Origin of the sequence: Paenibacillus amylolyticus (genome assembly GCF_036894225.1) — a bacterium.
GTDB classification, from domain to species: domain Bacteria; phylum Bacillota; class Bacilli; order Paenibacillales; family Paenibacillaceae; genus Paenibacillus; species Paenibacillus amylolyticus.
Genome location: NZ_CP145892.1, coordinates 6689884 through 6747554 on the forward strand (window position 1 = coordinate 6689884; position 57671 = coordinate 6747554).

Consider the following 57671-nt stretch of genomic DNA (forward strand, 5'->3'; position numbering starts at 1 on the left):
GTGGCAATCGCCCAGAGCGTGAAGCTGCACATGAATTCTATCGTCAGATGGGCTTTACAGCCGGGAGTACCGGGTTTAGCAAAAAGCCGCAGATTCTACAGCACACTTAACCTGCGGGATACGGGATACGCCCCCCTGAATATCAAACCAAAAAAAGAACGCCCCAATCTGCACATTGGCGAAAAAGGGCGTTCTTCAGTATATATCTATGCCGTATTGATATGCTTTTTGATGATTATGGGATCAATATTTGGCTGACTGTGCACCATCGATTGGAATAATAGCTCCATTGATAAATGGTGCTTCGCCGGACAGCAGGAAGGCAACGAGACGCCTTTCAGGACTTCATAGCCTCATAGGCTGCAAGTAATTCCCTTACTTCTACTCCGTTGATCTTCATCCCGTTCACTTGACACTGTTCCAACTGTACTCCAGATAGATCGCAATCGATAAAACGACTTCCCCCAAGATCACAATGCGCCCACTGCATGGGTACACGGTCAGATCCAAGGTGTGTATCTTGGAATTGAACGCCATCCAAAGCACAAAATTCAATCTTGCTATCAGTTAGGCGTAAATCAGCTAGCAATATATTGGTCATATTTAAATTGGTAAATTTGCTTCCACTCAGGTTGCAGTCGGTAATCCGACTATTGGTCAGATTACTGGTGCTGTAACGGACTGAGTCCAGATTAGCTTGAACATATTCAACCACCGACTCACCCGAGTCCTTGGCTAATGTCTCATCACATATTGGATTAAAAGAATCAACGGACATGTTCTTCTCATATACAAACTCATCCTCAGATGCATAGATACAAACATATCCCATTTTTTCATAAAAATGATGATTATCCAGTTGCCGACCTGAGGTCTCCAGCTTCCAGGTTTCAATCTGCGGAAATTCAGCCTCAATAAGCCTCATAACTTGAGTTCCAACGCCACGGCCCTGGCATACCGGGTCAATATAGATCTTATCGATCCTGGCATGTTTTCGTCCAAGCACGTTAACACTCACTCCGCCAATAGCGCATCCATCTGATTCTACAACATAATAATCCCATTCACGGATCACGTAACGATGCATGCGAACTGACGAATAATCAGGCGGGCATAGATTGTTATCGATATCCTTCTCATTATCCGCCCAGACTTTTATGACATGATCAAAAGCACAAGTGCAAATCTCTGTAAGTACAACAGCATCTTCCTGCTGTGCTCGTCGTAAGCGAATTTCAGAATTTATCTGCTTCGGTTGCACTGGTTCGGTCTTTACTTTGAGCAGTTCAAAATAATCGTAGCACTCCTTGTCCATAAGCATTCTGCGAGAGATATAACGAAAACCCGCATGCTCCAGAACTTTGCGTGACGGCTGATTGAAGGGCTTCACAATGCCCACAATTCGATCCAGCAAGGTATGCTCAAATAAATATGCTGTTAGGGCATGCACCGCCTCTGAGATATATCCTTTATTCCGGTAATCCCGGGAGATGGCGTAGGCCACTTCACGGTCATCACGATCCAGCAGTTCATTTGGAAATACGCCACACCAACCAATGATACGCTGATCTTTATTGTGTACAACAGCAAGCAGGATGCGCACATCTTCCGGGTTGAACTGTTCGTAACTGCCAACGACAAATTGTAAGAATTCGCGCAACTGCTCCTCGGTCATCTTCCAATCTGGCAGGACATCTGTGATTTCAGGTTGTTGGGTTAATGCATACACGGCAGCCTGATCTTCAAGCGTAAATGGACGCAACGTAACGGAGTTTGAATGGATGAATAATTGACTTTTCATATACAACACCTCTGGGGATTTATTTAGGATGAAACGACAAAGAGGAGCACCTCCAATAGAGGCACTCCCCGATCCGTTTCATCATTTCAGAAACGCCGAAGCTCCTCGTAATGGGTCAAAAGGACACACGTATCCCGTTCATGGTCTAACGGAATTTTTACGGTGTTCTTTTCACGATCATTACGAGAAATCTGGCATACTCTGAAATCCCCTCTCATACTAAGGATTACTTATAACGTCTCCCTTAAGGACGGTCAATGTAAATCCAGCCTGTTTCTTGTTCCTTATCTACAGTAGCTCCAAGGGATTCAGCCATAAAGCGCAGCGGCACATACGTTTTGCCGTCCTTGCCTACATAGGCAGATTCCACCATAGTCACTTCTTTACCAGCAACGGTTGCCTTCTTGGAACCTACGGTCAGGACAATCTCATCACCAGTGATGTCGTCAATGACAACGATTTGATTCGAGCCTTTGGTCCATTTCACTTCAGCATCCAATTCTTCAGACACGTAGCGAAGTGGAACAAATGTTGTATTCTTAACAGTGATCGCCCCAGCGTATTCATCATCCGGGAAGAGCACTACACTTTTACTCGTGATCCCAGCTTCATCTTTCAACAATTGGTATGCGAGTGAATTGGAATCAAAATTGCGCAGCATCTGTCCAGGCGTAATATCATCCTTCATCAGATCCATAACGCCACCCGATACATCCACTTCATCAACTGCAACTGTGCCACCGATATTCCACTGTTCACTGTCTCCACTTACGGTTACAGAGTTCACCGGCAGATCCTCAGAAGCAGGCAGCGCTACTTTCAGTTCAAAGTTTTGCTTGCGAATATCCAGCTTGCTGTCGAGATAAAAGTCCAATTTCAGTTTGGTTTCTGTGCCAAAGACCGTTTTGAATTCAGGGGTCTCATTCAACAGGTTGTTCAGCTCCTGATCATAATTGACCAGCATACTGTCCAGTCCTACTTTGATGATGGCATACAGAGACGCAACGGCTTCATCTTTCGATTCAGGAACGATCGAATTCAGCGTTTCATCTCCCCCGCCTTCAACCTCATTCACAGCTTCAAGTACAGGGTAGAACACATCATACAGATCGCCAATCAGGTCTTTCAGTCCTTGCTCATCTTTCGAAATACTCGTCAGGAACGGTTTAACCATAGCAAGCATCTCTTCACCACTAACTTCCAGATGCAGCTTGGAAAGGCTAAGTGCTTCGCCATTCACGGATTCCTGTACTGGTGTTACGGAGATGTTCTTCGGATTGGACAGATGTTTCAGGACAAAAGAGAACAGTTTCGGGGAAATTTCCTCGAGTTGTTTCTCCAGAGCCTTCGTATCTACCATCGGAAGCGCCTGTGCATCCTGGAACGTATCCAGAGACATGTACAGCGGTTTCTGGGCTCCGTCCAGATCAATGACCAATTGGGACTCATTCATGGACAGGTGGAAAGGTAACTTCGTTCCCTCCATGCTCAGTGTACCTTTGATCGATGCTGTCTTCGCATCTTTCATTTTGGCTTGATCAATATCCAGGGATATGGAGTTAATAAGTTCGATCATTTCAAGGTCTTTATCTGTAGCAAATTCCTTAGCCGGTTCTATGTTTATTTTCATGGATTGTCTGGATTCACCGGACTTGATACTCGCGCCATTGGCCATTGCTTTGCCAACGTCTACTCCACCCACAGCCTGACATCCTGTAAGAACAACCATTAAAAGTACTAGTGGCACTGCCATCCATTGGACTAACTTCCGATTCGTAATATGAACTCCTCCTTAGAAAAATATGGTTCATTTCCATTATGAAGGTATAGGTAATTCTTGTAAACGGATACGCAAAAAAATAAACCAAAAGGCCGGAGCATGTCCGACCTCTGGTCTATCTATATTTCAGCATATCGTATGTTTCGATAAAACATCCTGCTTCATTGTGCAATGCTGGGAGTTATTCTTGCTCCTGATCTTCTGCGAGTTTCTCATCCGTTTCTTCATCTTCCGCAGTTGCGGGAGTCTCGAATTGATCCGGCTCGTCCTCTTGAATCGCTTTGTTCTCTTCGTTCTGACCCTGTGTCATATCGCATTCCCTCTCTTCTACCGGATTGTCATGTATCAAGGCCTGAGCCTTGTGTCTATCAATAACCTCAATAGGCGTAGTTCAAACCTAGTGCTCATTTAGAAAACATAAAAGATGATCCCGTTCCCACTTGCAGCCGTGGCCTGAAACAAGGCCTGGACATCATCCACAGTCTGAACGATCTCCTGAAATGTCTCTTCCGCGTCCCAATCTTCCATGACAGGATAGACGCCCTCAGCGATCATCTGGTCCAGACTATACCGCTCCTTTAATTCTTCCGGTGTGAGCTGCTCCAATGCCATGTAGGCTTCCAGCACCTGCTCGTTACTAAGCAAAAACAGATCCATATCCGAATAGTTTCCCAAGTACTGCTCACCTGCGAGAGGTACCACAAAACCGAGAGGTGGTTCCCCCTTTACCAGGTTACCGTTCAGCGTGAACTGCAGCATCTGCCATGTTTTATCGATATCCATATCCACTGCACAATCATGCACACTGACCTCACCTGACTTGATGGATTCAACTAGCTCCTTTGTTACCACAAGATATCTGCCGGACATTCCCATACCGTTATCCCTCCTGTGTAATTCGTTCTGTTGTTCCCCATTAACCGTGCTTGTTGGTTCAGAATCGGGGTAATTCCTATCAAGGAGGGTGTATACATGAAAAAATTTGATTACAGTCTCAATTATGATGAGTTGGATCTGCGCAAACATCCTGAGCTGTACACCGTAGGCCGGGGTGAGCAGGGTGTGCTGATGGTAGAGCCGTACAAAGGCGAGATTCTGCCACACTGGCGATTCAAAACACCCGAGATTGCGACGGAGTCATCGGAGAAGATCTATGAGCTATTTTTGGAGTATAAGAAAAAGGGAGATTTCGTGGGTATGGATATGGCTCGCAAATTTCTCCAGATGGGTTATACACGGGCCAGACGGTATACAAATCACAAAGGAGGACGCAAATACTCGAAGGAGGATGGTTCAATCTTGCCCTATCAGAATGATAAGGTGAAGGCAGAAGCCGCGGCTATATTCAAAGCACAATGGGAGATTGCGAAGACGGATCCAGACTATGTAAAGATGAAGAAGGAGCATCGGGAAAAGTACGAGTCTGATGAGGCGTAGGAAAACGGTGAAAAGATTGACTTATGGAAACATTTGTCTCAGAATCGATCTTGTTACTGTACATTTTCAACCATTATATTGGAGAAGAGAGGCGCATCCGATTATGACAGATTCGTTCATCCACTTAAACACAGGCCAGAATATCAGTATCAACGAATCCACCCAACTTCAGGTAACCATTCAATGTACATCATCTCCTTCTCCCTTGGATGTTAGCTGCTTTATGGTGAACGAAGAGGGAATGGTCCCATCTGACGACTATTTTGTATTTTATAATCAGAAGGCCGATCCCCATCAAAGTGTGCTTTTGCAACAGGCAGAGGAACTGAAATCCTCTTTTGTACTGGATACCAATCAATTACGGCAGGCCCCTGTGGAAAAATGTGTGTTTACGGCTACTCTGGATGCGGGAGGGACTTTCGCCGATGTTCAGGCATGTCAGGCGATTGTACAAGCTGGTTCCCAGCAGATCACCTATGAGATCAAGCAGGTCACTGCGGAAACAGCACTTATTCTCATTGAAATCTATAAGTATCGTGACGGGTTCAAAGTTCGTGCGATTGGACGAGGTTTCTTTGGTGGATTGCAGCCGCTGGCAGAGTCATTCGGTGTTGAGATTGAGAGTAACGACACCTCGGAAGCCGAACAAGTTCTTCTCACGGCACAAGCTGAAGTAGCAGCGGCCTCTCCAGAAGTCTTGGCACCTGTTGCTGTACCAAACACGGTTCATCCGCCGCTTAACCTGACTAAGATCGATCTCCTCAAGCGTAAAGTAACCCTCTCTCTGCAAAAGAAAAAGATCGAACCTATACAGGCACGTGTTGCCGTCGTATTTGATGCGTCAGGCTCCATGTACCATCTGTATCGCAAAGGCATCGTGCAAGAAGCCTTCGAGCGTATCCTGGCAATTGCATCAGCGTTTGATGATAACGGTGAGTTGGACGTCTGGTTCTTCGCCAAAGACTTCTTGCGTGCACCTAGCGTCACCGCCAGGGATTTCGAGAATTATATTGAACGCACATATACGCTGGGAAGCAAAGGCGGTACCAATAACGAACCTCCTGTGATGCAGGATGTCATTCGCAAATATACGATCGAGGAACCCGATGTGAAAATTCCAACGTATATTATCTTTTTTAGCGATGGTGGAGTCAGTCAAAAAGGGAAAATCATGCGGCTTATTACCGAAAGTTCAACCAAAAACCTGTTCTGGCAATTTGTTGGCCTAGGCCAAGCCAATTACGGTATTCTCGAGAAACTTGATGACATGACTGGACGTTTCATCGATAATGCTGATTTTTTTGCTCTCGACGACATCTCCAAGATCAGCGATGAAGAATTGTACGATCGTCTCCTTACTGAATTTCCAGGTTGGATAAAGGAGGCTCGGGCCAAAGGCATTTTGGCCTAAAGCTTTTACCCTATACCCCTAATCAGGCTTGTACTTTTTCTGGTTTAACACCCTCGGAACGAGGACGGAGCATACTTCCTACGATTCGCAACATGGACTTGCGTGGTATGAGGCGGGTGAACTGTGCTGTCCAATAATTCCTGGCCCCCGGCACAGCATAAGGTTTGCCTGACTCGAGTGCACTCATGGCCACCGCCACAACATGCTCAGGGGTATCACGTTTACCCACCGAGGCTTCATCAGCACCCACTACATCAAAGAACGAAGTCTCGGTTGAACCTGGGCATAGTGCCAAAAACTGAACGCCACGCTTCCTGTTTTCTTCGTATAATGCCTCTGTAAAAGAAAGTACAAATGCCTTCGTTGCTCCATACACAGCCATATACGGATCAGGTTGAAAGGCAGCCGTCGAAGAGACATTAATGACAGCACCATTTTTCTTCTGTAACATGCCTGGCAAGAAAAGATGCGTCATGTTTGTCAAGGCGAGCACGTTCAACATAATTTCCTCCTGCTGCCGGGAACCATCCACCTGTTCAAATAATCCATGGGTAGCAAATCCCGCATTGTTAATCAGCATATCGATTTGTATTCCCCGATTCTGACATTCCTCATATACGTTCTGAGGTGCCTCTACTTCGGAAAGATCCGATACGATTACCTCAGCCCTTACTTGATATGTACGTTCTATACGTTCTGCCAATTGATTCAGTTTGGATTCTGTTCTGGCCACCAGCACAATATTTTTACCCTTGGAAGCCATTTCGAGGGCAAAAATTTCCCCAATACCTGAAGAAGCACCTGTAATAAGTACCCATTGATGCTGTTCCTTTATCATCTCTCATCCATCCTCTGTGCATAATTTAAACAGTGTTTTCTTTAGGAAACACTGTTTCTGTATAGAATCATCGTAACCAAAACCCATGACACTGTCAAATGCATTTGTTAAATTTGAATCTAGAACGGGGTGCTTACTTACTAAACTCGGATTAAATTGACGTTATCTGGCGTAAAACAGTAGAATGACCTTAAGAAAAGGAAACCTAGTTTCTGTTCAACAACAATACGGTTACGAGGATGAAATCAATGAAGGATCTTAATTCGGGTTCCACGGAATCTGCACATACGGTAACAACCTTTCAGGAAGCCAGACTGCAGCACTCGGATAATCTGCGGCAAAATATTGTGCATGCTGCTGCTGCTTTACTGCAAGAGCATGGACCAGAAGCCGTCACAGTACGCCGTGTAGCTGAACGCATGGAGTGCTCCACCAAAATCATATATAATCTCTTCGGCAAAAAAGAAGGGTTAGCCAAACATCTGTATTTAGAGGGATGCTCCCTCATGGCCCAGCGTTTTGAAGTTCTGCCCCGGCAGGCATCGTTCGAACAATATTTCCGTGATCTGGCCCACGTCTATTGGGACTTCGGCATTTCTCAATCCAGCTTCTATCAGCTGATGTTTGGAGGATCTTTTTCCGAATTCAAACCAGATGGAGAGACCTTACAGGGAACAGCAACTGCACTGAAACAAGTGTCTGCCTTGGTTGAGGTAGCGATTGAACAGGGAATGCTTCAGGTGCAAGATCCCCTGCTTGCGGTTCGGATGATCTGGGCTCCCTTACACGGTGTTATTCATCTGTATTTGGGAGGCCATATTGAGAGCGAAGAAGCTGCCAAAACCCTCTATGATCATACGTTGTCCATGGTTATACACTCCCTTGTGAGTACATCTGCGAATGGGTAAGCATTAAACCTGTGCTGTTTTAGATACTTTCAAAAGATAATCGAAAAAGGAGCATGCCCTAGGCGTAATACGCCTAGGGCATGCTCCTTTATTTGGTTGACTCTATCTAGTTCCGTAACGGTTTCAGTCGATTAACGTGCCTCTTCGTTCTCAGCTTCCCAACGTGCAATTTCTTTACGCACGATTGGAGCGACTTCTTTACCAAGCAGTTCGATCGCTCTCATGACCTCGTTGTGCGGCATTGTGCCGAGTGGGGTGTGCAACATGAAGCGTGTAATCCCGACTTCTTTGCGCAGGTAAATAATTTTCTGAGCTACGGTATCCACATCACCTACATACAATGCACCTTCCAGGCTGCGCGCCGCATCAAATGTCGCATGGCTGTAGTGTCCCCAGCCACGTTCACGGCCCAGTATGTTCATGACCGCTTGCGCTGGCGGGAAGAATTTCTCCACGGCTTCGTCTGTTGTATCGGCAATGAAGCCGTGAGAGTGAGAAGCAACGGTCAGCTTGGAAGCATCATGTCCTGCATGTGCAGCTGCTTTCTTGTACAGTTCCACCAGCGGTGCGAATTGCACCGGACGGCCACCGATAATGGCAAGCACCAGTGGCAAACCGAGCAATCCTGCACGAACCACGGATTCCTGATTACCACCACTGCCAATCCATACCGGAAGCTTTTCCTGTACCGGGCGCGGGTAAATGCCCAGATTGTTAAAGGAAGGGCGGTGTTTGCCTTCCCAGGTTACTTTTTCAGAATCACGCAGCTTGAGCAGCAAATCCAGTTTCTCGTCGAATAACTCATCGTAGTCGTTCAGATCATAGCCGAACAGTGGGAACGATTCGATAAATGATCCCCGCCCTGCCATAATCTCTGCACGCCCGTTCGAAATGCCGTCCAGTGTCGCAAAATCCTGATAGACCCGTACCGGATCATGCGATGACAGCACGGTTACCGCACTCGTCAAGCGAATATTCTTGGTCTGTGAAGCTGCAGCCGCCAGAATGACAGCTGGTGATGAAGCGGCGTAGTCGGCACGATGATGTTCTCCCACGCCATATACATCCAGACCCACCTGATCTGCCAAAACAATCTCTTCAACAACATCCCGAATACGCTGCGCATGACTGATAAGTTCTCCTGTTTTTACATCCGGATTCGTCTCCACAAATGTACTAATTCCGATTTCCATTGTCTGTTCCTCCCTGGTATGAAGCGATCCGTTGTTCATCTTACCTATTGTAAGTAGATCACCTTTTGTTATGTATCTTAATATTGAACTATTTTGATGAAAAACACAAGTACCCCCTGTTTCCAGAGGGCACATTTATGTTTATTTTCTATAGATTACAGCTTATCTATACTTAGTTCCATCAGGTTGGCATTAATTACAACACCGGTCTGTTTCATAAAATTAAATCCCAGAATTCCGTCAATCTCCAAACCATAATCCATATTTCCTATTTCAACTTGAAAATCATTAATCGTTGTTCCATCTGAAATTTTCATCGAGGACCTCTCATGCCAACATATCGTTCTCTTGCCACAACTTCTGGACGTGAAGTGTGAAAAAAGCAGTATTCCCGTCTGGGATCTTCCTGATGCAATTCACCATAACGTTTTAGTGCCTTTGTAGAATCATCAAATGAATCAATCACTGCCATCTCTTCAATATAACGCTGGCCTTCTCTAGAATGCGCCTTGGTTGCCTCAAAAACGACCCACTCATTAGGGAATCGCTCCTGAACTTCCTTCCATTGCATAGTGACACCTCCAGACCATTAGATAGAGATATTATATCATGTGGAAACAGTATTCCACGGGCTGAAATTCTAAAATACATAGATTTTTAGAGCATTGCCTGTAAGTCTATTATTTCTTCCTCCCGATGTACAGCAGATGCGACGAGACTCCCAATATGGAAGGGTCTTTGGCGGCTTCAATCATATATTGCATGAGTTCATCATACTCGCCACGCTCTTTCCAGTATTGCTGCTGCTCGTCCGTAAGCATCGCTCTAAGGCTAGATGAACCAATCAAATCAACGGTTTCAAATCCATGTTGCTCCATGAAGGGTGTAACGTCCTGAATATTAAAATAGTATGCTCCCGTAAATCGTCCTTGATCCTGATGATCGAATATACCCTTTTCCACAAAAGAACGGATGGCTGCCATGTTATCATTCGGCTTCCAATGCTGCGGGGATTGCAGCGAATTGATACTCATGCGCATTCGGCTTTGCATGGCTACAAACACCACGCCCCCTCGCTTGGTCACACGGTACAGCTCCCGTACAGCAGCCGTGCGCTCTTCGTCTGTCTGCAGATGGTATAACGGCCCCAGCATGAGGGACGCATCGTACGTCTCGTCAGCCATACCGGAGAGCGAAGTCGCATCGAGAACATGGAATCCATCGAATTGTTGTGTCAAACCAAACTCCTGAGCCTTTTGCCGCGCAGTATCCACGGAGGAAGGTGTCAGATCCGATAAAGTGACCTTGTACCCCAGCTTCGCAAGCTCCATGGCATACTTTCCTGGCCCTGCGCCATTATCCAGAATACAACCAGTAGCGTGGAGATGTTCCCTGATGTAATGCATGTTAATGATGAATTCAATTGGTTCCCGCTCCAGTCTGCCCCACTCATCAAACCCGGAATAATATTCAATAATATGATCTCTCTTCAACGCTCTGACACCTGCCTTTTCTTATATGTAGACTACTCATCCATGTTCAAAAAAATTAAATTCCAACCAGTATATATCTACTAAATATTTCCTGTCAAACAAAAAACGTTCAATTCCCATTGAATGCGGAACTGAACGTTTCTCGATCTTATATCTTTTTCACAAACTCAGACTTCAACTTCATTGCACCCAAGCTGTCGATCTTGCAATCAATATCATGATCCCCATCAATCAGGCGGATATTCTTCACCTTCGTACCCTGTTTGACCACAAGTGAGCTACCTTTTACCTTCAGATCTTTAATGACGGTAACGGTATCGCCATCACTTAGCACATTTCCGTTGGCATCGCGGATTACTTTTGCATCCTCTGCGTTATCATTGTCTGCTTCCAAAGACCATTCATGCGCGCACTCTGGGCAAACCAACAGGTTACCATCCTCGTACGTGTACTCTGAATTACATTTGGGGCAGTTAGGCAAATTAGACATATGTATTAAACTCTCCATTCTACGATTGGCATTCCCGCAAGTATACGGGATTTCGACGGTATATTCCATACGCTTGATCACTGCATGGATGGATTTAAACCAAATTTAAGGTTCATGCATCCCTCACTTTAAGGGTAACTACTTATGATGTAACTAATAGATACGCACTACACATACATGAATTTTAATGTCTCTATGAATCTTATTATATTTAATACCAAAGGAGTTCCTACTCATGTCCTCATATGTTTTCCCTGTGCAAACGGCTTTTTTGATCTTTGTTGTTGCGGCCATGTTTTTGCTGGTGCCGTGGTTGATCTATGGGTATCGTAAAGACGGTTTCTTCAGCTGGTCACGGTTTGGCATCAGCTTTTCGTTTATCTTTTATATTCTGGCCGCCTATTGCCTCGTCATTCTCCCGTTTCCGACTACGCGAGATACCTGTGCGCAGCAAGCCGCTGACACGATCTACTACAATCTGGTTCCATTCACTTTTGTCAAAGACATCATGAAGGAAACACCCATTGTATGGACCCAGCCTTCCAGCTATCTCAGCATGATTCAAGGCAGAGCCTTTCTGCAAGTATTGTTTAACGTCCTGCTTCTCATGCCGCTGGGTGTATATATCCGTTATTTTTTTCAAAAGAGATCATTCTGGAAGTACGCCCTGCTTGGTGGATTCGGGCTTTCCTTATTCTTCGAGATCACTCAAATCACCGGATTCTACGGGTATTATAATTGTCCTTACCGCCTCTTCGATGTAGATGATCTGTTATTGAATACTTCGGGAGCAGTCATTGGATTCTTCACAGCGCCCATCCTGCTTGCTTTATTCCCATCACGTGCAAGCATTCAGGCGAAGAGTGAACAGCTCGTGGAGCAAAACCGAGTGTATGCTATGCCTCAATTGCTCGCGTTAATTATTGATGGAATCATTGTTGTCTTCCTTTCGAATCTGATATCGATCTTCACAGCGTCTGATGTGATCAGTGATGCGCTAAGTACATCCATTGCTATGGTCATTGTGCTGTTCTTCATACCTTGGGTGCGAAATGGAGTAACTCCAGGCTCGGCCATCTTGCGATTCCGCTATGTGAATCGTCAGACCGGCACACCCACCAGTGAATCGTTATTCAAAAGATTTGCCGCACTCTATGTTCCATGGCTGCTCGTTACGATCATTCGCTTGGTCAACGATTATGCTTTTTCAGGTCATCAGGATGTTATGCTTCAGCCTTATCAAATGTGGATCTCCTTGGGGACATTCGGTATCTATATGTTAGTCTACGCCGTACTCTTTGTTCATGTCTTGATCGTACTCTTCTCCCGTGGAAAACGTTCCTTCTACTTCGATGAGGTGTCCCGCACTCGTGCCTCTCGTAAATAATGTTTGGAGTATAACGGCACAATGTACCTCTTCAGTGCTTACGTTCTGCTTATTATTCAGCCGGATTACAAAAAGAGGACGTTCATTATGAGATGAACGTCCTCTTTTGATCGGGCGCATAGCAGTTATTCAGAGTATCCATTCAAATAATCAGCCTGGATTATAACCCTAACAGCTCTCGCTTGGCTGCATCCGGATCATGTACGACCTCAATCTCATGGTTAAAGATTAATGTTGCACGATCCTGCTCATATTCAGGCCAGTTCACACCTGCAACTTCAGGTTGACCATTCTTGGCAAAGGAAATCCAGGCATCCTGTACCTTGAGGGCAAGCGCCGCCGCAGCTTCATCCGGCTCTGCATTCATGAATTTGAGGACATGCAGTGTATTAAACACAAAGAACATTTCGATGCTGTGAATCGCTCTTTTTAACAGGGGATGTTCCGGCATCACCCAATCAAATCGATACATCCACACCGGGGCATATTTCTGCTGTGCCGCAGCATATTGCAGCGCTGACCGCCAGAAGAACATATCGGTCATGACTTGGGCTTGTCCATCTGCCGTTTTTGGATAACTATCCGCGATGGCTACCCGGTTCTCCAGATCTGGTGTCATAAAGTCTACGCCCTGAACCATATCGATTTCTTTTGAAAAAGGTACATGTGGCTGGATGAACAGCGCACCCTCGTGCAATGTCGTACCAATCAGTACCGGGATATCCTGCGCTGAGCCTTCGCTCACTGCCTGAAGTGGCACCTGTGGTAGTGTCTGCCCATCCAATACAGGTTGGAAGAATAATGCCATACCTGCCCCGCTCTGCTGTTTGACCGTTTCACCGGCTGCAATAATCTGCTCTACAGGAATTGTATTTAACTTCTGCAGGTTGTCCCGGTCCACCCCAAGAATCTTTAACATCCCTTCCCGCAACGCTGTAGCTTGCTCTGCCGGCATGAACTGGGATGCACCGCTCTCCATAATGGCACGTTGGAACAGTCCTTTGGCCGCTGGCATCGCCATCAGTGCCGCAATACTCATACTACCTGCTGATTCGCCGAACACCGTAACTTGATCCGGGTTACCACCAAAAGCAGAGATATTATCCTTCACCCACTGTAATGCCGCAACCTGATCCAGCAGACCTGCATTGGATACATATGAATCACCTAATGGATCCATATGCAGGAAACCCAAAGGTCCTAATCGGTAGTTGATCGTCACAACGATGACGTCCCCCCGAACCGCCAACTGTGTACCATCATACATCGGCTGGCTACCCGAACCTGACACGAAGGAACCGCCGTGAATCCATAACATGACCGGCAGTGGTGTTGCTCCTTTTTCCTTAGGTGCCCAGATGTTCAGATATAGACTATCTTCTGACTCATTCGGAATTTCTGTCTGGCCTTCTGGTTGATGATTTCGTGGTTGTATATTCTCAGGTCCAAATTGAGTGGCCTGTCTGATTCCATCCCATGACTCGGGCTGTACCGGAGCCTTGAAACGCAGCTCACCTACCGGAGGTTTCGCATAGGGAATGCCTTTCCATACACTTGCGTCGTGCAAAAGTTCGCCTTGAACGGTACCATATGTCGTTTGAACTTGAAGTTCTCTCATGCCACTTCTACTTCCTCTCCGTAAATAGGTTAGACTAACGATGAATGAGTTCATGTGTACTTATTTGAGTATAGTTTGTTGTCATACCCATTTACAACTTTACCCAACTCTAGCCTCCCCTGCTACGTTTCACGTGGAACTTTATGGGGTGGATGATCTGATACATATCCTTAAGATGGATACCAAAAAGGCCACCCTTTGAGCAATGTCAACAAGTTTAACTTGTCTTAATGGCATTGACCCTTAGAGTAACCTTTTCTTTTCACCACCCAAATAACTATCCTTTTACAGGATAACTTACCGTAAACTCAGCACCCTCAATCCATTCGCTCGTAACAAAGTTCCGCCCCTTTACAACCACTCGATCCTTATAAACCTCCACATGAAGCCCTTCGCTGCCCTCCAGATGTTCATCCTGATCCGTCCATAGATAACCTACAGACGACGCATTGAACATCGTTGGCATGTGGCCTGCACCATCGTACATCGTATGCTGTGCCTCCAGTTGCCAATGGGTGTGACCCGAGAAAAGGATCGCTTGCGGATATTTGGCCAGAACGGCCTTGAGTTCAGCATCCTGATTCACACCATACCAGCCTTGTTCCTTCATTGATCCTGCCACCGTATCCATAAGCGGCTGGTGTAAGAACAGGAAAATGGGATGATCTGGCGTTGCATGATCAGACAATTTGGCATCCAGCCACTCCAATTGTTCGGCCGACATATCACAATCCTTCGGATGAGGTTGCTCGGTGCCCAGGAATATATAATGATACCCATCAATCCAATGGTCGTGATAAGAGCCCTTCATGCCTGTTGTCCCTTCAAAATCACTTAATCGACGCTGCCATAACCCTACGACTGTAATGGGGTCCACTCTTGAAGAGATCGGTCCCCCGTCTTGGCCCTCCTGCTCAGAAGTTACAGCAGACAACGTATAGGTCCCGCCGGATAGTTGCTCAATTAGTGCAGCTGATTCAGCAGCGGTTTGTTTTGTGACCAGTTCCATATCTGCTTCCTGCTCCAACAACTCGGCTACTTCACCTTCTTTCATCTCAAGCAAAACGATCGGCGGATCTTGCCATACCACGGCTCCAATATCATGGTTACCTACCGTGTACCGGATGTCCGGCAAACTCTCCGCATGTTGCTTCCATATGCGTTGCAACTCACGATATTCGCTCGGCAGCCCCCGATCCGTCACATCGCCCACATGCATAATCCCGCTGCTCCCCTGACTAAATGTAGCTATGTCGGCTAATGCTTGGTCCAGATGCCGGTTATGAATATGGTCTGCCTCATCTCGCACATGTGTGTCCGTAATGACCTGGAAGCTAACAATAGGTTGCTCCGGTGTATGTTCATTTCCCATCAAGAATCACTCCATTTCAGTCCAATAATGCCAATCAGAATAAAACCGATCCAGACCATCGACGTGAGCCGCAGACGTTCACCAAAATAGTAATGCCCTACGACGCCAATAAGCGTAATGCCCACGCCAGACCAGATCGCATAGGCCACAGCCAGCGGCATATACTTCACTGCAAAGTTGAGAAAGGTAAAGCTTGCTCCATAACAGACAAACATCAACACCGAAGGCCATAACCGCGAGAATCCATCCGATACTTTCAGCAAAATGGTAGCGCTCAGCTCCAGCCCGATGGCCAGTGCCAACAGGACCCAGCCCAAGTAGGCGTGACTGTTTGTCATCGATTCAGCCCACCATTCAGCAATTCATGGAAGGATTGAATCGTTCTATCCGCCAAGCGAATTTTTCCCGGTTCTCCAATGCCCATCCTGTACCCCGCACCAGCGGTTCGTGCCATCTCCATGTCTCCGTCCGTATCTCCAATGACCACGGTATACTGCACGGATACACCCAACCGTTCACAGGCAAGCAGTAGCATATCGGGAAAAGGTTTGCCCCGCTCCACCAGATCTGTACCAATCACCACGTCAAAAAAGGAATCCAGTCCCATCCACTGTAAATGTTTAATTGCACTGGGTGTATCATCTGCCGTCACGACACCCATAGCGACACCTTCGCTACGGCACTGTTCAAGGAATTCTTGAACTCCCGGTAACGGACGTGCCGGACGATGCTGCTCCATCTCTTCCTCCGCTCGCGCCAAACACTCCCGGACCATAATCTTGGATTCCGCCCAGCTGAGACCCGCACGATATCCATGCCACGTCAGCACGGCATACACTTCATCCATCGTGCCCATCGCAAGCGGGCCCCGCACATCATACCCATTCATTCGGCCTTGATCATCGTGGAATGTACCCCAGATCTGTGGGAATTCATCTGTGTCGATATGGAGTCCTCTAGTCGCTAACTGTTTTCTGAAGTCATTCAACACACAATCGGTCCAGAATCCCCACATTCCCGTAAAATCAAGCAATGTCCCGTCCTTGTCAAACAAAACGGCTTCAACCGGATTTGGTAATCCGTCCACATACATCTCATCTTGCATTGGTTAAACTCCTTGTCTGCGATCTTGTATGAACGGAAAGGACGGTACAGCATGTACCGCCCTTATCGCGTGAGTCAATTGCCCGTATACGTTTCTTATTTCGTTACCCTATCCAGTTCCTTCTGTGCTTTCTCTTTCGCTTCCTTCAGCGCTTGTTCCGCTGGCATATTATTGATCTGTACCTGATCAGCTGCATCTTTCAATGCATCATTGATCTTGCCACCCGTTGGATCCTGGAATGGAGCCGAAGCGTGAGCTGCCTGTTGCAGTGGTACGGTGATCTGTGGATTTTCCTCACTGAATTTCATGAACTCTGGATCTTGTTGGGCCGATTGACGTACTGCGATATATCCGGTGTTCATGGACCATGAAGCTGTGTTCGAAGTTTCAGAGAAATACGTAAGCCATTTGTATGCTGCCTGTTGTTGTTCAGGCGTTGCAGCTGACGGAATACCTGCCGAAATGGCACTTGCTACCGGTTTTCCTTCACCAATACCTTCCCAGCCTGGTTGTTGCATCGCAGCGACTACGCTAAAGTCCAAGTCGCCTTGGTCACCACTAGATCCGGTATAACCTGCTGCTTTATTTTTCATCACATCATCAATCGTTTTGTACCAGTACTCCCAGCCCTGACCTCCATAATGAATGCCCATAATCTTGTCTTCGTTAATCCATTTACGGAACAAGTCCCATGTCTCGATCCATTCCGGAGAGTCGATCATAACGGTTTTGCCATCGTCGCTAAGAATCTGTCCGCCCTTACCCAGCACGGCATCAATCATATTGTCTCTACCCCACATCGGTTCCCAACCGTAGAAGGTGGTCTTGCCATTTTCTTGTTTGCTCATCTTCGCAGCCGCCTCAGCCAGCTTCTCCCATGTCGTCAGAGTTGCTGGGTCGATTCCGTTCTCCTTGAACGTATCCATACGGTAATACATGATCTGAGTTGTACCGTACATTGGCAAAAAGTATTGCTTTCCATCCACCTGTCCCTGGTTCAGGAATGTCTGAATGAAATCGTCTTTCTTAAAATTCGGATCAGCTGCAATCATCTCATCCATGGGTGCATAATATCCTTTGCGTGCCCAGTCTATATTGGAGCTGAGTACAGCGGCTGGAACCTTCTTGGAAGCAATTGCTGCTTGCAGCTTCTGTTCCGTTTCCGTGTAATCTGCTTGTACAATCCCTTTTACAACGACTTCGTTCTGGGAGGCGTTGAACGCATCAATCGTCTTTTTCATGTTATCGCCCAGATTACCACCCAGACCATACCAGAACTCAATCTCCACCGGATCTTTCGCCTGAGCTTCGGTTCCACTGGCAGCAGCCGTCGTGCCTGATTCTGCGGGTGCTTGTGTTCCACAAGCGGTCAGCAGTGCAAAGCTGGTCGCAAGTACCAGCGACATGCCACCCTTCCAGTTCAACCTCAATCTCTTTTTCCATGTCATGTTTGCCTGACTCCAATTCATTGTTGTTCCTCCCGTTTTAGGTGAATGGTAGTGCATATCAGTTCTTGTTCACACCAGCCGTAATATTCACGCTCTGCATGATCGTCTTCTGGGTGAACAGGAAGAGAATAAGTAGAGGTGCGATGGTGAAGGCACTCGCAGCCATAATCTGTGGCCAAGCAAGTCCATATGCCCCGCCTTCTACAAAGAAGCTACGCAGACCCGCCGATACCAGCTGTAAATCAGGGTCTTTGGTGATGAGCATAGGCCAGAAATAGTTGTTGTACTGTTCAATAAACGTAATCAGCACCATCACGGCGAAGCTTGAGCGAACAAGCGGCGTAATAATCGTCCAGAGAATCCGGAAGTGGGATGCACCGTCCAGTTGTCCGGCTTCCACCAATTCATGAGATACCTGCATGAACGCCTGCCGGATCAGGAAGATCGAGAACACGCTGACACAGTTGGATACAATCAAGCCGGTGTAGGAATCCAGCAGATTAAGCTCACTAAGCACCAAGTAACTAGGCAGATACACAGCCGTACTCGGTATCATATAACCCACCAGAATCAGGGATGTCAGTACACCTTTGAGACGGAATTTCATATGTGTCAGGGCGTACGCCATCATACTGGAGTTGACGATCTGAAATAAACAGATGGCTAAGGCTACACCGGTACTGTTCAGGATGTAACGGGCAAATGGTGCCGCATTCCAGGCATCCACATAGTTGCTCCACAGGAACGTCTCCGGCCAGAAGGTCGGCGGAAACTGCCAGATCTCATCATTGGTTTTGAACCCGCTAATGACCATCCAATAGAAGGGAAAGGCTGTACCCAGCGCGATAATGGCTAACAGAAGGTAGCGGATTAATTTACTTATTTTAAAATTCGGTTGTGACACGTTCTGCAACTCCTTGCGCTTCATCCGTTTAGACTTTTTGTTGGGCAATGTCATTGTCATTAGTAGTGCACCAGACGTCTGCCAAGCAGGAAGGATACTCCCGACAGCAACACGCAGATCAGAATGATCACAACGGCGATGGACGAAGCTTCACCTACATTAAAGGATTCGAATGCAGACTGGTAATACATGTACAGCAACGTTCTCGTTGATCCCGCCGGTCCACCCTGCGTCATGACATTGATCTGGTCATAGGCTTGCAAGGACTGGATAGTAAGAATAATTGAGAGAAAAAACGTCGTTGGTGAGATCAGCGGCAATGTGATACTTCTGAATTTGTCCCAACCGTTTGCCCCATCGATTGAAGCTGCTTCGAGCAGATCGGAAGGTAGATTTCGTAGCGCAACGAGATAAAATACCATCGCCCACCCAATCGACTTCCAAAGCGTGACGATCAGAACAGCAACCAATGCCCAGTCCGCGTCACGCAACCATCCGATCGGAGATACGCCTACCCAGCCCAGCATCAGATTAGCGAGTCCCACTTCGGGCTCAAAGATCCAGGACCACGCAATGGACACCGCAACTGTCGGGGTGACCCAAGGTGAGAACAGTAACGTCCGGAAGATGCCGGATGATTTGATCTTGCTATTCATGAGCATCGCAAGTGCCAATCCGCCCACAATAGTTGGGATTACACTTCCAAGTCCGAATAACAAGGTGACTTTCAATGATCGATAGAATTCAGAGTTTGTCAGCAGATAACTGTAATTGTCCAGACCAACAAACAACTTGTCCGGGCTCATGAAGTCCCAATCGGTGAAACTGAGATAAACGATATATCCCAGAGGTCCCAGCCAGAAGATCAGCAATGGGATTAGAGCTGGCAGCGTGAATAGTACCGCCTCAGACTCCCTCCATAGTTTTAAACGCAAATCCCCCACTCCTTACTGTACAATTTTTCTTTAATGATTGGGAATTTTTGAGTATAATCAGCTTTATATTTAATCTGTACAAAATTGATTGTACACTCGTATTGAAAATTCTAATTCCGGCTTATGTTAAAATTGGAGCAAGTCATGTAAAATATGAGGCAGCTAGTGGGAACGCTATCATAAACCAGAGGTGACATTGTGGGAAAAGAAACCGCCGGGAACCCGAATCATTCTTCGTTACCTGATCGGCATGCGCTGAGGGAGAGAGTCATTGAGGCCATCGCCAATACGATGGATCTATATGGGGTTAATCATACGTTTGGCAAATTATACGGCATCATGTATTTTGAGGATCGACCGATGACACTTGAAGAGATGAAAAACTCGATGAATATGAGCAAGAGCAACATGAGCTATGCGGTTCGTTCGCTTACAGAATCACAGATGATCTATAAACTGGAGGAAAAGAAGGAGCGCCAGGATCAGTATCTGGCTGAGACTGACTTTTATCGTACGTTCCAGAATTTCTTCGGAGCCAAGCTCCAACGGGAAGTAGATGTCATGTTAGAAGGCATTCGTGAGGTCATTCCTGACCTGTCGGCCATGATCCTTTCGGAACATACCTCTTCCAAAGATCGAGATGATGCGTTGCGTGATCTGCACAAACTCCAACATGCGGAGCAATACTACGTCTGGCTCCAAGGATTTGTGGATCAGTTGCGGGATGGTAAGTTTTACGAGAATGCTGCACACACGCCCGATAAAGAGTAGTACAACTGCGTAAACAGAATAACTAATGGGTGACCAAGCGCTAACAAACCTATACGATCTGACATACCATTGTTGAGTCACACTAAACCGCAAAAAGAAGCTGTTCCTAACCAATGTATGGCTTTTGGAACAGCTCTTTTTTTATTTTATCTATCGTATTGTCATATCCTATCCGTCATTAGGGGTTCTCTTTTCCATATGCTACTGCGTTAATGACCCCTTTTTTTCTTTTAAAAATATTACTTTTGCGCTGCGGCTTCGATATCTGCATATGCCCAGTGTGTTGCTGGTACATCACTGAACGTTAGCGTAACTGCGCCAGTTAGGGGTGTGCGGTTGAACAATACATTCAGCACTTTCACCGCTTCAGCACGGGTCAGCTTACTGTCCGGTTTGAATGTACCATCGTTGTATCCAACCATCAGGCCAGCGGATTGTACGTATGCAATCGCCTCTGCTGCCCACAGGTCTGCGGATACATCTGTGAAGGACACTGCTGGACCATTTACGGTCGTTGCACTCGCTTGTTGCTGCATCCACCGATACGCAATCGTTGCCATCTGTGCACGGGTGATCGAACCTTTCGGTGCAAATTGGGTGTTACTCATGCCGTTCATGATGCCAGCGGATTGCGCTTTTTGAATCTCACTTGTTGCCCAGTGTGTTGCAGATACATCCTTGTAGCTCACGCTATTCACGGAACCTGCTGCCGCTTCAGTTGGAAGATTGCGAGCTAGCATGGCTGCCATCTGTGCACGTGTTACGAATGCATCCGGGCGGAAATCCGCACCAAATCCTTGGATGTACGGTTGATGTGTACTTTGTGAAGCTTTCAGTCCATCCACAACAACGAGGGTGAACGTACTGAATTTTGTTACGGTAAATTCGATGCCTTCGCTATTATCCGCGAGTTGCACCAGTTTGCCTTGAATCAATTCTTTTGTGCCGTCACTGTGTTCGATATAAATCGCCAGGTTGTCCAATGCTTGCTGACGAGCAGCCGGATCGGTTGGCAGACTGTCACGCAGTGGCAACGTGAGTGTCACTTCGCGGCTCTGCATATTCGTGTCGATCTCTACAGGACGAGCCAGTACACGAACATTCGTATTCGGAGCAACTTGTTGAATCAATTGCTCCTTCTTCGCACGTTCTTCGACTTCTTTGCGCTCCGATTCCTTTTTCAGGGGAACCACACGGAAGTACAAGTCTTGATCGAATCCGGCGATGGAATTCGTCGGAACGGAGATCACTACATTTTCAGTGGAGATTTCAAGTTTCAGTGAACCATCATTCAGTTCTTTCACCGCTGCCTTAGGCAGTTCAATACGTGTCTCGGACACGGAATCTTTGGTATCTGGAATAACAATGCGTGCGGTGTTCATGTTCAATTGCTTCGCTTTTTCCACCGATTCCTTGGCAATCGCTTCGGTCATTTTCACCAGATCTTTGATCGTGCCGTTGGTTTCGGTTGTACGGGTGATTGGTGTTTTGGTCAGGTTGGTGCCGTTTGTTCCATTAACGTCAACCACGATCTGCTCTTGTTTCGTTGAAGGTGCAGGTGTGGACGTTACTGGTGTAGTCGTGGACGATCCGCCACCACCACCTGTGTTTCCACCCTGGTTAGGTGTTGGCGTATTGGATGTAAACGTAAGTGTTGTCCATTTCAATGCCGGTGTGTTGCCTTTGGCTCTTACACGAACCACAATTATTTGGTTGCCCTCAAATCGATCTGTATTGGTGAATTTACTCCAAGTCTCCCCATTGTCTTTGGAGTATTCCATCGTTTCATCTGCACCGATAACCACATTGGCTGTATCATCAGCAGTCACTTTAGGCGCTGGGGGAGCAAAGAACAAGTCAAATGCTCTTTGAATATCTTTAATTTTTTCATATCCTCCATCAGGTCGTTCACTAAGCATCCACTCTGCGAGTTGTTGCTGTTCCGCATTCGTTGATAATGTTACTATCTGGTCAAACTTCAGAGGGGGTTCCTGAAGACTTAATTCTGGATTGTTGGCTAAAAGTATTTGGTACTGCATTTGAAGCATTTGGTACAAATTCAAGTTATTTAATATCTCACTCGCTGTCTCTGCTTGGTTAATTGAAGGGAATTCTTCAGATAGCGTAAACATTAGACCTACAGACGAGTCAGTGTCCATTGCAACAGAAGTGAACTTCGCAATATAAGCAATTAACTGCTGATCCGCCTGGTTAGCTTTCAGATAAAAATCGGCTGCTCTCTTGAACTGTTCAAACTCTTCTTCAGAAAACAGATTAGCACCCTTTACAATGACCTGATCGTAAATGTTATTTAATGCAGAAGCCATATCTCGGTAATCTAACCGATACCCCAAAAGGATATTGATACTTATATCTACAATAAATTGAACCTGATCTCCATTGTAAGATCCCGATCTCGGAGTCAACTGCACTAACGTAGCAGCAACTGTCTTTTGTTCTTGATCTGTTAGCTCACTAAACGCTCCAGGATGATTGAGCAGATCTGTATTTTTTAATATGGATAACACTGTAACTTTATCCTTGAGAACTATCGCTGCGTTCAGCTGCTTCAGCGATTGCTTCTCAGGAGTGCCAAAGAACTCATCAAATGCTTCTTGCGCGGATTTATATGTTAAATAGCCATTACCCGGCTTTTTCAACAGCATCCAGTCAGTAAGCTTTTCCATTTCAGTCATGTTGGAGGAAATGCTTTTCATTTTACTAAAATCAAGCGGGAATGTACCAACGAGGGTCTCTTTATCTGTGCCTTTAAACGCCTCTGCTTGTTCTTGTAGCTGATATAAATCCATTAGCGCATTAATCATTTCACTTTGTGTTGAGGCATTCGTGAAATTGATAATTTGGCTCGATGCCATAGAAAGATTCATAACTGATTCTTCAAGGGATGAATTATTAGCAATTCGTTGTAGTTTAATTTTGAATGCCAATACATTCTGTTCCAGATCAGAAGCTAGAAGATATCGATCTAGCATCGGTTTCATCATATTCAGATATTCAGGACTAACCGCCGCTGCAAAAATAAGAGATTTGTCGTAATAAGCAGTCAGTCTTTCTTGGACATCGGACAATTCATTTACTTTCGATACTGAAATGCCTTGTTGAATATAATCTACCAAAAATTGAACCTCACTGTTACTCTGATACGCATTAACAGGCTCATTCATATGTCCCGCTAATGTTACCAGTGCATTCTGTTCTTCCAGGGGAAGAGATTCAAAATCCGGCGTCGTAGTGATAAAATTTTCATTTTCGAACAGTTCAGTTATTTTAGCTGCATCAAAGTTTTGACCAATAGAGTTATTGAATCCATTCAGCGGTGTAGTAAATTTAATGGATTGCATCTGATAAGCAGTTTCCATACTGTATCTATCCTGAACAATTACATTGAAATAATAGGTCTCACCATCGCTTAAACCCGTAATTTGTTGGTGAAAAGTACCATCTGTAGATTCCGAACCCTGAATCCAACGGTTATAGGAATAATCGGTTGTGTGACCGTTAATTGTAGCAGCGTCTATTAGATTCGGTTCGTCAGATAAGAAAACCCGATAATATAAATCAGGCGGGGAAGTAGAATCGGAATAGGCGTATGTCCAACTAATTTCAACCGAGTTGTCATCTACACCTTTCACTGTAATTAGGCCATTGTTCCCTGGATTGGTATATCCTCCTGCACTTACCTTTCCTGCTGGTGCCAGCCATGGAGCTACCAACACCAAAATGAGCAACATGCTCATTATTTTTCTGTATTGCATCTTTTCTTTCCTCCCTAATCTCGCTTCTCTAAGATAGGCCTATTGTAGTACACAACTCTGAACGGATTCTGAACAACAGAGCAAATAAAAGGGTTTAAAACCATTTATTTAGATATAATTAGTAAAAATACTCATTTTTCTCGTCATTATTCAACATTTTTATTTTGAGATATATTATCTAAGACCTATAAAAATATATACCGCGAGTTTAATCAAATCTTAGAATATACTCCCCTGAATTTCAGTAGAACAAAGAAGACCACCCTATTTGGGCAATGTCATTAAGTTAAGGCGCAGGACCAAAAATCAATAAAATGAGCAGGTTATCGAAAAGATAGCCTGCTTTTTTTATGTGTGAAAATAAGAAAAAAGACTTGACAAGCAGGTGAAAAGGTGTGGCGAAGCCCTTGGAAAACGAGGGGGTTACGCCAATGAATGAATATGCGAATTCGCTAAAAGAAAAACTCACTTCTCTCATACGAGAAATGTCAGTTGCACCAGCACCTTATGTCAAAAATCCTGAAAAAGATTTTACCCGTAAGAAGAAGTTACCGTTTGAAACGGTTATGCAACTACTGATCTCTATGGGCGGAAACAGTTTATACAAGGAACTCTTGGAATCACAGGGCTATGATGTAAATACGGCCACTTCTTCTGCTTTTGTCCAACAGAGAAATAAAATCTTGCCGTCTGCCATGGCATATTTGTTTCAAGAATTTACGCAATCGGTTACGGATCTCAAGAACTACCGAGGGTATCGGTTACTCGCCATTGACGGTTCGGATTTGCATTTCGCCACTGACCCTGCGGATACCGACACCTATTTTCAAAGTCAACCGGAAGCAAGAGGCTATAATCTGCTGCATTTAAACGCCACCTACGACCTTTGCAACAGACTTTACGTGGATGCGATTATTCAACCGCGAAGATTAAGTAATGAGAGAAAAGCGTTAGGGGATATGGTTGACCGTTCCTGCATCGAGGGAAAAACCATTGTCATTGCCGATCGAGGTTATGAAAGTTACAACAATTTCGCACATATTGAACGCAAAGGGTGGAGCTATGTCATTCGAGTAAAAGATCTGGCCTCCAGTGGTATTCTCTCGGGCTTGCGTTTACCCGATAGCGGTTCGTTTGATCAGGAGGTTCATCTAGTGCTTACTAAAAAACAAACCAAAGAGGTCAAAGCTCATCCCGAAATTTACAAGTTCATCCCTTCTAAGTCTACCTTTGATTTCTTAGATTTGAAGGAGCATCTGTACTACCCCATATCTTTTCGAGTCGTTCGGTTTGTCCTGTCGGATGGCGCTTATGAGACCGTTATTACGAATTTATCTGACGCAGATTTTCCACCCGATGAACTCAGGTCCATCTATAACATGCGGTGGGGAATTGAAACCTCGTTCAGGGCATTAAAATACACCGTCGGTCTGACCCATTTTCACGCAAAGAGACGAGAGTCCGTCATCCAAGAGATTTTTGCAAGAATGATCATGTACAATTTTGCAGAAATGATGACCTCGCACGTCGTCATTTCCCAAAAAGCTAAACAGTACCACTACCAAGTCAACTTCACGGTTGCCGTTCATGTTTGTAGACATTTCCTGCGCTCAAGAGACGATGACCCCCCGCCCGATGTTGAAGCACTGATTCGAAAAAACGTTTTGCCAATTCGACCCATTCGACCAGGGCAGCAGAATACGCGCAAAATACGTTATAAATCATCGGTTAGCTTCGTCTACAGAGTAGCATAAATTCGGTTCGTCTGAACACTTTTTTAAGCGGATCATCCATCCGTTTGTTTGCTGTACGCTTTTTTCCTTGCATACACAAAAAAACAAACGACACGGGACTTTTTCCCATGCCGTTTCAGATTTCATTTTATTCTCAGTTTTGTCTTTGAGCTAAACTTAATGACATTGCCCTATTTGGGGTGGCCTTCTTTGTTCTACTTTATTAGCTTGCTCATAACTAAACTGCCTGCTGTAAGCCTCTTAATCTTGCAAAGATATTATTACTGCGCTGCAGCTTCGATATCTGCATATGCCCAGTGTGTTGCTGGTACATCACTGAACGTTGGCGTAACTGCGCCAGTTAGGGGTGTGCGGTTGAACAGCACGTTCAGCACTTTCACAGCTTCAGCACGCGTCAGCTTGCTGTCTGGTTTGAATGTACCATCGTTGTAACCAACCATCAGGCCAGCAGATTGCACGTATGCAATCGCATCTACTGCCCACAGGTCTGCGGATACATCTGTGAAGGAAATTGCTGGACCATTCACTGTTGTATTACTCGCTTGTTGCTGCATCCAGCGATAAGCAATCGTCGCCATCTGTGCACGGGTGATCGAACCTTCCGGTACAAATTGAGTGTTGCTCATGCCGTTCATGATGCCAGCGGATTGCGCTTTTTGAATCTCACTTGTTGCCCAGTGTGTCGCAGATACATCCTTGTAGCTCAAGCTACTCAAGGAACCTGCTGCCGCTTCAGTTGGAAGATTGCGAGCTATCATGGCTGCCATTTGTGCACGTGTTACGATTGCATCTGGGCGGAAATCTGCACCAAAACCTTGGATGTACGGTTGATGTGTACCTTGTGAAGCTTTCAGTCCATCCACAACAACGAGGGTGAACGTACTGAATTTTGTTACGGTAAATTCGATGCCTTCGCTATTATCCGTGAGTTTCACCAATTTGCCTTGGATCAATTCTTTTGTGCCGTCACTGTGTTCGATATAGATCGCCAGGTTGTCCAATGCTTGCTGACGAGCAGCCGGATCGGTTGGCAGACTGTCACGCAGTGGCAATGTGAGTGTCACTTCGCGGCTCTGCATATTCGTGTCGATCTCAACGGGACGAGCCAGTACGCGAACATTCGTATTTGGAGCAACTTGTTGAATCAATTGCTCTTTCTTCGCACGCTCTTCAACTTCTTTGCGCTCGGATTCCTTTTTCAAAGGTACAACGCGGAAGTACAAGTCTTGATCAAATCCGGCGATGGAATTCGTCGGAACGGAAATCACTACATTTTCAGTGGAAATCTCCAGCTTGAGCGAGCCATCATTCAGTTCTTTTACCGCTGCTTTAGGCAGTTCAATACGTGTCTCGGACACGGAATCTTTGGTATCTGGAATAACAATGCGTGCGGTGTTCATGTTCAATTGTTTCGCTTTTTCTACCGATTCCTTGGCAATGGCTTCAGTCATTTTCACCAGATCTTTGATCGTGCCGTTGGTTTCGGTTGTACGTGTGATTGGTGTTTTGGTCAGGTTGGTGCCGTTTGTTCCATTAACGTCAACCACGATCTGCTCTTGTTTCGTTGTTGGTGAAGGTGCAGACGTTACTGGTGTGGTCGTGGACGATCCACCACCTGTGCTTCCACCCGGGTTAGGCGTTGGAGTATTTCCATTATCCGTGCTGCTATCACCATTCTGTGTAAAGACAAACTTCACAGCGCGGCCTGGCAGTTCATCGCTGATTGCTTTGTAACGAACCCATACCGTTTTGTTGCCACTAAGGTCCATTTTTTGAATGAAGGCAACATCAATCCAATGCAGCTTATTGTCAAAGGAAATCTCCATCGTGCTGTCCAAGCCCGTTAGGGTGTTATTGATGTCATTGCCCTTCACATCAGGAGCCGTAAAGAATCGATTAAATACATTTTGTAGATTCCCAACATCCTCGTAACTGTCTTGTTCATTTAGGACCCATTCAGCCAATTCCTTCTGGCCTTCAGGACTAAGTTCTGCTCTTTTGGATAAATCAAGAGCGCCTCTAAGATTAAATTTGTACTTGCTGAAGAACGCTTCACCTTTAATCTGATCTTTCATTGCTTTATCAAGCCATTCATCCATTCGCGGTATAGAGGTAGCTTGCTCAAATGAATCGATAGGCATAGAGAGGAGATTCAGGACAATATCAGGATCAACAATATCCCCTTTAGACCCTCCTTCCAACCTTTCGAATGCAACTAGATGCAAGTAATTGAATGCCAGTACACCTTTATCTACTTTGCTACGTTCCAAATGTTGTTGTCCAATGCTACGTAGCACATATGTCTGTTGGTCATTAAAGTGATTAGGTCCATTTACTAATTGCTGAGCGAGCAGATCCAGTTTATTCCTAAGAACACTGAGTTCCCTCTGCTCCCAAACAGATTGTGCCAATACACCAAGTTCAATCATATATTGGACCTGTTCTTTGTTTTTGTAATCTTTATTTACATATTCAATCAAGAATCCCGCAATGAAATCTCTAACCTGCAAAGACAAGGCACCGTATCCATTGGGTAAAGTAATACCCAGATCCGGATCTTCCATAGCTACACGCATAGCCGCTATATTACTGTTGCTCTTTGCAGTATTTAAGACAGTCAGTGGATCGCTTTCGTTATCATCAGGGAAAAATTTGTTAAATGCAATCTGAATTGCATTATAGCTTACATACCCTCCGATTGGTCGGAGTTCAAGTATAAGGTCCGCTAATTGTTGCTTATACTCATCTGTTAAGGTATCGATTTCGGCAAAGTTCAGAGGGAAAGCATCCAACGGACTTTCTGGGTAATCGGAGTTATATTTCTCAACATCTTTCTGAATAGATCGGAGTTGCTCCAAAGACTCCAACACTTCTGCTTCCGTTAAGGCCTGGTTAAGATAAGGTGTTCTTTCAACAGCAGTGTCCGTGAATTTGACTACTCGGGAGATGGACTCTTTCCCTTTTAGCCTAATTGCATATCGATACTTAGTCATCCATTTGTCCATTTCGGAGGATGTGAGGTAAGTATCAATAAGTCGGTAGTATTCCCCTTCTGCATCGGGCTCCTTGAAATAATCTACTCGTTTTGCTTGCTTTTTATAAAACTCATCAAGTGCAGTTATTGCGTTTGGTCCATCAATTTCGCGAATGACTTCAAGTGCCTTCAAGGCTACTTGCACCATGAATTGGACCTGTTTAATATTCTCATATCCAGCATTCGTTGGTGGATCTATATCCAGTAAGTATATTGCGATATCCTCCTGATCTTTGACAGAAAGCATCTTGAAATCAGGCTCAGTGATGAATTGTTCATCGCGCAGTAATGCAATCATATCTTGGATAAAATCATTGCTGTTACCCCGATCTGCTTCTTTCTTCAGTTCGTTATACTTGGTCAGCGGTGTATCCTTATTAAAGAACGCATCAAACGTAGTTTGAACTTCAGATACCGTTTCATAACCGTTCTGCGGCTTATGATCAATCATCCATTGTGCAAGTTCGGATTTAGTGGCTGCATCATTCTGGATGGTCGACATTTTCCCCATATCAAAAACAAAAGGCTGGATGTTAGGATTTGGATTAAAAATGACATGCATTTGAATGAAGTCATACTTACCATAAAGATTATCCAATGATGCTTCCATGCTGGAAAGGTCAAGTGCTCCATTCAGTTCTTTATATTCTGATATCTTAGAAACCATAAATTCCAACTGACTATTAAATTGCGTAGGATCGCTAGAATTCATGAATATAATATTATAGAACATAAGATAGCTCACAAACATTGGCAAGTCTGCACCCGTCAAATTCATATAATGATTACCAGCTTGTGTCCAATCAGGTTTACCAACATTCGGGAAATAAGTGGACCATTCTGCCAGCAGGCTATAAACCAGAGTGATGTTGTACTGCAATGCGCTCGACTCAGTCTGCTTAGGAAGTGTGATAAGATGGTGCACCAAATCAAATACGTAATTGGCCTGATTGTTGTTCTCATATGAGAACTCCAGTGGAAGCAGCAAGACCATGCCTCTGGCAATTTCATATTTTTGATTATCGTTCAATGCTTCATAATCTTCAGGTAGTGTGATTAAATCTTGTTGTTCAAGTAAATTTTGAACATTGGTCATCGTCGTACCCTCATCCGACTCAACATACATGTCTCTCTCCATATTAAGTTGATCCAACGGAGTAAACGGGTCAGCACTTGCAACCCCACCCACACTAACCACCTGTAACAACAAAACCGCAATTAAAAGGCAGCTTATCAGCTTTTTGTAATTCATGTACTTGATCCTCCCTATCTCATGTTTTTTACATATAAATTCAATCCATCTGATACGTAAGGCCTATTGTAGTGCACTGCGATAAACAGAATCTAAACAAAAAGAGCAAATAAAAGGAAAAAGATCCATCCTGTAGTACAAAAACAGGATGGATCTCAACTTTTTTCGCCATAATTCATCATTTTATTTTAAAAAAATATTCTTTTGGACCTATATAACTCCAGCTCTTAAATCAAGGTGTACCCGCCATCCACATACAATGTGCTGCCAGTCGTGAACGTATTAGTCATCAGATACATAACTGTATGTGCAATTTCTTCATTGTGCCATCAAGGGTAAAGATAACGCGAACGAAGCGATTTGAACGACAACTATACAATGGAACTTCACAGCAAAAAACGAGAGACAGATCACCTGATATCAGGCATATCCGTATCTCGTCTTTGTCACATCACATTCCAATCCGACCCTATACGATCTGGATGGTCACTGACCTAAGAAAGTAACCCCAGCTTCAGCACCCTGGCAATATTCTCGGTGGTACGTTCCACATTCTCCGGGCCTTCTCGCAATAGTCGATCCAGATCTGCTGCCCCAGGCACAATACCAAATATGGCATCGATGCCTTCCGCGTAGAGGGTGTCGATCCCTTCGCCCACACAGCCTGCAAGGGCAATCACAGGTTTACCCGCTTCCTTGGCTGCCCGAGCAACACCATAGGGGGTCTTGCCAAATTTCGTTTGGAAGTCGATACCGCCTTCACCCGTAAATACCACATCCGCAGTAATCAACTTTTTACGCAACTCAGTATATTCAATGACAATCTCAATCCCTTTACGTAATACAGCCTGTGTAAAAATCAAGAGTCCCGCGCCCAACCCTCCAGCCGCTCCGGCTCCTGGTACATCTCGGATATCTTTATGAAGCTGTCGTTTCACTACATCTGCATAATGGGACAGATTTGCATCCAGCTGCTCAACCATCTCTGGAGTAGCCCCTTTTTGTGGTCCAAACACCCTTGATGCGCCATGCTCCCCACATAGGGGATTGGTCACATCACAGGCCACAATGAACTCCACTTCTTGCAAACGCTCATCCAGACCAGATACATCAATCTGAGCCAGTTGATCCAGAACCCCGCCACCACGCGCAAGCGGACGACCCTCTGCATCCAGAAACTTCGCACCAAGCGCTTCAGCCATGCCAGCCCCACCATCGTTGGTCGCGCTACCACCAATACCAATGATGATCTTGCGTATGCCAAGGTCCAGACATGCGCGAATCATCTCGCCTGTTCCATAGGTTGTCGTCCGGAGCGGGTCCTGGGTGTCCTTGGTAACCAAGTGGATGCCGCTGGCCGATGCCATCTCGATGGCCGCCGTTGTTCCGCCACCCAGAATGCCATACTGCGCAGTGACTGTCTGGCCCAATGGTCCGCTCACCTCGTGCTGGTGAAGGACGCCGCCGGAAGCGTCCACAAGGGACTGCACCGTACCTTCCCCACCATCTGCCATAGGTACATGAATATAGCGTGCCGTCGGATATATTTTACGCAACCCTTTTTCCATCGCGATACATACTTCTTTTGCTGTCATGCTTTCTTTGAACGAATCCGGTGCCAGAACAAATGTCTTCTCTCTAGTCTCTCTCATATCTTAAAGGAGAACACGGTTTTCCATAATATTTTTCATGCTGATATGGGATTTGGAGGGTCCCAGCTTCACCAGTGAATCCTGAAATTCGGCAAGTTCTTCAATGGACGCCGTCTGTACCTTGATCAGGTAGTTATACTCACCGCTAATACGATAGACATCCGTGACTTCGATAGCCTGTTCACAGAACTGAACCAACTCGTCGCAATGCTCTGTTTTGAGCAAAATAAACGTCGTGGTTCCACGGTTTAACTGGGCCAGATTATAGATGGTTGAATATCCCGTTATTACACCTCTCTCCTCCAGTTTCAGAATTCTTTCCTTAACCGAAGGTTGGGACATGTTAATTTCTTTGCTTATCTGTGCAACGGGGATACGTGCATGATGTTGCAGCAAGCGCATAATCTGCTGATCGATTTCATCTATTATGTGTTCCATTTGTAAGACCTCCGAGTCGTCGGCTTATTTAATAAGGTTTTTCTAATAAATTAGCTAAAAATAGTTAGATTTTATCTCATTATATCCTTTGATATTGTATGGTTCCAATGCGATATCAACCCTATAATTTAGAATACAATCTAAAGAAGGAGCGATGTAATGTGAGTGTTATTGGACTTGCACATGTAGCCATTCAGGCTCGTAATTACGAAGATACTCTGGCGTTTTATACAAAAGTATTGGGATTCAAGGTCGGTCACTCCTGGAGTTTGCCTTCCTTCCACATTACCGAGGCATGTATGCTGATCTCTCCGGATCAACGCACCTGCATTGAGGTGTTTGACCCAAAAGCGGTCATTCCTGCCGAGGGTAAACCTGCCACCTCTCCTGAAGCGGTCCGGCACGGCGCACTGTTACATTTCGCCTTTTACGTGCATGATGTAGAAGACATCTATCAGCAAGCGCTCGCCCATGGAGCCAAGGCCTACGTTGAACCGGATTGGATATCGCTTGGTGAACCTGCACTTCGGGTTAGAAATGCGCTCGTCCACAGTCCGAATGGTGAAGTGATCGAATTCCTTGAAGAGGTTGATTTTGACCGATCCTCATCCTCACCATCATCCATATGAAGTACACAAAAAGCCTGTTGCCTCATCATTCGTGGCAGCAGGCTGTTTCATGGTTCGATTTCCTTGGCAAGCATCAGCACACACACCTACCCTACTCTTGCTCTGTATTCCCCAGCGTATACTCGCTTAGCTTTCCTTCATAGACCAATTGCAATCGTTCACTCTGGCGAAAATCATCCGGTGTCACCAGCGCAGGCAGCTTGTTCCACAGTTTGATTCCCGAACGCTGTAGAATCTCGGCTACAAATTGGGAGCAGAAGTAGGAGTTGCTGAACTCCACCGGTTCCTTGAGTGTAATGCCGATCACGCCGAGCAGATTGTACATATATTTCTGGCGGCTTCGGATGAAGATGTGCAGCACACGTTTCATCTTTTCCACTTCACGATCCGTCACCTGAAGCTTGTATATGACACATGTGGTATTGGGATACTTGCTGTATGTACCTGTCTGAATATTTTCCTTCACAAACCCGCCATTCAGCGGATTGCTCGGATGCTTGCGGCCGAAGCTGTACAGCTCGGTTAACTCCCGGTCAAATGAGATCGATGCGTGATTATATGGCGCTCGGGTATAGCTCTGAATAACCTTGGTAAACAGCGTTCCCGTATTCGTAAGCAGGATATAGATGGAGCGTTCATCTGTCATAGCAAAATTTCCCCTTATCAAGTTGGCACTATTCCTTCATAATAACATAGGTACCCTACAATGGAATCTTACTTTGAATAAGCAGGTGATTGGTACGTGAGCAGTTCACTCTTTACACTAACGTTAATCTTCACAGCTTTACTTGTGATACATATCGTGTACAAAATTATTGCAAAGCTTCAGCCAAGCAAAGACTATTCAGGCATCGGCCAAAAAATTAAAACCTGGTGGGGTATGTTTGTGATTTTCTGCCTCGCCACCCTTTTTAACCCCATCGTGTCGCTCATCTCCCTCATGGTGCTTGCATTCTTCTCACTCAAAGAATACTTCTCCATGATTCGCAGTACACGCAAAGCCGACCGTAGGCTGTTCCTGTGGGCGTATCTGGCGATTCCGGTTCAGTTTTACTGGATCTACATTGGATGGTATGGCATGTTTATCGTGTTTATTCCCCTATATGTGTTCCTTGTGCTGCCCTTGCCACGCCTGATTAACAAAGGTACGGTCGGTTTCCTGCGCAGTGTCAGCTCCACACAATGGGGACTAATGCTGATGGTGTTTGGACTGAGCCACCTGGCCTATTTCCCATTTGCCTCACCGGAGTACGGCTCCAAGCTGGTGCTGTTCTTGGTCGTGTTAACACAGCTTAATGATGTGGTACACTATCTGGTCTCTCTCTATCTGGGCAAACGAAAAGTGGTGCCTACCGCTAATCCTTTTGTCACCTGGGAAGGGTTCGCGTGTGCGTTCATTGTAACGACAGCTACGTCTTATTTCATCCATCCCTACCTGACGCCATTTGATTGGAAATTCTCGCTGTTCATCGGGGTGTTGATCAGTCTGGCTGGATTCTTCGGTAGTCTGACGGTGTCTGTACTGAAGCGCGATCTGTTAATTGGAGATGACAACAAGTTCGATTCGCTCAAAAAAAGCTACCTGAGCCGGGTCGACAGCCTGACCTATACCTCGCCGGTTATGTTCCACGTGGTCCGTTATTTCTTTGACTTTATGTAGCAACAGATGGATCGGCGAGCTTGTAATTATGTATGTCAAAAAAAGCAGCCCAAGTGGCTGCTTTTCCTGTTCAATAGGCTCTGGGCAGAGCCTTCATGATATGCCTGCTTACTTCAACGTAATTTCTTTTTCGGACATGATTTCGTTCCCCTCATCATTTGTGAAGACAAATGTGGCTTTGCCCCGCTCGCCCTTCATCTCATCCGAATAGATAAAGCCGGAGAATTGTCCATTACCGCTAAAGTAAAAGCCATCTTCTCCATTTCCACCATGTTCAATGGCTTCCTGTAGTGAATTCACAATCGTCACCGTGTTAGACGTCCACCGCATCTCCGTTAGTGTATAGCCCTTCGGAACCTGTTTAATTCCAAAATCAAAACTGTTACCCTCGCTCGGTTTCTCCGACTGGTCAATGACGATATCAATCTTCTCAGACGGTTCAGTGGATTCCGATTGAGCTGTAGGCTTGCCCTCATCACCACTGGCACTGCCTTGGCTATTGTTATTCTTCGCATCCGCATTCGGTACAGAGTTTTCTCCAGCTTCCTCTACGGGTTGCTTCGATTGCGGATAGGCATGTTCCTGAACCGATTCACCACTAGTGCCACAGGCACTGACGAATAGCGAAATACAGAGCACAGACATGCAAAGTGCAGATTTCTTTATATTTATTTTCATCATCTACTTCTCCCTTCATCCATCTTCAGCACGTATATCCAACACACCACTTACTAATCACTACACCATATCGTCCCACATGAAGCTCCATTATATGTAAATGATTAATAAATTCAGTATGTAACTGCACCTCGATGAGTAAAAAAAGAACTCTGTTCATGACGTCATGCACTGTTTAATTTATCGATCGAACCCAGGTAAGACCAACACTTGTCCAATCTGAATGGCGTTATGCTCAATTTTGTTCACTTTCTTGATAGCTTCTACATACACACGAGTGTCCATCTGCTGAGGTTTATGTACCAATGAAATGCCCCACAGTGTATCTCCCTGAGATACAACGATCTGGTCCCCCGACAACAATTGCTCATCTCCGGCAAATGCAGTGAATACAGCACTACACCCTATGATTATAATTAGAGTTATAGTGACGATCTTCATTAGCCAGGTTGGCGTCTTCACAAGCTGCATGAATTGACCTTTAACATACATGGTGCGAGACTCGGACGTTTTGGTATAAACGGATTCATAAATACTTTTGTACGTAGAATATCTCATTCTATTCGACCTCCAGACTTTCATTCCGCTAATCTTTAATTTCATGTTTACCTATGTATTTTTCCTATAACAATGAATGATCAATAACTCACTTTTTCACTATATAGGTATCTTTGCCTAAGTCACCCTACCCTGATAGGTCTATACTACCAGTTCACTCTAAACAAATTCTGAACAACCGAATTTAAATGTTATATCCGATTCAATTTATCCAATATTCATGCCTGATTTTCGGCGATGCTTGCTGCAACGTTTTTCTATAATAGGTATAGATAAAGATTCTAATGAGTAAGGACGTGCCCCCATGATTTCTGCTGATCTGAAGGAACAATATTACGAGGCGCTTGTGGCCAAGGATTCGGAATACGAGGGTTTATTCTATGTTGGAGTCCGAACCACAGGTGTGTTCTGTCGTCCCACATGCCCTGCGCGAAAGCCAAAATTCGAAAACTGCGAATTCTATGAGACGGCTCAACAGGCACTTCTGGCCTCTTATCGCCCTTGCCAGCGCTGTCGTCCACTTTCTCACCCTAACCAGGTATCCGATGTCGTTCGCATATTAGTGGAAGCTGTGGAGAAAAATCCGGAGAAACGCTGGAAAGAACAGGATTTCAAGGCCCTCTCCATCGACGAATCCACTGCTCGCCGACAATTCAAGAAGCGGTTCGGCATGACCTTTGTCGAATATGCTCGCGCTCGCCGCATGGGACTTGCCCTGAAAAATATTCGCTCCGGCCGCACCGTGATTGATAGCCAATTATCTACTGGATATGAATCAAGCAGCGGCTTCCGCGATGCCTTTTCACGGATCATGGGTGCCGCCCCTACACAAGTCGATGAAGGACATATCCTAAAAGCGTCCTGGATTGACACCCGCCTCGGCCCGATGATGGCCATTGCAGATGAGGAGTCGCTATATTTACTGGAATTTGTGGACCGCAGAGGTCTGGAACGCGAAGTTGAGCGTCTGCGCAAACGAACCAAATCAGCGATTGTACCCGGCACTACAGCTCCCATCCAGTCCATTGAGCGTGAACTAAACGAGTACTTTCAAGGTATTCGGACAGCATTCGACACACCGTTGTTCTGTTTAGGAACACTATTCCAAAAGCGTGTGTGGGACGAGTTGCTGGCCATTCCGGCTGGGGAAACGAGGTCATATCAGGAGATTGCAAATGCACTGGGAAAACCGACTGCTTGCCGAGCTGTGGCACAGGCGAATGGAGCCAATCAGCTTGCGATTGTGATTCCATGTCACCGTGTAATCAATGCCAGTGGTGAACTGGGTGGATATGGCGGGGGATTAACTCGCAAAAACTGGCTTTTGACTCATGAGAAACAAAAACAGGGTAGCTGAAAAACAGAATGAAGTAATGAAGTAAGAATCAAATGTCCAAAGGAATGCATGATATAACAAAGGAGAGTCAACATAATATGAGTACCTTAGAAGAAAAAGCAGCGTTGTTCCAACAATACCATGTGAAAGGAAAACCACTTGTTCTGGTCAATGTATGGGATGCCGGAAGCGCACAAGCCATCCAATCCGCTGGAGCAACGGCCATTGCTACCGGAAGCTGGTCCGTTGCTGCGGCCCACGGTGAACACGACGGTGAAGCCATGTCATTCCATCTGGTGCTTGCCAATCTCGCACGGATTACAGCGAGCGTGGATCTGCCTGTAACGATCGATATAGAGGGAGGGTATGGGAGGTCTGTGTCAGAAGTGAAGCGAAATATCCTGCAAGTCATCGATCATGGTGCTGTAGGAATCAACATTGAAGATCAACTTCCCGCTGGCTTGGGATTGTACACTGTGGAGGAGCAATGCCCGAGATTGTCCGCCGCCCGGGAAGCTGCGCAGCAGGCAGGCATCCCGTTGTTCATTAACGCCCGCACAGATATTTTTCTGCAACATGCACCTGAACACCATAACCACTCTCTCCTGGAGGAAGCACTTATACGTTCGAGCCATTATGCAGATGCAGGAGCCAGTGGTCTGTTTGTACCCGGTTTGCAGGATCACCAACTGATTCAGGAATTGTGTGAGCGTTCACCGCTGCCAATTAACGTTATGGTTACGTCTCCTGAGCCTTCACCAAAACAGCTTGCCACACTGGGTGTAGCACGTGTAAGTTACGGGCCATATCCCTATCTGCAAGTTATGGAACACCTAAAAGAACTGGGGAGAAACATTTTATCAGGAAATTAACAGGAGGGCATGTTATAATCACCTCTATTGAACATTTACAGGAGGCAATTATGCTTAACGTGGAACAAAAGCTAGAAGTGCTACAATCGTATCCCCAACTGCAACGCAAAGATGTTTCTCTCGGTCGAGTTAATTTCCACTACGAGGATAGTGCGTATGATAAAAAAATTGTTGCTCTCCATATTCACCCTAACGGAAACGGTTATATCTATGCAGGACTACTGCCTAACTATGAGACCGATGCTAAAGGATTCGTCAATATTCGTGATTACTCCGAAGCAGATCTGCGCACCTTGTTAGATGAAACGATCCAAGCGATGTCTCACAATCCCAACGCAGTTGAATTCCAAGAGCCAGAACAAGTAAAAGCTGCTGCTCCTGCATTGTCTACAATCTCTACGGGTGGCGGAACGTGGATCGATGAAGATGGACATACGCTGACTTTAAAATACGAAGATGACATGTGGTATGTGTATTCCGGTGATAACCTGGATATGGCTTTTGAAACGCGTAGCGAAGCTGGCGAGTATCTCAAAGACGAAGGATTCAAACCGCAGGCTCAGGCTTAAGGGTGCACCTTCATTTGGAATTCCGCACAAAGATTGTTGAATAGGTATATTCAGTGATTTAATATGATACAAAAAACACGAGGCGTGTTCGCACTCGTGTTTTCTGATTTCGGAATGATTTCACTTAGATTCCTTGCCCAGTTCCTTTATAACTGTTTCCTGTCAGTCTTTTTTGGATTTCATGGTAAGCGGCGCATTCTTCATCATCGGGTACGTAGATAGAAGTAGCACACCACCAATACATCCCAGAACGGTGAACAATGTCATGCGATTGATCCTAGCAATCCACAACATAAACTCACCAAGATCGCCCAATGTAATTATCAGCGTAAAGAACAAGCCAACCCCGAAGAACATAATGAAGAAGTTACGCATCCCCAAGCGCATCCAACAAACCGTTGGGAAGACAGAGATTCCCAGTACGAGAAAGCCGCACATCAGATCGATCCACAGGTAGGATAAAAAATGATATTTGTTTGAATACAACATGCCTGGTTGATAAAGGGTTACGTCAACAATTCCTTTTTCCTGAAGCAGGTGTATGAGGAAATACGCCACATGCAGAATGACCATGGTGCCTGCAACCATCCATACCGAGTTCATATAGAAGGATTTCATGAATTGAATTCGTGTACTGCCCATACCAATCGCAACCGGAAACAGTGTAATCATTCCCCCGATGGCAAACGTACATATCCCTCCGTACATGGGACCAAACAGTTGCGTAGCATACGAGACATCAAATATGAAGCCAATGGCCAGATATACAACGGCGAGCATTAGAGCGATGGATGAAAATATGCTCAGAAACAAACGCATATCATCGCGAATCAGTCGGTTCGTACCTTTTACTGCGTTCATGGTTTAACCCCCTCTTGATTACGGGTCCTGTTAACCAAATAATCTTGTAATGTCGCTTTCTCAATGGATAGCCCCTGTGAATGAGCGATATCCTTCCACATTTTCGAGTAGGGCTCATCAATCATGACTTTCACAGTCGATCCCATCTGGGAAGACTCTATAACTTTAACACCTGCTGTGACTCGGTTGATATCATCTATTCCCCCTGTTAGAAGAACTCCTTTTTCGCGCATCTCTTCCATCGATTGATTTAACAACACCTCTCCGGCTTGCAAAACAATAAGGGACTCACATAAAGGCTGAATCTCCTCAATATGATGACTGGATATTAGAATCAGACGCGGGTTATCTTCATAACTTTCCAGTAGCGCATTATAGAAGAATTTACGCTTCTCAGCATCGAGTCCATTGGTAGGTTCATCCAGAATGGTTATCTTTGCATTACTGGCAAGACCCAATATAATCTGGGCAGCAGTCTTCATGCCTTTCGAAAATTTAATGATCTTTTTCTTCGCCGGTAGTTCGAACACATCGATTAAACGTTCCGCCAACTCCTGATTCCACTGCGGATGAAAATATTGTCCCATTTGAACCATATCACTAACTGTCCAGTTTTTCCCCAGGGGATGATTCTCCTGGATGTAACACAGATGCTCTTGGGCAGCCAGATTATTATAGGGGTCTTGACCCATGATCTGAATGGTTCCACTGTCCGGGCGGTTATGCCCTGCAAGTAAACTCATCATGGTTGTTTTACCCGCTCCATTTCTTCCCCAGATTGCACTAATGATTGGCTCACTCTCATGTAGCGTAACCTGGTTCAGAACGGGCGTCTTCTGGTAGCTGTAGTTGACCTGCTCCATATGAATCATAACTCACTCTCCTTATCCTTCTTGCCACGAATCAGATCAATGATCATGTCTTCATTCATGTGAATCCGTCTGGCTTCTTCAAGTAAAGGCTTGATGTATTCTTCATAAAAATCTTGCTTCCGTTCAACGAGCAATGCTTCTCTTGCTCCCTTTGCAACAAACATTCCAACACCTCGCTGTTTGTATATAATCCCCTTGTCTACGAGCTCCTGCAGTCCTTTGCGGGCTGTAGCCGGATTAATATTGTAGAAGCGTGACAGTTCATTGGTTGAGGGAACCTGTTCTTCCACCTTCAATCTGCCCTCCACAATATCGTCCATAATCATCGTAGCAATCTGATGAAAAATAGGCTGAGATTCATCCAAAGTCGATTTCATGTGCTTCCAACTTTCATACGTATTCATTAGTCAGTTAGTCGGTTAGTTACTCATGTAACTAACTATAGTATACAAAAACGAAAATGTAAATAGGCGAACTTAATTCATCGCCTTCCCTACCTTTGCTCTGTTGTATTGATTAATAAGCCCGTCTAGGACTACGGATTGCTGGATCACTTCCGGATGAAGCAGACTGCCGTATTCCATATGCATGCGATATAACAACTGTCTGGCATCTTCGATCCGTGATATCAAATCCAGGCGATCCATAGTACCCCTCCTTTTTGTCATATTTTAGTGTATTATGCCAATCATAAGCGCATGTGAGATACGACATACTTATTCTTCCACTTTGATACACAAAAAAAGAACGCTTCTGAAATGAATTCAGAAGCGTCTATTGGTTCAGGCTTATGTCCCTAAACCGTGATCATTTGTTCGGTAAATTGAAGGGTCTGGATTCTCCACAGTCGGGACAGGTCCAGTAACAGGAGCTACAATGCTCACCACTATACTACATGTAACTATCAGCAAAGCCAGCTTTCTCTTCATTGAGTTTCTGCACCTCACCAATCAAGATTTTGTACTGCTGTATAGCTGTGTCAGACGCATATTCCCTGTATTGCTCAAACAGTCCGACACCTCTAAGCATACCTCGTCCATCGCTAATTTCAATAGAAAATCTCAAGCTGTTCAGTACAAAATCTAACCCCTCCACAAACCTGTCTTTTTTAAGACAATACGTGCCTAATCCAGCTAAAAGACGAACGTAGCGATCATCGGTTACCTGCTTGCTTACTTTCCCAATCCGATTTCTCTGTTCATGATAAGTGAAGTATGGCTCATATTGATTGAGTACATGATCTATGTTCATATCATAACGGTTAGCAGCCGTTACAATATCACAAAGCGCTGGAAATATCTCATTTTCCTTCGTTGAGATATACGCGAGGTAGTCAGGTAATACTTCAAACTGCCCAGCCATTAATTGATATATATAACGATTACCCTCAGCCCATTCCTGAAACTGATGAATAACCACTTTTTCTTCAGGTTCAGGCTCTTTCACCCAACTGTAATCGGAGTATAATGCAACATACTTCAATGCCATTTCATAGTTGTTCAAGTGGAAGTGGGCACTTCCACAGGCTAAATACGCATACATAATATAAAAAACGATAGGTCGTTTGGTCTCTTCTTGTTTCCTTCGGCCATTCATCTCATAATGGATGGCTGCTTTCACCTTCAGCTTTTCAGATAGTTCCTGAACTTTGCTCCATCTGTGAAGTGATGCAAATGCATTAATTAGTTCGTTAAGCGCATCCAATTGATAGCGCTCATCCAGCCGATCCACATAATATTCGAACCGGGCTGCGATAATCAGATTCCGCTGCTGATCATTAGTCAGCCCCAACCGGAACAGTCGATACTGACAGAGTGCAAGCCGCTCGGAATGTTGCATTTTCTCGCTTTCAGCAATGTTTTCATATAGAAGAATGGCCGGTTTGAATTTACCCGCTTGGTAGAACTCTTCAGCCACATCAAATAACAAAGGAATATAGGATAGATTATCCATCATCAGACGAATAACCTCTTCAATACAGTCCAACTTGTCCAACTCGGCACAGCGATGAAGGAAGGGTCCCAGTCTTCGCCAGTCCGGGGTCGCGTGTACAAAACACTCGTCTATGTATAACTCATAGAAGTAACCTTCTTCCAGTCTCATGGCGGAAGTAATGCGATCCAACTGCTGCATGGCAATAGGCCGATTTTTATTCAAAATATTGCTGAGCGTACCCGAATTAATCCCTGACGTTTCCGAAAAATGACTAATGGACATCTGTTCACGCTTCAGATAACTTTCCAAGTGATCGCGTATCGTGGTTGTCGACTCCAAACGAACACCACCCTCCAAAATAAAAAACATAAACGGGATTATCGGTATGCAAAAGTAATTATATGTAATTAGAAAGTATCGGTCAATATAATATTTTCAACTAATTTGTATTAAAACCATTTTAATCCTTTTTTTAAAGCGGACAATCCTATCCTTATTTTATATCGGAAACACGTCTGGCATCAAACCTGAAAATAGACAAAAAACACGAGCCATCTACGGGCTCGTGTTCTCAACTGACTCAGCAGTCATCACGCTCACTATAACTTGAATTTAAGGCAGTATATTACCTGCCGCACGGTAAATTTCATACCACTCTGGACGCGTGAGATGAACATCTCCCGCTTTTACACAGTCTTGCAGACGTTCAATATTCATCGTGCCTGTCACAGGTTGCATCTGCGCAGGGTGACGAAGCAACCATGCGATTGCAATCGTTGTATTGCTCACGTCATACTTCGCAGCAATCTCGTCGATCTTTGCATTCAATTCCGGGAACTTGTCGCTACCCAGGAATACACCTTCGAAGAATCCGTACTGGAACGGGGACCACGGCTGAATGGTGATATCATGCAGACGACAGTAATCAAGAATGCTACCGTCACGGTTAACCGCGGCATCGTTCTCCATGTTCACATTAATGCCACTGTCAATCATCGTGGTATTGGTAATACTCATCTGCAACTGGTTGGCTACCAGTGGCTGTTTCACGTATTTTTTCAACAATTCGATCTGGTTCGGATTCTGGTTGGATACCCCGAAGTGACGCACTTTACCTTCCCGCTCCAGTTGATCAAAGGCTTCAGCCACTTCCTCCGGCTCAACCAATGCATCAGGACGGTGCAGCAGCAGAACGTCAAGATATTCCGTTTTCAGACGTTGAAGGATACCATCCACCGAATTCAGGATGTGCTCTTTGGAGAAATCAAACATGCCTTTGCGGATACCGCATTTGGATTGAAGAATCATATTTTCACGAACTTGGGGATTCATCTGTACTGCTTCGGCGAAGATCTCCTCACATGTTCCTGTACCATAAATGTCGGCATGGTCAAAGAAATTTGCGCCAACCTCCATTGCAGAACGAACAAAATGTTCGGCTTCCTTACCGTCTAGTGAATTAATCCGCATGCAGCCCACCGCGACTACAGGTACTTCTAGTGCACTGCTGCCCAATTTAATCGTTCTCAAGATGTTTTCCCTCCATATTCGAATATTATCGTATATCTTACCTTTGATTGTGACATATATCTGCAATCGGTTTCAATAGCTTTATCCTACATTCATATGGAGAAATGATAGGTTCTTCATTCCAGCCTATAGATCCAAAAGAATAAACTATACTTCTTCCGGTATAATGACCTCAATATGCCTTGGCAGGACACGGATATGAATCGGCAGGGCAGGACCTTCTTCCCCATCTACATTAGTGCGAATGGCTTCGTCTGAGCGAACATGAACTTCTTTGGCTGTAAAATAGTCCACGTCCTTATGGTCTTTCAGACTACCAAATAACAGGGAGGTGCCCAGGGTCAGACTGTTGAACACACTGATATTACGAACAACAAAACAATGTATCAGACCATCGTCCACCTCTGCATCCGGGGACAACTTCTCGAATCCTCCGACCGAGTTGGTCAGCGCCGCCAGAAAAAGTGGCGATTCCCCCTCCCAGAGCTGTCCGTCATATTCGATGGTTAGATGATTGGCTGGTGTATTCACCAGGTCTTTCAAGCCTTCTTTGAGATATGCGAATGATCCCAACTTCGACTTTTCTTCCGAGGATACGGAGAACAAAGCTTCTGCCAAAGAACCTGCAGCCACAACGTTGGCAAACAGGCGATCATTGATTTTCCCCAGATCCACGATATGGGTCTGATTCGAACGTAACTGCCTAATGGCTTCTTCCGGGTCAAGCGAGATATTCAGCGCACGCGCAAAATCATTCACCGTACCTAGCGGTATAACGCCTAATCGGGGACGATGATCCTGATCCATCATGCCGTTAATCGTCTCATGCAGCGTACCGTCGCCTCCGATGGAGATGACCAGATCACAGCCGTCTTTGCAGGCGCTCAGACAGTAGTTGGTGGCATCACCTTCCCCGGCCGTCTCATTAACCACCACCTCATACTGCTGTGACTCCAGAATTTCTCTGACTTGGGACACATACTGCTCGGCCTCTTCCTTACCTGACGATGGATTACTAATGATCATGGCTTGGCGCATACTCACATCTTCCCCTCCAAATTGGCATCTTTACTTCATCTTTACCCTTTTCAAGGGTGGGTTGAATAGGGTCTGCGGGAGATGTTTTATTTTTTTTGATAAACATGTCTCTGAAGAGTGCAGAGCAGGGTTTGTTTCATATAGAATAGAAGTAGAGAAATACCCATTACGAAATTCCTTGTTCCTTTTTCCCGTTGACGGGTTAATAACTATAGATGTGCTTTGAGCCGAACCTGTATATGTTAAACTCTTCAATTCACACTGAACACTCCGTGGGCAGAACAACCTTCCGGTCGCTGTTATCGTGTAGATACTATACTTAACTAACTCAATCTGTTCGGATTATTTTATAATTCTAAAAATCGGAGGGAATGCATGCAATGAGAAGAATGACGCTATTATTTCTAGTATTCATCCTGAGTCTCGGGGCATCGGGGCAAGCCATGGCTTACACAACTACGGACTTGGGCGAGGGAATCATTGAAGATCCCGCTTTGGAGGACGGACTGAAGTTAATTCTGAACAAACCTCTGGATATGCCATTAACTTCAACGGATCTGGAGCAGCTTGAGGTGGTAGATCTGAGCAATGCAGGTATTCACAGCCTGTCCGGTCTCGAATATGCAACCAATCTGACTCACCTCCGATTATATGGGAATGAGATTGAGGATCTCACACCGCTGAAGCACCTAACCCAGCTTCGCGAGATCGATGTTCGCAATAATTACATTACATCCATAGACGCACTTACTGAATTAAAAGACTTGGGACGGCTGTATATCAGCAACAATTCCATTTCTTCCATAGAGGTTGTACGTGGGTTCAACCGATTACATACGTTCCACGCCAGCGGTAACCAGATTGGCAGTCTTGTGGCCCTCTCGGATGCAGATGCACTGAAGTGGCTTGAGATTTCGAACAATACCATTAACGATCTGACACCGCTCATGGGTAAAACCCGGCTCCAACAACTCAATGTAGCAAACAACCAGGTTCAGACGCTGGACGTACTGGCTGAATTGCCAAATACACTGCGGAATCTGAATGTGGCAGGTAATCAAATCACGGATCTGACACCACTGGAGCAAATGACACGCCTTCGGACACTTGATATCTCTGGTAACCAAGTACAGCATCTCAAGGGGCTTGAGGAACTGACTGGGCTGACAGAGCTGAATGCAGAGTCCAATCAGATCTATGATCTGGAACCTTTACGGCAACTTTCCAGCCTGGACGTGTTGAAATTATCCAACAACCGGGTGTGGGATCTGACACCGATCGCAGGTTTTACGTTTACCCGTGATCAGTCAGCGACAAATGTTATACAGGATATCTCGGCGTCTACCTCGTTATCCTCCGGTATTCAGACTTCTGTCTCAAAGGTTGAGCCTGCCGGACTCACGGTGCAGAACAATTATCTGGATGTTGTGAGTGGCAGTCATACGATGCAACTTCTGAACCGGATGAATGTGCGGGAGCAGAAACGAACGCCCCAGGGCAGCTTTCAGCGTCTAATCGAAGGGTCTACCACCGCCTATGTTGGGGATCGTGCTTATGCACTGGATGCTGCACCTTTTATCGATGAAGGCCGGACCTATGTGCCTCTGCGTTTTGTCTCGGAGCAGTTAAACGCCCGTGTGAACTGGAACAGCGGTACGCGCGAAGCTGTGATCACACAGAATGATAAGACCATCCGCTGGAGCGTGGGTAACAAACAAGTTGTCGTGAATGATACACTTGCGATCAATGATGCTCCTCTTCTGATGAAAGATGGTAAAGCTTTTGTACCGGTTCGCTTCATCTCGGAGCAATTCAATACCTCTGTTGGTTACATCGGAAGCAGCAAAACGATTCTGATTTTTGAAAATAAACAGCTTGGTGAGAGTGTACAGCCTTAAGTTGTGTCTCACGTTCATTTACAGCCATAAGAGAATATGAGAAACATAGCGCAAGTCCCCGTCTGAATAATCGCGGGGATTTTGTTGTGTTATGACAGTTGTGTTATGACAGTTGTGTTATGACATTGGATAATGGTATATGGACATCGCCGATTACAAGCAAATACAGCATACGATCTGTCTATGCGAATACGAACTCGTAATACTCCATCTTCGATTAGGGTAAATTTCACACGGTTTAGCATATCTTCTTTTGCCGTGGGAGTTGTTATACTGAACGTAATATATATGACAACTGAGGTTCAAGCGAGGAGGAAATTCACATGACATTCACACTCACTGGTTATTCCACAACCCAAGACAGCCCGTGGAGAGAGCTATCTTTTGTGCCAACTAATGAAAGCGCTAACTTAAAACTGACGGGTGAACAGCACCAACTTGTGGAAGGGTTTGGCGGCTGTTTCAACGAGCTTGGTTATATGGCTCTGTCTCACTTGAATGAGGAGCAGCGCCATGAGGTATTTCACTCTCTCTTCCATCCGGAGGGCGAGCACAAGTTTAACATCTGTCGCCTGCCGATCGGCGCAAGTGATTATGCAGAGCAGTGGTATAGCCACAACGAGGTGGACGGCGACGTGGCCATGGAACATTTTTCGATCAATCGTGATTTCAAATATCTGATTCCTTACATCAAGGAAGCTCTAAGTTATAACCCGAACCTGCAATTCTTCGCCTCCCCATGGAGTCCGCCAACGTGGATGAAGTCGCCCAAAGCCTATAACTATGGGGCACTGCGCTGGGAGAAAGATATTCTGGAGGCCTACGCCCTGTATTTCGTAAAGTTTGTACAGGCTTACCGTGACGCAGGCATTACGATCCATCAGGTGCATGTGCAGAACGAAGTGATTGCAGATCAGAAGTTCCCTTCCTGCATGTGGACAGGCGAGCAACTTCGTGAGTTTATTGCCGATTATCTGGGCCCGGTTTTTGACCAACACGGTCTGGATACGGAAATCTGGCTGGGAACGATCAACGCCCCTGATCCATGGGAGGAATTAATCAAGAAAAAAACAAATGACTTCGATGAGTACGCCGGGCTTGTCCTGAGTGATCCAAAGGCCTATTCCTATATCAAAGGTGTTGGGTATCAATGGGCTGGAAAAAATGCCATTCAACGTACCTCAGCGAGTTATCCGGAGCTACGTTATATGCAGACTGAGAACGAATGCGGTGATGGCAACAACTCATGGAACTATGCCAAATATGTATATAACCTCTACCAGCACTACTTCAGCAACGGAGTGAACGCGTACATCTACTGGAACATGGTTCTGGAACCCAAAGGCCGTAGCACATGGGGCTGGGAGCAGAACTCCATGATTACGATAGATCCGGACAATAAGGAGGTTACTCGTAACCCGGAGTATTATGTGATGAAACACTTCGCGCATCATATTGTTCCTGGTGCTCGAAGAGTCGGTCTGTCAGGCGCGTGGAGCGGGAAATCCGTTGCCTTTCGCAACCCGGATAACAGTCTCGTTATTGTCATCAACAATCCATTCCAGGACCGTCGTGACCTGTATCTAACCCTTGAAGAAGGACAGACCCTACACATGGAGTTGGAAGCCGATTCATTCAACAGCATGGTTATTCAACCGAAATAACTAATCCAACACATCGTTAAAAACGCGGACATCAATAGCGTCAGGCCCCAAGGATTCCCCGGGCCGGCGCTATTTTTCACGGGCCATTCAATGCCTACTGTCACCATTATTGCTACTGTAGAACACAAACCGAAGACAACTTAAAGAAATGACGTTTCACCTTTTATATTTACAAATCTATAAATATAGATATAATGTAATCCAGAGAACTTACTCTCATGTCCATCCTATTATAGGAGGCAAGGCAGGCTCATTTCAGCATATCATATCTACTTTTCTGTATATTTAAATTCAATGGAGGTACGCTTTGCATGAAATCACAACAGGTCAATCCACTCCTTATCCTGATGCTGGCACTCGGGGTATTCGGGATTATTACAACAGAAATGGGAATTGTGGGGGTACTGCCTCAGGTTGCGAATAAATTCAACATTACGGCTGCACAGGCAGGTTGGCTGGTCAGTATATTTGCGCTAGTCGTAGCCATTGCGGGCCCTTTTCTCACCTTGCTGGCATCCGGGATGAATCGCAAAATTATCCTTTTAGCCGCTGTGCTGATGTTTGCCATTTCAAACGTGGTCTATGCCTACGCCACAACATTTGATACCATGCTTATCTTCCGTATCATTCCCGCGTTATTCCATCCCGTCTTCTTTTCCGTAGCCCTGGTCACCAGTGCCCAACTCGTACCAGCAGAGAAAAGCAGTCAGGCCGTCGCCAAAGTATTCACCGGAGTTACCGCGGGCTTTGCCTTTGGCGTGCCACTCACATCGTATCTTGCTGAACGCCTATCCCTCGAAATCGCCTTCCTGTTTGGAGCGATGGTTAGTGTGGTCGCTTTTATCGGCATATGGATCTGGTTACCCTCGATGCCCGTGAAGGAAAAGATGTCCTATGGCAAGCAGCTCGGTATTCTGCGCAAACCTGGATTATGGCTGAATGTTGCCGCAGTCATTTTTATATTCGCCGCCATGTTCTCCGTGTACAGCTATTTCGCCGAGTATCTTGGACAGGTCACCCACATGAGCGGATCATGGATCAGTGTCATGCTGACCGTCTTTGGTGTCGTCATGATCATCGGAAATTTGGGGTTTGGACAGTTTCTGCGTAAGAGCGTGGTCCGCACTGTCCTCATATTCCCCCTGCTGTATGTAGCAGCTTACGCACTCGTCTATTGGGCCGGTCCCCACTTCATGTGGATGGTTATTGTAGTCATCCTCTGGGCATCCGTGCATTCAGGAGGATTAATTGTAAGCCAAACCTGGTTAACCGCTGAAGCGCAGGACGCGCCTGAATTCGGCAACAGCTTGTATGTATCCTTTTCCAACCTCGGTATTACCCTGGGTACTGCTATCGGCGGATGGTTCATCGCGAACCTGGGAATACATCAACTGATCTGGAGCGGAATGATCTTTGCACTGATCGCTTTTGTATTGGTTTGGATTAAAATTAAATGTTTCCCTGCACCATAAATTGCCGAACACTGTTGGGACAAAGCATTAACACAAAAAGCGCCATGTTCCCATGCTTAACATGTAGAACAGGCGCTATTTGGTGTTATATGATAGTGATCGGAATTAAAAGGGAAGCTCAGATTCGTGCAAACGCACGCTTAAGGATTGTTCGCCAGGTAATTTCTCAGCCATTGCATAGCTGGACGCTCTGTACCGTTGCTATTAACCAGATGTGAACCATTTACCCACGTTTGCCCCTGATTGTAGCCCCACAGCGTCACACCTTTAACGGCAGAATGCTTCCAAAGTACAGGGAATTTTTGTTGGTAACGCTGCAATTGCGTATTATCATCGCCCGTCATATCCAGCTCGGATACATAGATTGGTAGCCCCGTAGCCGCAAGCTTGTTCAGTACCGTGTTCATCGTGTTCACAGAAACGTTGTCCATATTGAAGTGATGCGCTTGAATACCAATACCATCGACTAGACCTCTGTTTTTCAAAAGGTTAATGATCTGAATATATTGATCTGCTTTAGCCGGATCTCCGATAATACCATATTCATTGATCAGCAATTTCGCGTTCGGGAAAGCTTGTCTCGCCTGCTGGAATGACCAGATTACCCAATCCCAGCCAGTGGCTCCATCTCCACCTATCGCGTTGCGATAAGAAGGCTTAGCATGCAACGGCTCATTGACGACATCCACATATGCTGCCTTGGAATATCGCTGTCCTGCGGCTTTAATCCATTGTGTCACTTCAGCCTTCTGGTCTGCGGCTGAGAGACTGTTAATCCAATTCGGCTGCTGACTTCCCCATACGAGGGTATGGAACTTGAACGGGAACCCGTTGTTGTTAGCATAGTTGTAGGCCATGTCCGCCTGGCCCCAATTCATTACGTTGCGTGTGCCTTCAACAGCATCCCACTTGGTAGAGTTCTCCGGAGTTACCTGATTCCAATACGGGCTAAAATTCGAAGGAACCTGGTTGGCAATAATATTGCCCAGAAATTTGCTACCTTTCGCCAGACCAGCGCTCACACTACCAACCGCAACAGAAGCAGCGAGAATCCCTACCAATGCCAGTGAGCCGACTGTTTTGAACCACTTAGACTTAATCAATGATTTTCCTCCTTAGTATTCTTTTTTTGTAAAGCGCTTACAAACATCATTTTACTGGATAATTTTGGTTTTTAACACCTGTCAAATTATAGTATTTTATTGCAAAAAAATAGATTTAAATGCTTTTTCTGAAGTTATTTATAGATTCACTCTCTTAAATCCAACATAACTCTTACATTGGAGTTTACATTCACCAGATGTTTATCTAGTATGAAATGATACATATCTTTATACACACTAGATAACAAGGGAGATTACAACATGCGCAAAATTTCAACGAAACGTTTCGCCGGATGGCCTTTATCGTTCCTCTTATGTGCCTCCATTTTGTTTGCCCCTTTTGCTTCCACTCCGGTTCAGGCTGCTGAGGCAGACAAGGAGACCAAGATTACGTTGCTGGGTACATCGGATATACATGGTCGATTTATGCCGTGGGACTATGCTATGGACGGTCCAAACCCAACCGGTAGCATGACACAGCTCTACACCATTGTGAAAAAAGTCCGTGCGGAGAATCCCAATACGATCCTGCTGGATGCAGGAGACATGATTCAGGATAACTCAGCTGAATTGTTCAATGATCAACCTCAATCTCCCATGATGGTTGCAATGAACGAAATGAAATATGACGCATGGGTTATGGGTAACCATGAGTTTAACTTTGGACTGGACATACTGGAGAAGATCTCTTCCCAATTCAATGGACAGCCTCTCGTGGGTAACATTTTCAAAGAAAACGGCGACCGCTACATGCCTGCCTATACGATTATCGAGAAAGACGGAATCAAAGTGGGTGTTATCGGAATGAACACACCTATGATTACCGAGTTTGAGAAAGGTACAGATCACCTGGACGGCATCATCGTCAAAGATCCTGTGGAAGAGACCAAAAAGGCCATTGCTGAGCTGAAAGGCAAAGTCGATGTCATGGTTGGACTCATGCATATGGGATTGGATAACGAGAACGGTAATCCGGGAACCGGAGTGACGGATATCGCCAACGCCAACCCGGAGCTGGCTGCCATTTTTGCCGGACACATGCATACTTTGATTGAATCCCAAACGGTTAACGGCGTATTGATCTCCGAACCGAATAAATATGGCTCACATATTTCACGAATCGATCTGACATTTGAAAAAGACGGCGACAAAGTTGTGCTGAAAAGCAAAGAAGCTCAAGCACTCGCTGTAAAAGCAGCAGACGGAACATATGAAGTCTCCGATCCTGCGCTGGAAGAGACTTTGCACCCATTCCACGAGTTCGCTCGTGCCGATGCCAACATTGAAGTGGCTGAACTGAAAGGAACAAACCTGGTGCCTGCCGATGAAATTAAGGGTATCCCTGCGGTGCAGATCCAGGAAACACCTTTGTCTGACTTTTTCACAGAAGTGATGTTGCATTACAGTGATGCCGATGTGGTCGCGCACCAGATTGATAACGACAAGGCCAAGCTGGATGTAGGTCCAATCAAGAAAAAGGATATTGCGTTCAACTACCAATACACCTTTGGTGAAGTGACCGTATATGAAGTAACCGGACGCGATCTAATGGATTATATGGAGTGGTCTGCGGGGTACTTCAACTCCACACGCCCGGGTGATGTGACCGTCAGCTTTGATCCGAAACGACGTGCTTCCAAATACAGCACCGATGATTTCTTCGGCGGCGTAACGTATGAGATTGACCTGACCAAACCATACGGTAATCGGATTACAAATCTCAAGTACAGCAATGGGTCAGTGGTCAAAGAAGATGATACGCTGAAACTTGGCATGAACGCCTATCGAATGGAAGCGCTGATTGCCAAAGGTGGTGCCATGGAAGGGCGTAAGTTCAAGCAACTCTGGTCCTCCAAGGATGCCTCGGCATTTGGTGAGATTCAAGGCACGATTCGCAACCTGTCCATCGCCTATCTGAAAGATGTCATGAAAGGTGTCTACGAACCGAAGATTCAACACAACTGGAAAATCACTGGCGTAGACCTGACTGCACCGGAACGTGTAGATGTGGTGGAGTTAGTTAACGATGGCATCATGTCTGTGCCAACAACGGAAGATGGCAAGTACACCAACATTGCCTCCATTAACATTTTAGATGCAGTGACTCAAGAAGAGATTGATACATTATCTGCCAAAGCAGGTGTGAATGCAGCACAATTTGCAGGCGTGAAAACCAAGGGAGCGTTCTATCAACAGCTGAACAAAGCTCGCAAATCGTCAGGCAATGGCGAGGGAGCAACTACTCCTACACCTGAGAAGCCGACAACGCCAACAGTACCAAAACCAACACCAACTCCAGGCACGCCGAAACCTGGTAAACCATCCACACCAAGCACTGGTAAACCGGGAACTGTCATCAAAGGCAAACAAGCCAAGGTTACTGCGGCTTACCTGAACGTACGCGCTGGCGCTTCATCCAAAGCGAAGGTCGTTGCTGCGGTACCAAAGGGCACCCTGCTTGAGGTGATCAGTACAGACAAATATGGCTGGGTAAAAGTGAAGCTGGATGGACGTGTAGCATTTGTATACGGGAAATACGTGAGTATTTTGAAATAGGTAAAATCGTGACGCACCACGCTTAACGAAAAACAAAAGGGCGATTCTCCCATGGAACTCATGGTCGGGATCGCCCTTTGTTATGTTAAGGAGCCGTTATGCGAGAGTACGTGCCATAACGGGTGAACGAATTATATATACCTTTAATACTCAACCTCTCTTCACATCCCAATTCGCAAGCATGCCTCTCGCCATCTCCATGTCCGACTCCTTCCCCGTAATTAGTGCAAACTTGGCAACAATTGCAGGATAGGCTGCCCACTGCTCCCGAATATGCTCCAGCATCTGGGGCCATGTTCTTCCCCCTGCCTTCTCATAACGACTCAAAAGCTCACGCAGCCCATCCTCCTGAAAGAGTGCGTAGTAGATGACAAAGTCCTTACCCGGATCTGCAATCTCCGCTTCCGTCCAATCAATAAGTCCAGTTACTCGCTGGGCATCATCGACAATAATATGCGGCGGATGCAGATCACCATGGATGAACGCCGAGTGCTGAGGCCAATAGCTATTTATAGAAAGCCATACCGTCCAGCGTTCAACCAACTTGGTTGGCACCGTAAAATTCTGCTTAATCTCCTCTATATTGGCTGCAAATTCTTTGCGAGCTTCCATAGGTGTCTTGATCCGCACTCCACCTTTCTTCGCCTTGTCGGGATCGATGTTATGCAGTGTGGCGAGAGTCGTAGCTAGTGAATCCAGGAATGTATCAGATAAGCCCTCCTGAGTGAATCGCCATACATACCCTCCCCCTGCGGGATCCACAACTGCGATCGGATCACCTTCAAGTAAAGGATAAGCTATCAACTCTGGCGTGAAGATCCTCCAATCCGGTACTTGTGCGGGTATATTTCCTCGGACCACATCCAGCACCTTGTGCTCATTCTCGGCTCGCTCCCATACGTCTTCGCGTCGCGGCTGGCGCAGAACCCATCTGCGGCCTTCTTCATCCGTGGCGAATGCTACACGAAAATCCATCCCCGACTCGTTGATCTCTAAGGATTCCTCAACGATAAGAAGTCCGTTCTGTTTTGCTAAAGATAATAGTTCCTTTTGAATTGCCAAATTCTCATTCAAGTTCGGTTTTGACATATCAGGTACTCCCCTTTTCCTTGATAAAATAAAAAACACAGACATGTTCGCCTGTGCAGTTCATTTCGGATGTTGGCATACCTGAATGCTCACAAAAAAATAGTAGTACATCAAAGAACCACTTCAAAGAGTGATTCTTTCACGACGACTAGCGGCATACGTGTAAAATGGCAAACCGATCCCGATGAACTGCACACAGGCAGTAAACAGCAAGCGTAAACAGACGTTTTTCGCCACACTATCTCAATCGGGAAAAATTTTGCACACGTATCCCTCCGTTCAGTAAGTTACCCATATGCTAACATATTCCAAATTTCAGTTCCAGACTGAATCAAATGATTTTGGTTCTTTTTATTGATATACAGGAACTTCGTCGCCTCAGGTAACGTCCATAGTTATAGATGCATTAAAAAGGATGAGAGGTGAGTAACCCAATGTCCATTGCACGAAGGTTATCCTTACTACCAGTCATCATGCTCCTGTTAACCCTTGGATGTGCAGAGAAGTCCGTAGAACAAGGGAAAGAGAAGCCACATGTGCGAGGAATTATTACGGATTTTGAGGAAGAAAGAGGTCAGGTACTCATAGAGAATAAAGAGGATCACGGTGTTGATTCTGGACCGATTTGGGTCTCTCTCAGCAAGGACGCCGAACTCATCATCGAAGAAGAGATTGTCACCGTCTCTTTGGATGAGACACTCGTTGGTCGAAGTGCAGAGGTGTGGAGCAATGGAGTTATTGCTCAATCTTACCCTCCCCAAACCAAGGCTGTAAAAATGGTCATTCATTAACACCAAGCAAAATACGCCGATACATTTCGTTTCACGTGGAACGTTATGATACACATACGAATAGCAACAAACGTTGCTCCCTCAAATCAGGAATTATGAAAACAATTTACACACTTGAAGCATTTACTCCGTTAGCCTGCCTGCATATAGAGTATAATGAAGAGGTATACGATAAATGTACGGTGCAATAATTGTACAAAAACTAACGCAAAAGAGGTAAACGATGAGCGAGCAACAATTTAAAGATTATGGACTTGGTGAAGAGATCGTAAAAGCACTGGACAGTCTGGGCTATGAGACACCAACCGAGGTTCAAACCAAAGTTATTCCGGTAGCACTAGAGAATCAGGATCTTGTGGTCAAATCACAGACAGGTAGTGGTAAAACAGCTGCTTACGGCATTCCACTTTGCGAGCTGGTGGATTGGAATGAGAATAAGCCACAGGCTTTGATTCTTACACCAACCCGGGAACTAGCTTTGCAGGTTAACGAAGATATTACGAATATCGGCCGCTTTAAGCGTATTAAAGCAACCGCACTATACGGACAGTCCCCTTTTCATATCCAAAAAGCAGAGTTAAAACAAAGAACACACGTGGCTGTTGGTACACCAGGTCGGGTACTGGATCATATCGAACGCGGCACGCTGCCACTCGAACGGATTGCCTATCTCGTCATTGACGAGGCGGATGAGATGTTGAATATGGGCTTTATTGAGACAGTACAGTCCATCATTCAGAAACTGCCGCAGGAGCGCGTAACGATGTTGTTCTCCGCTACGTTCCCTGAAGATGTAGCCAAGCTGTCACGCAAATACATGAACAAACCGGTGGAGATTGAGATCAAGGCAAGTGGACTGACAACAGCCACGATTGAACATGCTGTGATTAACATACCAGAGGTGAACAAAACCGCACTGCTTCAAGACTTGTTCATTGTGGAAAATCCGGATAGCTGCATTGTGTTCTGCCGTACGCAGGAGAATGTGGATAAACTGTTCCGGGTTATGGCTGACCTTGACTACCCAGCAGATCGTATCCATGGTGGTATGGAGCAGGATGAGCGGATCGAAGTGATGAACGCATTCAGACGGGGACAATTCCGCTATCTGATCGCGACGGATGTAGCCGCACGTGGTATTGATATCACGAATATTACCCATGTCATCAACTACGATATTCCTTTGGAAAAAGAGGGATATGTTCACCGTACAGGCCGTACGGGTCGCGCAGGCAAAACAGGTAAAGCCATTACGTTGATTACACCGAAAGATGGCAGACGTCTCGCCGAGATTGAATCCTATATTGGATTCGAAATCCCTGTTGTGAAAGCACCTTCCGAAGAAGCTGTAGATCGCCGCAGAGAAGATTTTGAGAAGCGATTGAAGATTGTACCTGAACGCAAAAAGGACAAGCGTGAACAGTTGAACCAACAGATCATGAAGCTGAACTTCAACGGAGGCAAGAAGAAGAAACTTCGTGCCGTTGACTTTGTAGGTACCATCGCCAAGCTTGAAGGGGTTACAGCAGACGATATCGGGATCATTACGATTCAGGATAATGTGACGGATGTAGAGATCCTGAACGGCAAAGGCCCTCTCGTACTGGAGCTCATGCAAAACATAACGATCAAAAAGATGCAGCTTAAGGTTCGCAAAGGTCATAAATAGTTTGCTAAACACGGTCAAATAACTAGAAATTCAAACAGGGATAGTGGACTCTTTTCTAAGTCTACCATCCCTTTTTTCATTACCTCTTCTTTTT

At 45.5% G+C, this 57671-nt stretch carries 52 protein-coding genes and 1 pseudogene (2 of these 53 only partly in view); 18 read left to right on the top strand and 35 right to left on the bottom strand.

The features are described 5' to 3' along the window. On the top strand, positions 1 to 110 hold the end of the coding sequence (locus V6668_RS29455; protein WP_235193849.1) for a GNAT family N-acetyltransferase. The gene continues 349 nt to the left of window position 1, outside the view; only the last 110 of its 459 coding nucleotides appear in the window; the start codon falls outside the window, past its left edge; it ends in the stop codon at positions 108 to 110. 227 nt (positions 111 to 337) lie between these two features. Here V6668_RS29455 and V6668_RS29460 read toward each other — a convergent pair whose 3' ends face one another. The 4 genes from V6668_RS29460 to V6668_RS29475 all read right to left on the bottom strand — a co-directional run bounded on the left by V6668_RS29460 (position 338) and on the right by V6668_RS29475 (position 4457). Then, entirely contained in the window at positions 338 to 1801 is a 1464-nt protein-coding gene (locus tag V6668_RS29460; RefSeq protein ID WP_053061388.1) for a GNAT family N-acetyltransferase, read from the bottom strand. A 244-nt stretch (positions 1802 to 2045) separates the two neighbouring features. After that, positions 2046 to 3554 carry a copper amine oxidase N-terminal domain-containing protein gene (locus tag V6668_RS29465; protein ID WP_338707343.1) on the bottom strand — a complete coding sequence of 503 codons (1509 nt, stop codon included), beginning with the start codon at positions 3552 to 3554 and terminating at the stop codon, positions 2046 to 2048. Positions 3555 to 3762: 208 nt separating this feature from the next. Continuing rightward, entirely contained in the window at positions 3763 to 3891 is a 129-nt protein-coding gene (locus V6668_RS29470) for a hypothetical protein (protein WP_338707344.1), read from the bottom strand. Between the two features lie 98 nt (positions 3892 to 3989). Continuing rightward, positions 3990 to 4457: a YfbM family protein gene (locus V6668_RS29475; RefSeq protein ID WP_338707345.1), complete on the bottom strand. Its 468-nt coding sequence runs from the start codon at positions 4455 to 4457 to the stop codon at positions 3990 to 3992. A 96-nt stretch (positions 4458 to 4553) separates the two neighbouring features. On the opposite strand from V6668_RS29475, the gene V6668_RS29480 reads away from it, so the two are divergent. Continuing rightward, positions 4554 to 5018 carry a DUF4385 domain-containing protein gene (locus tag V6668_RS29480; RefSeq protein WP_047840920.1) on the top strand — a complete coding sequence of 155 codons (465 nt, stop codon included), beginning with the start codon at positions 4554 to 4556 and terminating at the stop codon, positions 5016 to 5018. Positions 5019 to 5121: 103 nt separating this feature from the next. Beyond that, complete coding sequence (locus V6668_RS29485; RefSeq protein ID WP_338707346.1) at positions 5122 to 6429, top strand: VWA domain-containing protein; 1308 nt, start codon at positions 5122 to 5124, stop codon at positions 6427 to 6429. A gap of 22 nt (positions 6430 to 6451) precedes the next feature. Here the strand turns inward: V6668_RS29485 and V6668_RS29490 are convergent, their stop codons facing one another. Continuing rightward, positions 6452 to 7267, bottom strand: coding sequence for an SDR family oxidoreductase (locus tag V6668_RS29490; protein ID WP_338707347.1), 816 nt, complete (start codon positions 7265 to 7267; stop codon positions 6452 to 6454). 248 nt (positions 7268 to 7515) lie between these two features. On the opposite strand from V6668_RS29490, the gene V6668_RS29495 reads away from it, so the two are divergent. Further along, positions 7516 to 8175, top strand: a complete 660-nt coding sequence (locus V6668_RS29495; protein ID WP_315371551.1) for a TetR/AcrR family transcriptional regulator — start codon at positions 7516 to 7518, stop codon at positions 8173 to 8175. Between the two features lie 131 nt (positions 8176 to 8306). On the opposite strand, the gene V6668_RS29500 is transcribed toward V6668_RS29495, so the two are convergent. The 5 genes from V6668_RS29500 to V6668_RS29520 all read right to left on the bottom strand — a co-directional run bounded on the left by V6668_RS29500 (position 8307) and on the right by V6668_RS29520 (position 11351). Beyond that, positions 8307 to 9368 carry an LLM class flavin-dependent oxidoreductase gene (locus V6668_RS29500; RefSeq protein WP_338707348.1) on the bottom strand — a complete coding sequence of 354 codons (1062 nt, stop codon included), beginning with the start codon at positions 9366 to 9368 and terminating at the stop codon, positions 8307 to 8309. 155 nt (positions 9369 to 9523) lie between these two features. Then, complete coding sequence (locus tag V6668_RS29505) at positions 9524 to 9685, bottom strand: hypothetical protein (protein WP_179087887.1); 162 nt, start codon at positions 9683 to 9685, stop codon at positions 9524 to 9526. Next, positions 9682 to 9939: a hypothetical protein gene (locus V6668_RS29510; RefSeq protein ID WP_047840923.1), complete on the bottom strand. Its 258-nt coding sequence runs from the start codon at positions 9937 to 9939 to the stop codon at positions 9682 to 9684. Before V6668_RS29510 ends, V6668_RS29505 begins: the two co-directional genes overlap by 4 nt. A 109-nt stretch (positions 9940 to 10048) precedes the next feature. Then, the gene (locus tag V6668_RS29515; protein WP_338707349.1) at positions 10049 to 10861 is read right to left on the bottom strand and encodes a class I SAM-dependent methyltransferase; all 813 of its coding nucleotides are present in this window, start codon (positions 10859 to 10861) and stop codon (positions 10049 to 10051) included. 148 nt (positions 10862 to 11009) lie between these two features. Then, the gene (locus tag V6668_RS29520) at positions 11010 to 11351 is read right to left on the bottom strand and encodes a zinc ribbon domain-containing protein YjdM (RefSeq protein WP_017691576.1); all 342 of its coding nucleotides are present in this window, start codon (positions 11349 to 11351) and stop codon (positions 11010 to 11012) included. A gap of 235 nt (positions 11352 to 11586) precedes the next feature. On the opposite strand from V6668_RS29520, the gene V6668_RS29525 reads away from it, so the two are divergent. After that, entirely contained in the window at positions 11587 to 12738 is a 1152-nt protein-coding gene (locus tag V6668_RS29525; RefSeq protein ID WP_338707350.1) for a VanZ family protein, read from the top strand. Between the two features lie 160 nt (positions 12739 to 12898). On the opposite strand, the gene V6668_RS29530 is transcribed toward V6668_RS29525, so the two are convergent. From V6668_RS29530 to V6668_RS29560, 7 genes are all read right to left on the bottom strand, one after another. Continuing rightward, a complete protein-coding gene (locus V6668_RS29530; RefSeq protein ID WP_338707351.1) occupies positions 12899 to 14356 on the bottom strand; it encodes a carboxylesterase/lipase family protein in 1458 nt (485 codons plus the stop codon). Positions 14357 to 14633: 277 nt separating this feature from the next. Next, on the bottom strand, positions 14634 to 15728 hold the full coding sequence (locus tag V6668_RS29535) for a metallophosphoesterase family protein (RefSeq protein ID WP_338707353.1): 1095 nt from the start codon (positions 15726 to 15728) through the stop codon (positions 14634 to 14636). Further along, positions 15728 to 16066 carry a DMT family transporter gene (locus V6668_RS29540; RefSeq protein WP_051447260.1) on the bottom strand — a complete coding sequence of 113 codons (339 nt, stop codon included), beginning with the start codon at positions 16064 to 16066 and terminating at the stop codon, positions 15728 to 15730. Before V6668_RS29540 ends, V6668_RS29535 begins: the two co-directional genes overlap by 1 nt. Beyond that, positions 16063 to 16833, bottom strand: a complete 771-nt coding sequence (locus V6668_RS29545; RefSeq protein ID WP_338707354.1) for an HAD family hydrolase — start codon at positions 16831 to 16833, stop codon at positions 16063 to 16065. Before V6668_RS29545 ends, V6668_RS29540 begins: the two co-directional genes overlap by 4 nt. A 95-nt stretch (positions 16834 to 16928) precedes the next feature. Further along, the gene (locus tag V6668_RS29550) at positions 16929 to 18302 is read right to left on the bottom strand and encodes an ABC transporter substrate-binding protein (RefSeq protein WP_338707355.1); all 1374 of its coding nucleotides are present in this window, start codon (positions 18300 to 18302) and stop codon (positions 16929 to 16931) included. A gap of 37 nt (positions 18303 to 18339) precedes the next feature. Next, positions 18340 to 19185 (bottom strand): carbohydrate ABC transporter permease, encoded by an 846-nt coding sequence (locus V6668_RS29555; RefSeq protein ID WP_223199815.1) that lies wholly within the window; start codon positions 19183 to 19185, stop codon positions 18340 to 18342. 59 nt (positions 19186 to 19244) lie between these two features. Beyond that, positions 19245 to 20120, bottom strand: a complete 876-nt coding sequence (locus V6668_RS29560) for a carbohydrate ABC transporter permease (RefSeq protein WP_036671737.1) — start codon at positions 20118 to 20120, stop codon at positions 19245 to 19247. A 198-nt stretch (positions 20121 to 20318) separates the two neighbouring features. Between V6668_RS29560 and V6668_RS29565 the strand changes: the two genes are divergently transcribed. Next, the gene (locus V6668_RS29565) at positions 20319 to 20891 is read left to right on the top strand and encodes a GbsR/MarR family transcriptional regulator (RefSeq protein ID WP_076213761.1); all 573 of its coding nucleotides are present in this window, start codon (positions 20319 to 20321) and stop codon (positions 20889 to 20891) included. 239 nt (positions 20892 to 21130) lie between these two features. On the opposite strand, the gene V6668_RS29570 is transcribed toward V6668_RS29565, so the two are convergent. Then, positions 21131 to 24667, bottom strand: a complete 3537-nt coding sequence (locus V6668_RS29570) for a DUF4073 domain-containing protein (protein WP_338707356.1) — start codon at positions 24665 to 24667, stop codon at positions 21131 to 21133. A gap of 431 nt (positions 24668 to 25098) precedes the next feature. On the opposite strand from V6668_RS29570, the gene V6668_RS29575 reads away from it, so the two are divergent. Continuing rightward, positions 25099 to 26421: an IS4 family transposase gene (locus V6668_RS29575; protein ID WP_338706857.1), complete on the top strand. Its 1323-nt coding sequence runs from the start codon at positions 25099 to 25101 to the stop codon at positions 26419 to 26421. Positions 26422 to 26681: 260 nt separating this feature from the next. Here V6668_RS29575 and V6668_RS29580 read toward each other — a convergent pair whose 3' ends face one another. From V6668_RS29580 to V6668_RS29595, 4 genes and pseudogenes are all read right to left on the bottom strand, one after another. Beyond that, positions 26682 to 30707, bottom strand: coding sequence for an S-layer homology domain-containing protein (locus tag V6668_RS29580; protein WP_338707357.1), 4026 nt, complete (start codon positions 30705 to 30707; stop codon positions 26682 to 26684). Positions 30708 to 30934: 227 nt separating this feature from the next. Next, positions 30935 to 31033: pseudogene (locus V6668_RS29585) on the bottom strand (dehydrogenase); the annotation flags it as partial. 168 nt (positions 31034 to 31201) lie between these two features. Continuing rightward, on the bottom strand, positions 31202 to 32359 hold the full coding sequence (locus tag V6668_RS29590) for a glycerate kinase (protein WP_338707358.1): 1158 nt from the start codon (positions 32357 to 32359) through the stop codon (positions 31202 to 31204). Between the two features lie 3 nt (positions 32360 to 32362). Then, complete coding sequence (locus V6668_RS29595; RefSeq protein ID WP_017691569.1) at positions 32363 to 32797, bottom strand: Lrp/AsnC family transcriptional regulator; 435 nt, start codon at positions 32795 to 32797, stop codon at positions 32363 to 32365. Between the two features lie 161 nt (positions 32798 to 32958). Here V6668_RS29595 and V6668_RS29600 point away from each other — a divergent pair, with 161 nt between their 5' ends. After that, a complete protein-coding gene (locus V6668_RS29600; RefSeq protein ID WP_338707359.1) occupies positions 32959 to 33426 on the top strand; it encodes a VOC family protein in 468 nt (155 codons plus the stop codon). A gap of 91 nt (positions 33427 to 33517) precedes the next feature. Here the strand turns inward: V6668_RS29600 and V6668_RS29605 are convergent, their stop codons facing one another. Then, the gene (locus tag V6668_RS29605; RefSeq protein ID WP_036671746.1) at positions 33518 to 34072 is read right to left on the bottom strand and encodes a hypothetical protein; all 555 of its coding nucleotides are present in this window, start codon (positions 34070 to 34072) and stop codon (positions 33518 to 33520) included. Between the two features lie 96 nt (positions 34073 to 34168). Here V6668_RS29605 and V6668_RS29610 point away from each other — a divergent pair, with 96 nt between their 5' ends. After that, a complete protein-coding gene (locus V6668_RS29610) occupies positions 34169 to 35086 on the top strand; it encodes a phosphatidate cytidylyltransferase (RefSeq protein WP_076252010.1) in 918 nt (305 codons plus the stop codon). A 108-nt stretch (positions 35087 to 35194) separates the two neighbouring features. On the opposite strand, the gene V6668_RS29615 is transcribed toward V6668_RS29610, so the two are convergent. Together V6668_RS29615 and V6668_RS29620 are read right to left on the bottom strand one after the other, a co-directional pair. Continuing rightward, positions 35195 to 35767: a hypothetical protein gene (locus V6668_RS29615; protein ID WP_143781493.1), complete on the bottom strand. Its 573-nt coding sequence runs from the start codon at positions 35765 to 35767 to the stop codon at positions 35195 to 35197. Positions 35768 to 35944: 177 nt separating this feature from the next. Beyond that, entirely contained in the window at positions 35945 to 36322 is a 378-nt protein-coding gene (locus V6668_RS29620; protein WP_338707360.1) for a LysM peptidoglycan-binding domain-containing protein, read from the bottom strand. Positions 36323 to 36626: 304 nt separating this feature from the next. On the opposite strand from V6668_RS29620, the gene V6668_RS29625 reads away from it, so the two are divergent. The 3 genes from V6668_RS29625 (at position 36627) to V6668_RS29635 (ending at position 39099) form a co-directional block, all read left to right on the top strand. Beyond that, complete coding sequence (locus V6668_RS29625) at positions 36627 to 37679, top strand: bifunctional transcriptional activator/DNA repair enzyme AdaA (RefSeq protein ID WP_100526718.1); 1053 nt, start codon at positions 36627 to 36629, stop codon at positions 37677 to 37679. Positions 37680 to 37756: 77 nt separating this feature from the next. Further along, on the top strand, positions 37757 to 38530 hold the full coding sequence (locus V6668_RS29630; RefSeq protein ID WP_338707361.1) for an isocitrate lyase/phosphoenolpyruvate mutase family protein: 774 nt from the start codon (positions 37757 to 37759) through the stop codon (positions 38528 to 38530). Positions 38531 to 38580: 50 nt separating this feature from the next. Continuing rightward, complete coding sequence (locus tag V6668_RS29635) at positions 38581 to 39099, top strand: hypothetical protein (RefSeq protein ID WP_076252018.1); 519 nt, start codon at positions 38581 to 38583, stop codon at positions 39097 to 39099. Positions 39100 to 39261: 162 nt separating this feature from the next. On the opposite strand, the gene V6668_RS29640 is transcribed toward V6668_RS29635, so the two are convergent. The 7 genes from V6668_RS29640 to V6668_RS29670 form a co-directional block, all read right to left on the bottom strand. Continuing rightward, positions 39262 to 39960, bottom strand: a complete 699-nt coding sequence (locus tag V6668_RS29640; RefSeq protein ID WP_338707362.1) for a hypothetical protein — start codon at positions 39958 to 39960, stop codon at positions 39262 to 39264. After that, on the bottom strand, positions 39957 to 40832 hold the full coding sequence (locus V6668_RS29645) for an ABC transporter ATP-binding protein (RefSeq protein ID WP_338707363.1): 876 nt from the start codon (positions 40830 to 40832) through the stop codon (positions 39957 to 39959). Before V6668_RS29645 ends, V6668_RS29640 begins: the two co-directional genes overlap by 4 nt. Beyond that, a complete protein-coding gene (locus V6668_RS29650; protein WP_036611682.1) occupies positions 40829 to 41209 on the bottom strand; it encodes a GntR family transcriptional regulator in 381 nt (126 codons plus the stop codon). Before V6668_RS29650 ends, V6668_RS29645 begins: the two co-directional genes overlap by 4 nt. Positions 41210 to 41308: 99 nt before the next feature. Then, positions 41309 to 41479: an aspartyl-phosphate phosphatase Spo0E family protein gene (locus V6668_RS29655; protein WP_017691550.1), complete on the bottom strand. Its 171-nt coding sequence runs from the start codon at positions 41477 to 41479 to the stop codon at positions 41309 to 41311. A gap of 244 nt (positions 41480 to 41723) precedes the next feature. Continuing rightward, on the bottom strand, positions 41724 to 43106 hold the full coding sequence (locus V6668_RS29660; RefSeq protein WP_091012369.1) for a transcriptional regulator: 1383 nt from the start codon (positions 43104 to 43106) through the stop codon (positions 41724 to 41726). Between the two features lie 273 nt (positions 43107 to 43379). Further along, entirely contained in the window at positions 43380 to 44297 is a 918-nt protein-coding gene (locus V6668_RS29665) for an aldo/keto reductase (protein ID WP_076213731.1), read from the bottom strand. Positions 44298 to 44444: 147 nt separating this feature from the next. Then, complete coding sequence (locus V6668_RS29670; RefSeq protein WP_036611691.1) at positions 44445 to 45335, bottom strand: diacylglycerol/lipid kinase family protein; 891 nt, start codon at positions 45333 to 45335, stop codon at positions 44445 to 44447. 380 nt (positions 45336 to 45715) lie between these two features. Between V6668_RS29670 and V6668_RS29675 the strand changes: the two genes are divergently transcribed. The 3 genes from V6668_RS29675 to V6668_RS29685 all read left to right on the top strand — a co-directional run bounded on the left by V6668_RS29675 (position 45716) and on the right by V6668_RS29685 (position 50369). After that, entirely contained in the window at positions 45716 to 47233 is a 1518-nt protein-coding gene (locus V6668_RS29675) for a leucine-rich repeat domain-containing protein (RefSeq protein ID WP_338707365.1), read from the top strand. Positions 47234 to 47556: 323 nt separating this feature from the next. Next, positions 47557 to 48897, top strand: coding sequence for a glycoside hydrolase family 30 protein (locus tag V6668_RS29680; RefSeq protein ID WP_338707367.1), 1341 nt, complete (start codon positions 47557 to 47559; stop codon positions 48895 to 48897). A gap of 311 nt (positions 48898 to 49208) precedes the next feature. Then, complete coding sequence (locus V6668_RS29685) at positions 49209 to 50369, top strand: MFS transporter (RefSeq protein WP_338707368.1); 1161 nt, start codon at positions 49209 to 49211, stop codon at positions 50367 to 50369. Positions 50370 to 50509: 140 nt separating this feature from the next. Here V6668_RS29685 and V6668_RS29690 read toward each other — a convergent pair whose 3' ends face one another. Beyond that, the gene (locus V6668_RS29690) at positions 50510 to 51472 is read right to left on the bottom strand and encodes an endo-1,4-beta-xylanase (protein ID WP_100526707.1); all 963 of its coding nucleotides are present in this window, start codon (positions 51470 to 51472) and stop codon (positions 50510 to 50512) included. 426 nt (positions 51473 to 51898) lie between these two features. On the opposite strand from V6668_RS29690, the gene V6668_RS29695 reads away from it, so the two are divergent. Continuing rightward, positions 51899 to 54028, top strand: a complete 2130-nt coding sequence (locus tag V6668_RS29695; protein WP_422395296.1) for a 5'-nucleotidase C-terminal domain-containing protein — start codon at positions 51899 to 51901, stop codon at positions 54026 to 54028. A 150-nt stretch (positions 54029 to 54178) separates the two neighbouring features. On the opposite strand, the gene V6668_RS29700 is transcribed toward V6668_RS29695, so the two are convergent. Next, on the bottom strand, positions 54179 to 55117 hold the full coding sequence (locus V6668_RS29700; RefSeq protein ID WP_338707369.1) for a macrolide 2'-phosphotransferase: 939 nt from the start codon (positions 55115 to 55117) through the stop codon (positions 54179 to 54181). Between the two features lie 434 nt (positions 55118 to 55551). Here V6668_RS29700 and V6668_RS29705 point away from each other — a divergent pair, with 434 nt between their 5' ends. Together V6668_RS29705 and V6668_RS29710 are read left to right on the top strand one after the other, a co-directional pair. Further along, entirely contained in the window at positions 55552 to 55908 is a 357-nt protein-coding gene (locus tag V6668_RS29705) for a hypothetical protein (RefSeq protein ID WP_036671774.1), read from the top strand. Positions 55909 to 56131: 223 nt separating this feature from the next. Next, positions 56132 to 57577: a DEAD/DEAH box helicase gene (locus V6668_RS29710; RefSeq protein ID WP_036671776.1), complete on the top strand. Its 1446-nt coding sequence runs from the start codon at positions 56132 to 56134 to the stop codon at positions 57575 to 57577. A 79-nt stretch (positions 57578 to 57656) separates the two neighbouring features. Here the strand turns inward: V6668_RS29710 and V6668_RS29715 are convergent, their stop codons facing one another. Further along, positions 57657 to 57671, bottom strand: partial view of a DKNYY domain-containing protein gene (locus tag V6668_RS29715; RefSeq protein ID WP_338707370.1) — the end only. 1398 nt of this gene lie beyond the right edge of the window; 15 of the gene's 1413 nt are visible here — the last part of the coding sequence; its start codon lies beyond the right edge, outside the window; its stop codon occupies positions 57657 to 57659.

Bases quoted from the DNA above. Each gene is read 5' to 3' on its own strand.
- V6668_RS29625 (WP_100526718.1), top strand. From the start codon at position 36,627: ATGATTTCTGCTGATCTGAAGGAACAATATTACGAGGCGCTTGTGGCC.
- V6668_RS29620 (WP_338707360.1), bottom strand. From the start codon at position 36,322: ATGAGATATTCTACGTACAAAAGTATTTATGAATCCGTTTATACCAAA.
- V6668_RS29460 (WP_053061388.1), bottom strand. From the start codon at position 1,801: ATGAAAAGTCAATTATTCATCCATTCAAACTCCGTTACGTTGCGTCCA.
- V6668_RS29485 (WP_338707346.1), top strand. From the start codon at position 5,122: ATGACAGATTCGTTCATCCACTTAAACACAGGCCAGAATATCAGTATC.
- V6668_RS29655 (WP_017691550.1), bottom strand. From the start codon at position 41,479: ATGGATCGCCTGGATTTGATATCACGGATCGAAGATGCCAGACAGTTG.
- V6668_RS29535 (WP_338707353.1), bottom strand. From the start codon at position 15,728: ATGGGAAATGAACATACACCGGAGCAACCTATTGTTAGCTTCCAGGTC.
- V6668_RS29700 (WP_338707369.1), bottom strand. From the start codon at position 55,117: ATGTCAAAACCGAACTTGAATGAGAATTTGGCAATTCAAAAGGAACTA.
- V6668_RS29580 (WP_338707357.1), bottom strand. From the start codon at position 30,707: ATGAATTACAAAAAGCTGATAAGCTGCCTTTTAATTGCGGTTTTGTTG.
- V6668_RS29470 (WP_338707344.1), bottom strand. From the start codon at position 3,891: ATGACACAGGGTCAGAACGAAGAGAACAAAGCGATTCAAGAGGACGAG.
- V6668_RS29705 (WP_036671774.1), top strand. From the start codon at position 55,552: ATGTCCATTGCACGAAGGTTATCCTTACTACCAGTCATCATGCTCCTG.
- V6668_RS29695 (WP_422395296.1), top strand. From the start codon at position 51,899: ATGCCGTGGGACTATGCTATGGACGGTCCAAACCCAACCGGTAGCATG.
- V6668_RS29595 (WP_017691569.1), bottom strand. From the start codon at position 32,797: ATGGAACACATAATAGATGAAATCGATCAGCAGATTATGCGCTTGCTG.
- V6668_RS29670 (WP_036611691.1), bottom strand. From the start codon at position 45,335: ATGCGCCAAGCCATGATCATTAGTAATCCATCGTCAGGTAAGGAAGAG.
- V6668_RS29545 (WP_338707354.1), bottom strand. From the start codon at position 16,833: ATGCAAGATGAGATGTATGTGGACGGATTACCAAATCCGGTTGAAGCC.
- V6668_RS29605 (WP_036671746.1), bottom strand. From the start codon at position 34,072: ATGACAGATGAACGCTCCATCTATATCCTGCTTACGAATACGGGAACG.
- V6668_RS29710 (WP_036671776.1), top strand. From the start codon at position 56,132: ATGAGCGAGCAACAATTTAAAGATTATGGACTTGGTGAAGAGATCGTA.
- V6668_RS29645 (WP_338707363.1), bottom strand. From the start codon at position 40,832: ATGATTCATATGGAGCAGGTCAACTACAGCTACCAGAAGACGCCCGTT.
- V6668_RS29490 (WP_338707347.1), bottom strand. From the start codon at position 7,267: ATGATAAAGGAACAGCATCAATGGGTACTTATTACAGGTGCTTCTTCA.
- V6668_RS29615 (WP_143781493.1), bottom strand. From the start codon at position 35,767: ATGATGAAAATAAATATAAAGAAATCTGCACTTTGCATGTCTGTGCTC.
- V6668_RS29480 (WP_047840920.1), top strand. From the start codon at position 4,554: ATGAAAAAATTTGATTACAGTCTCAATTATGATGAGTTGGATCTGCGC.
- V6668_RS29590 (WP_338707358.1), bottom strand. From the start codon at position 32,359: ATGAGAGAGACTAGAGAGAAGACATTTGTTCTGGCACCGGATTCGTTC.
- V6668_RS29650 (WP_036611682.1), bottom strand. From the start codon at position 41,209: ATGAAATCGACTTTGGATGAATCTCAGCCTATTTTTCATCAGATTGCT.
- V6668_RS29570 (WP_338707356.1), bottom strand. From the start codon at position 24,667: ATGCAATACAGAAAAATAATGAGCATGTTGCTCATTTTGGTGTTGGTA.
- V6668_RS29530 (WP_338707351.1), bottom strand. From the start codon at position 14,356: ATGAGAGAACTTCAAGTTCAAACGACATATGGTACCGTTCAAGGCGAA.
- V6668_RS29510 (WP_047840923.1), bottom strand. From the start codon at position 9,939: ATGCAATGGAAGGAAGTTCAGGAGCGATTCCCTAATGAGTGGGTCGTT.
- V6668_RS29640 (WP_338707362.1), bottom strand. From the start codon at position 39,960: ATGAACGCAGTAAAAGGTACGAACCGACTGATTCGCGATGATATGCGT.
- V6668_RS29575 (WP_338706857.1), top strand. From the start codon at position 25,099: ATGAATGAATATGCGAATTCGCTAAAAGAAAAACTCACTTCTCTCATA.
- V6668_RS29500 (WP_338707348.1), bottom strand. From the start codon at position 9,368: ATGGAAATCGGAATTAGTACATTTGTGGAGACGAATCCGGATGTAAAA.
- V6668_RS29525 (WP_338707350.1), top strand. From the start codon at position 11,587: ATGTCCTCATATGTTTTCCCTGTGCAAACGGCTTTTTTGATCTTTGTT.
- V6668_RS29550 (WP_338707355.1), bottom strand. From the start codon at position 18,302: ATGAATTGGAGTCAGGCAAACATGACATGGAAAAAGAGATTGAGGTTG.
- V6668_RS29465 (WP_338707343.1), bottom strand. From the start codon at position 3,554: ATGGCAGTGCCACTAGTACTTTTAATGGTTGTTCTTACAGGATGTCAG.
- V6668_RS29680 (WP_338707367.1), top strand. From the start codon at position 47,557: ATGACATTCACACTCACTGGTTATTCCACAACCCAAGACAGCCCGTGG.
- V6668_RS29685 (WP_338707368.1), top strand. From the start codon at position 49,209: ATGAAATCACAACAGGTCAATCCACTCCTTATCCTGATGCTGGCACTC.
- V6668_RS29630 (WP_338707361.1), top strand. From the start codon at position 37,757: ATGAGTACCTTAGAAGAAAAAGCAGCGTTGTTCCAACAATACCATGTG.
- V6668_RS29635 (WP_076252018.1), top strand. From the start codon at position 38,581: ATGCTTAACGTGGAACAAAAGCTAGAAGTGCTACAATCGTATCCCCAA.
- V6668_RS29540 (WP_051447260.1), bottom strand. From the start codon at position 16,066: ATGACAAACAGTCACGCCTACTTGGGCTGGGTCCTGTTGGCACTGGCC.
- V6668_RS29675 (WP_338707365.1), top strand. From the start codon at position 45,716: ATGAGAAGAATGACGCTATTATTTCTAGTATTCATCCTGAGTCTCGGG.
- V6668_RS29505 (WP_179087887.1), bottom strand. From the start codon at position 9,685: ATGAAAATTTCAGATGGAACAACGATTAATGATTTTCAAGTTGAAATA.
- V6668_RS29475 (WP_338707345.1), bottom strand. From the start codon at position 4,457: ATGGGAATGTCCGGCAGATATCTTGTGGTAACAAAGGAGCTAGTTGAA.
- V6668_RS29495 (WP_315371551.1), top strand. From the start codon at position 7,516: ATGAAGGATCTTAATTCGGGTTCCACGGAATCTGCACATACGGTAACA.
- V6668_RS29520 (WP_017691576.1), bottom strand. From the start codon at position 11,351: ATGTCTAATTTGCCTAACTGCCCCAAATGTAATTCAGAGTACACGTAC.